Annotated in this window: 54 protein-coding genes and 3 pseudogenes (2 of these 57 only partly in view); 33 read left to right on the top strand and 24 right to left on the bottom strand. The window is 60.5% G+C overall.

The annotated features are described in order from the left end of the window. Nucleotides 1-629, top strand: partial view of a S24 family peptidase gene (locus tag KW849_RS12975; RefSeq protein ID WP_218429753.1) — the 3' portion only. It extends 118 nt beyond the left edge of the window; only the last 629 of its 747 coding nucleotides appear in the window; its start codon lies beyond the left edge, outside the window; the stop codon is at nucleotides 627-629. Between the two features lie 305 nt (nucleotides 630-934). Here the strand turns inward: KW849_RS12975 and KW849_RS12970 are convergent, their stop codons facing one another. Then, nucleotides 935-1948 (bottom strand): PDDEXK nuclease domain-containing protein, encoded by a 1014-nt coding sequence (locus KW849_RS12970; RefSeq protein WP_218429798.1) that lies wholly within the window; start codon nucleotides 1946-1948, stop codon nucleotides 935-937. 185 nt (nucleotides 1949-2133) lie between these two features. Between KW849_RS12970 and KW849_RS12965 the strand changes: the two are divergent. The 5 genes and pseudogenes from KW849_RS12965 to KW849_RS12945 form a co-directional block, all read left to right on the top strand. Then, nucleotides 2134-2609, top strand: a pseudogene (locus KW849_RS12965) (Fic family protein); the annotation flags it as partial. Between the two features lie 285 nt (nucleotides 2610-2894). Continuing rightward, nucleotides 2895-3137 carry an exodeoxyribonuclease VII small subunit gene (locus tag KW849_RS12960; RefSeq protein WP_218429752.1) on the top strand — a complete coding sequence of 81 codons (243 nt, stop codon included), beginning with the start codon at nucleotides 2895-2897 and terminating at the stop codon, nucleotides 3135-3137. Continuing rightward, a complete protein-coding gene (gene ispA, locus KW849_RS12955) occupies nucleotides 3134-4021 on the top strand; it encodes a (2E,6E)-farnesyl diphosphate synthase (RefSeq protein WP_218429751.1) in 888 nt (295 codons plus the stop codon). Before KW849_RS12960 ends, ispA begins: the two co-directional genes overlap by 4 nt. A gap of 91 nt (nucleotides 4022-4112) precedes the next feature. Continuing rightward, nucleotides 4113-6011, top strand: coding sequence for a 1-deoxy-D-xylulose-5-phosphate synthase (dxs, locus tag KW849_RS12950; RefSeq protein ID WP_218429750.1), 1899 nt, complete (start codon nucleotides 4113-4115; stop codon nucleotides 6009-6011). A gap of 151 nt (nucleotides 6012-6162) precedes the next feature. Beyond that, a complete protein-coding gene (locus KW849_RS12945) occupies nucleotides 6163-8046 on the top strand; it encodes a TonB-dependent receptor domain-containing protein (protein ID WP_218429749.1) in 1884 nt (627 codons plus the stop codon). A gap of 152 nt (nucleotides 8047-8198) precedes the next feature. On the opposite strand, the gene KW849_RS12940 is transcribed toward KW849_RS12945, so the two are convergent. The 11 genes from KW849_RS12940 to nrdR all read right to left on the bottom strand — a co-directional run bounded on the left by KW849_RS12940 (nucleotide 8199) and on the right by nrdR (nucleotide 16369). Continuing rightward, nucleotides 8199-8999 (bottom strand): cobalamin-binding protein, encoded by an 801-nt coding sequence (locus tag KW849_RS12940; protein WP_218429748.1) that lies wholly within the window; start codon nucleotides 8997-8999, stop codon nucleotides 8199-8201. After that, nucleotides 8999-9418, bottom strand: a complete 420-nt coding sequence (locus KW849_RS12935) for an MFS transporter (protein WP_218429747.1) — start codon at nucleotides 9416-9418, stop codon at nucleotides 8999-9001. Before KW849_RS12935 ends, KW849_RS12940 begins: the two co-directional genes overlap by 1 nt. Further along, on the bottom strand, nucleotides 9415-10032 hold the full coding sequence (gene ribA / locus KW849_RS12930; protein WP_150726901.1) for a GTP cyclohydrolase II: 618 nt from the start codon (nucleotides 10030-10032) through the stop codon (nucleotides 9415-9417). Before ribA ends, KW849_RS12935 begins: the two co-directional genes overlap by 4 nt. A 372-nt stretch (nucleotides 10033-10404) precedes the next feature. Further along, nucleotides 10405-10908, bottom strand: coding sequence for a phosphatidylglycerophosphatase A (locus KW849_RS12925; protein ID WP_108216301.1), 504 nt, complete (start codon nucleotides 10906-10908; stop codon nucleotides 10405-10407). Then, nucleotides 10905-11870, bottom strand: coding sequence for a thiamine-phosphate kinase (gene thiL / locus KW849_RS12920; protein ID WP_218429746.1), 966 nt, complete (start codon nucleotides 11868-11870; stop codon nucleotides 10905-10907). Before thiL ends, KW849_RS12925 begins: the two co-directional genes overlap by 4 nt. 18 nt (nucleotides 11871-11888) lie before the next feature. Next, nucleotides 11889-12389: a transcription antitermination factor NusB gene (nusB, locus tag KW849_RS12915; protein ID WP_108216299.1), complete on the bottom strand. Its 501-nt coding sequence runs from the start codon at nucleotides 12387-12389 to the stop codon at nucleotides 11889-11891. Then, the gene (gene ribE / locus KW849_RS12910) at nucleotides 12386-12862 is read right to left on the bottom strand and encodes a 6,7-dimethyl-8-ribityllumazine synthase (protein ID WP_003228649.1); all 477 of its coding nucleotides are present in this window, start codon (nucleotides 12860-12862) and stop codon (nucleotides 12386-12388) included. Before ribE ends, nusB begins: the two co-directional genes overlap by 4 nt. Before the next feature lie 91 nt (nucleotides 12863-12953). Beyond that, complete coding sequence (gene ribBA, locus KW849_RS12905; RefSeq protein ID WP_090325554.1) at nucleotides 12954-14045, bottom strand: bifunctional 3,4-dihydroxy-2-butanone-4-phosphate synthase/GTP cyclohydrolase II; 1092 nt, start codon at nucleotides 14043-14045, stop codon at nucleotides 12954-12956. Nucleotides 14046-14061: 16 nt separating this feature from the next. After that, nucleotides 14062-14727 carry a riboflavin synthase gene (locus KW849_RS12900; RefSeq protein WP_008059524.1) on the bottom strand — a complete coding sequence of 222 codons (666 nt, stop codon included), beginning with the start codon at nucleotides 14725-14727 and terminating at the stop codon, nucleotides 14062-14064. Nucleotides 14728-14774: 47 nt separating this feature from the next. Then, nucleotides 14775-15908 (bottom strand): bifunctional diaminohydroxyphosphoribosylaminopyrimidine deaminase/5-amino-6-(5-phosphoribosylamino)uracil reductase RibD, encoded by a 1134-nt coding sequence (gene ribD / locus KW849_RS12895; protein WP_218429745.1) that lies wholly within the window; start codon nucleotides 15906-15908, stop codon nucleotides 14775-14777. After that, entirely contained in the window at nucleotides 15905-16369 is a 465-nt protein-coding gene (nrdR, locus tag KW849_RS12890) for a transcriptional regulator NrdR (protein ID WP_003228656.1), read from the bottom strand. The genes ribD and nrdR overlap by 4 nt, the downstream gene beginning before the upstream one ends. 127 nt (nucleotides 16370-16496) lie before the next feature. Here nrdR and KW849_RS12885 point away from each other — a divergent pair, with 127 nt between their 5' ends. The 3 genes from KW849_RS12885 (at nucleotide 16497) to trxA (ending at nucleotide 18624) form a co-directional block, all read left to right on the top strand. Beyond that, on the top strand, nucleotides 16497-16961 hold the full coding sequence (locus KW849_RS12885) for a YbaY family lipoprotein (RefSeq protein WP_108216297.1): 465 nt from the start codon (nucleotides 16497-16499) through the stop codon (nucleotides 16959-16961). Beyond that, on the top strand, nucleotides 16958-17614 hold the full coding sequence (locus KW849_RS12880) for a methyltransferase (protein ID WP_218429744.1): 657 nt from the start codon (nucleotides 16958-16960) through the stop codon (nucleotides 17612-17614). Before KW849_RS12885 ends, KW849_RS12880 begins: the two co-directional genes overlap by 4 nt. A gap of 137 nt (nucleotides 17615-17751) precedes the next feature. Continuing rightward, nucleotides 17752-18624, top strand: coding sequence for a thioredoxin (gene trxA / locus KW849_RS12875; protein WP_218429743.1), 873 nt, complete (start codon nucleotides 17752-17754; stop codon nucleotides 18622-18624). A gap of 88 nt (nucleotides 18625-18712) precedes the next feature. Here trxA and KW849_RS12870 read toward each other — a convergent pair whose 3' ends face one another. Next, nucleotides 18713-19054: a hypothetical protein gene (locus tag KW849_RS12870; RefSeq protein WP_218429742.1), complete on the bottom strand. Its 342-nt coding sequence runs from the start codon at nucleotides 19052-19054 to the stop codon at nucleotides 18713-18715. Between the two features lie 135 nt (nucleotides 19055-19189). Between KW849_RS12870 and KW849_RS12865 the strand changes: the two genes are divergently transcribed. From KW849_RS12865 to msrA, 5 genes are all read left to right on the top strand, one after another. Then, nucleotides 19190-19780, top strand: coding sequence for a DUF2796 domain-containing protein (locus KW849_RS12865; RefSeq protein ID WP_218429741.1), 591 nt, complete (start codon nucleotides 19190-19192; stop codon nucleotides 19778-19780). A 126-nt stretch (nucleotides 19781-19906) separates the two neighbouring features. Further along, a complete protein-coding gene (locus KW849_RS12860; protein ID WP_218429740.1) occupies nucleotides 19907-20617 on the top strand; it encodes an ABC transporter ATP-binding protein in 711 nt (236 codons plus the stop codon). Nucleotide 20618: 1 nt separating this feature from the next. Then, nucleotides 20619-21884 (top strand): ABC transporter permease, encoded by a 1266-nt coding sequence (locus KW849_RS12855; RefSeq protein ID WP_218429739.1) that lies wholly within the window; start codon nucleotides 20619-20621, stop codon nucleotides 21882-21884. Between the two features lie 11 nt (nucleotides 21885-21895). Then, complete coding sequence (locus KW849_RS12850; protein WP_108216290.1) at nucleotides 21896-22414, top strand: DUF3299 domain-containing protein; 519 nt, start codon at nucleotides 21896-21898, stop codon at nucleotides 22412-22414. 133 nt (nucleotides 22415-22547) lie between these two features. Next, on the top strand, nucleotides 22548-23198 hold the full coding sequence (gene msrA / locus KW849_RS12845) for a peptide-methionine (S)-S-oxide reductase MsrA (RefSeq protein ID WP_218429738.1): 651 nt from the start codon (nucleotides 22548-22550) through the stop codon (nucleotides 23196-23198). Between the two features lie 99 nt (nucleotides 23199-23297). Here msrA and KW849_RS12840 read toward each other — a convergent pair whose 3' ends face one another. Beyond that, a complete protein-coding gene (locus KW849_RS12840) occupies nucleotides 23298-24134 on the bottom strand; it encodes a 23S rRNA (adenine(2030)-N(6))-methyltransferase RlmJ (RefSeq protein ID WP_218429737.1) in 837 nt (278 codons plus the stop codon). 207 nt (nucleotides 24135-24341) lie between these two features. On the opposite strand from KW849_RS12840, the gene KW849_RS12835 reads away from it, so the two are divergent. After that, nucleotides 24342-24836, top strand: coding sequence for a DUF2165 family protein (locus KW849_RS12835; protein ID WP_218429736.1), 495 nt, complete (start codon nucleotides 24342-24344; stop codon nucleotides 24834-24836). Between the two features lie 128 nt (nucleotides 24837-24964). Here the strand turns inward: KW849_RS12835 and KW849_RS12830 are convergent. The 5 genes and pseudogenes from KW849_RS12830 to putP form a co-directional block, all read right to left on the bottom strand. Beyond that, nucleotides 24965-25293, bottom strand: a pseudogene (locus KW849_RS12830) (hypothetical protein). A 490-nt stretch (nucleotides 25294-25783) separates the two neighbouring features. Continuing rightward, nucleotides 25784-26305, bottom strand: coding sequence for a hypothetical protein (locus KW849_RS12825; protein ID WP_218429735.1), 522 nt, complete (start codon nucleotides 26303-26305; stop codon nucleotides 25784-25786). Nucleotides 26306-26445: 140 nt separating this feature from the next. Then, entirely contained in the window at nucleotides 26446-26832 is a 387-nt protein-coding gene (locus KW849_RS12820) for a hypothetical protein (protein ID WP_256357199.1), read from the bottom strand. Further along, nucleotides 26829-28241: a PAAR domain-containing protein gene (locus tag KW849_RS12815; protein ID WP_218429734.1), complete on the bottom strand. Its 1413-nt coding sequence runs from the start codon at nucleotides 28239-28241 to the stop codon at nucleotides 26829-26831. Before KW849_RS12815 ends, KW849_RS12820 begins: the two co-directional genes overlap by 4 nt. 287 nt (nucleotides 28242-28528) lie before the next feature. Further along, entirely contained in the window at nucleotides 28529-30013 is a 1485-nt protein-coding gene (gene putP / locus KW849_RS12810; protein WP_218429733.1) for a sodium/proline symporter PutP, read from the bottom strand. Between the two features lie 461 nt (nucleotides 30014-30474). Between putP and putA the strand changes: the two genes are divergently transcribed. Together putA and KW849_RS12800 are read left to right on the top strand one after the other, a co-directional pair. Continuing rightward, the gene (gene putA, locus KW849_RS12805) at nucleotides 30475-34428 is read left to right on the top strand and encodes a trifunctional transcriptional regulator/proline dehydrogenase/L-glutamate gamma-semialdehyde dehydrogenase (RefSeq protein ID WP_218429732.1); all 3954 of its coding nucleotides are present in this window, start codon (nucleotides 30475-30477) and stop codon (nucleotides 34426-34428) included. 217 nt (nucleotides 34429-34645) lie between these two features. Next, entirely contained in the window at nucleotides 34646-36448 is a 1803-nt protein-coding gene (locus tag KW849_RS12800) for an acyl-CoA dehydrogenase (RefSeq protein WP_218429731.1), read from the top strand. Nucleotides 36449-36574: 126 nt separating this feature from the next. On the opposite strand, the gene KW849_RS31860 is transcribed toward KW849_RS12800, so the two are convergent. The 4 genes and pseudogenes from KW849_RS31860 to KW849_RS12785 all read right to left on the bottom strand — a co-directional run bounded on the left by KW849_RS31860 (nucleotide 36575) and on the right by KW849_RS12785 (nucleotide 39124). Next, entirely contained in the window at nucleotides 36575-37306 is a 732-nt protein-coding gene (locus tag KW849_RS31860) for a methyl-accepting chemotaxis protein (protein WP_371319137.1), read from the bottom strand. A gap of 132 nt (nucleotides 37307-37438) precedes the next feature. Further along, nucleotides 37439-38470: pseudogene (locus KW849_RS31855) on the bottom strand (cache domain-containing protein); the annotation flags it as partial. A 145-nt stretch (nucleotides 38471-38615) separates the two neighbouring features. Beyond that, a complete protein-coding gene (locus KW849_RS12790) occupies nucleotides 38616-38918 on the bottom strand; it encodes a cell division protein ZapA (RefSeq protein WP_095943229.1) in 303 nt (100 codons plus the stop codon). Beyond that, on the bottom strand, nucleotides 38915-39124 hold the full coding sequence (locus tag KW849_RS12785) for a hypothetical protein (RefSeq protein WP_108216486.1): 210 nt from the start codon (nucleotides 39122-39124) through the stop codon (nucleotides 38915-38917). The genes KW849_RS12790 and KW849_RS12785 overlap by 4 nt, the downstream gene beginning before the upstream one ends. A 488-nt stretch (nucleotides 39125-39612) precedes the next feature. On the opposite strand from KW849_RS12785, the gene KW849_RS12780 reads away from it, so the two are divergent. The 4 genes from KW849_RS12780 (at nucleotide 39613) to trxC (ending at nucleotide 46778) form a co-directional block, all read left to right on the top strand. After that, nucleotides 39613-41355 carry a potassium/proton antiporter gene (locus tag KW849_RS12780; RefSeq protein WP_218429728.1) on the top strand — a complete coding sequence of 581 codons (1743 nt, stop codon included), beginning with the start codon at nucleotides 39613-39615 and terminating at the stop codon, nucleotides 41353-41355. A gap of 34 nt (nucleotides 41356-41389) precedes the next feature. Further along, nucleotides 41390-44758: a mechanosensitive channel MscK gene (mscK, locus tag KW849_RS12775; RefSeq protein WP_218429726.1), complete on the top strand. Its 3369-nt coding sequence runs from the start codon at nucleotides 41390-41392 to the stop codon at nucleotides 44756-44758. A gap of 48 nt (nucleotides 44759-44806) precedes the next feature. Then, nucleotides 44807-46270, top strand: coding sequence for a protein adenylyltransferase SelO (gene selO, locus KW849_RS12770; RefSeq protein ID WP_218429725.1), 1464 nt, complete (start codon nucleotides 44807-44809; stop codon nucleotides 46268-46270). A 73-nt stretch (nucleotides 46271-46343) separates the two neighbouring features. Then, complete coding sequence (trxC, locus tag KW849_RS12765) at nucleotides 46344-46778, top strand: thioredoxin TrxC (protein WP_077432334.1); 435 nt, start codon at nucleotides 46344-46346, stop codon at nucleotides 46776-46778. A 129-nt stretch (nucleotides 46779-46907) separates the two neighbouring features. Here trxC and KW849_RS12760 read toward each other — a convergent pair whose 3' ends face one another. Beyond that, nucleotides 46908-47678: a ParA family protein gene (locus KW849_RS12760; RefSeq protein WP_015093167.1), complete on the bottom strand. Its 771-nt coding sequence runs from the start codon at nucleotides 47676-47678 to the stop codon at nucleotides 46908-46910. A 356-nt stretch (nucleotides 47679-48034) separates the two neighbouring features. Here KW849_RS12760 and KW849_RS12755 point away from each other — a divergent pair, with 356 nt between their 5' ends. The 12 genes in view from KW849_RS12755 to KW849_RS12700 are tightly spaced (at most 41 nt apart) and all read left to right on the top strand, a layout consistent with a single transcriptional unit that may run on beyond the window. Then, a complete protein-coding gene (locus tag KW849_RS12755; protein ID WP_218429724.1) occupies nucleotides 48035-48760 on the top strand; it encodes a beta-ketoacyl synthase chain length factor in 726 nt (241 codons plus the stop codon). After that, nucleotides 48736-49545 (top strand): 1-acyl-sn-glycerol-3-phosphate acyltransferase, encoded by an 810-nt coding sequence (locus KW849_RS12750; protein WP_218429723.1) that lies wholly within the window; start codon nucleotides 48736-48738, stop codon nucleotides 49543-49545. The genes KW849_RS12755 and KW849_RS12750 overlap by 25 nt, the downstream gene beginning before the upstream one ends. After that, on the top strand, nucleotides 49526-49786 hold the full coding sequence (locus KW849_RS12745) for a phosphopantetheine-binding protein (RefSeq protein WP_218429722.1): 261 nt from the start codon (nucleotides 49526-49528) through the stop codon (nucleotides 49784-49786). Before KW849_RS12750 ends, KW849_RS12745 begins: the two co-directional genes overlap by 20 nt. 9 nt (nucleotides 49787-49795) lie before the next feature. Beyond that, nucleotides 49796-50050, top strand: coding sequence for an acyl carrier protein (locus KW849_RS12740; RefSeq protein WP_007992314.1), 255 nt, complete (start codon nucleotides 49796-49798; stop codon nucleotides 50048-50050). Beyond that, nucleotides 50047-50592, top strand: a complete 546-nt coding sequence (locus KW849_RS12735) for a hypothetical protein (RefSeq protein WP_218429721.1) — start codon at nucleotides 50047-50049, stop codon at nucleotides 50590-50592. The genes KW849_RS12740 and KW849_RS12735 overlap by 4 nt, the downstream gene beginning before the upstream one ends. Then, nucleotides 50589-52268, top strand: coding sequence for an acyl-CoA synthetase family protein (locus KW849_RS12730; protein ID WP_218429720.1), 1680 nt, complete (start codon nucleotides 50589-50591; stop codon nucleotides 52266-52268). The genes KW849_RS12735 and KW849_RS12730 overlap by 4 nt, the downstream gene beginning before the upstream one ends. Nucleotides 52269-52309: 41 nt before the next feature. Then, the gene (locus tag KW849_RS12725; protein WP_218429719.1) at nucleotides 52310-53044 is read left to right on the top strand and encodes a glycosyltransferase family 2 protein; all 735 of its coding nucleotides are present in this window, start codon (nucleotides 52310-52312) and stop codon (nucleotides 53042-53044) included. Next, nucleotides 53041-53982: a glycosyl transferase gene (locus KW849_RS12720; RefSeq protein WP_218429718.1), complete on the top strand. Its 942-nt coding sequence runs from the start codon at nucleotides 53041-53043 to the stop codon at nucleotides 53980-53982. The genes KW849_RS12725 and KW849_RS12720 overlap by 4 nt, the downstream gene beginning before the upstream one ends. Continuing rightward, complete coding sequence (hutH, locus tag KW849_RS12715) at nucleotides 53963-55507, top strand: histidine ammonia-lyase (protein WP_218429716.1); 1545 nt, start codon at nucleotides 53963-53965, stop codon at nucleotides 55505-55507. The genes KW849_RS12720 and hutH overlap by 20 nt, the downstream gene beginning before the upstream one ends. Next, nucleotides 55500-55925, top strand: coding sequence for a thioesterase family protein (locus tag KW849_RS12710; protein WP_218429715.1), 426 nt, complete (start codon nucleotides 55500-55502; stop codon nucleotides 55923-55925). Before hutH ends, KW849_RS12710 begins: the two co-directional genes overlap by 8 nt. Beyond that, nucleotides 55922-56626: an outer membrane lipoprotein carrier protein LolA gene (locus tag KW849_RS12705; protein ID WP_218429714.1), complete on the top strand. Its 705-nt coding sequence runs from the start codon at nucleotides 55922-55924 to the stop codon at nucleotides 56624-56626. Before KW849_RS12710 ends, KW849_RS12705 begins: the two co-directional genes overlap by 4 nt. Next, nucleotides 56610-57671 carry the start of an MMPL family transporter gene (locus tag KW849_RS12700; protein ID WP_218429712.1) on the top strand. Its footprint extends 1278 nt past the window's final position, so 1062 of the gene's 2340 nt are visible here — the first part of the coding sequence; its start codon is at nucleotides 56610-56612; the stop codon falls past the right edge of the window. Before KW849_RS12705 ends, KW849_RS12700 begins: the two co-directional genes overlap by 17 nt.

Below are 57671 nucleotides of genomic sequence, written 5' to 3'. Positions count from 1 at the left end.
CCCGTGGTGTGCCCGCCCATTGCATGGAAGAAGTCGCCAGAAAACTCTCCGTCAGCAGCGACTGGCTGAAAACCGGCGAAGGCTCGAAAGACGCCCCACACCTGCGCCTGCTCGAAGACTCCGGCAACATCTTCGATGCCCAGACCATCCGCGGTGTCTATACAGTCATCGAGCCTGTCGACGTCGAACTGCCATTCCTCAAAGAAGCTGTCACCGCCCCGGGCTCCAATAATACCCACGTCATAGAAGACCCCGAGCAATCGATCCGCCTGCCCCGCAGCCACCTCGATTCCCTGGAAATCAACCACGCCGACGCCATCTGTGCCCTCATGAGCGGCAACAGCATGGGTGAGAAAATCGAAGACGGTTCGACCCTGGCGATTGACCGTGGCCTGACCCAGATTGTCGATGGCGAGATCTACGCCATCGAACATGACGGCATGCTGCGTATCAAGTACCTGCACCGACTACCGGGCAACTCCCTGCGACTGCGCAGCCACAACCGCGCCGAATACCCGGATGAAATCTTCAGACCCGCCCAAATCGAAGAGCAGAACATCAGGGTGCTGGGCTGGGTATTCTGGTGGTCGACCCTGAACAAACGACGGCCGACGGTGCCGTTTCTTTAAGCGCTCCAGAACGCCCATCGGCCGCCCACCCGGGTGGCCAAACGGCTCTGCCCGGCACTTCCCGCTGGGATTTTCTCTCAAACCTGCGTATGCTGCGCCCCACATTTGCGCATCGACCCGCCCTGCGGCTCAGATGCACTGGCCTGACAGATGACTTTCTCACCAGGTCCCACAGCCGGACGCAAGATCCGGGTGTACGTTTTGAAGGCTGGCGCGGTTTACCAAAAATGATCCAAGCCAGTCCCCGAGAAGCCGGCCACAAGCCGGCTTTTTAATGCCTGAAAGAAAGTGATTCACGACAAAAATCACTCAACCCCTTCAGTATTCAGCGCATAAAACTCCTGCAGCTTGGCTTGCAGAAGTTTCTTGTCCGGCAATTGCGTGTGGTACTCAGCGATCAATGCGGGTGACAGTGAGCGGTTCAGGGCGTATTCGACGATTTCGTCCTCTTTGCTCGCACACAGCAATACGCCGAGCGCCGGGTTTTCGTGTGGCTTGCGGACATTGCGGTCCAACGCTTCAAGATAAAAATCCATCTTCCCCAGGTATTCCGGCTCAAAGCGCCCGACCTTGAGCTCGATCGCCACCAGGCAGTTCAGTCCACGGTGGAAAAACAACAGATCCAGCGCAAAGTCACGCCCACCTACCTGCAACGGATATTGCGAACCCACAAAGCAGAAGTCCCTGCCCAGTTCGATCAGAAAGTCCCTGAGCTTATGCAGCAGGCCTCCATGCAAGTCTGTCTCTGCATGACCACGCTCCAGAGCCAGAAACTCGACCACGTAGGCATCCTTGAACACGTCCAGGGCCTGGGGATGAATTTGTCGCAGCGGTGCTGACACTTTTGCCGGGCTGACCACTGAACGCTCAAACAGAGCCGCCTTGAACTGACGCTCCAGTTCGCGGCTCGACCACTTCTCCTGGATTGCCATGCGCAGGTAAAACTCACGTTCCTCCGGGCGTTTGCTCTGGTTGAGGATGATCAGATTCTGGGTCCAGGGTAATTGTGTCAGCAGTGCTGACACTTTTTCATCACCCCTGTACGCCTCATAGAACTGGCGCATTCGAAATAGACTTCGTCGCGTAAACCCACGCAGTCCAGGCTGTGTACGCTCGAGGTGCATAGCCAACTGGGCAACGACTCCATCACCCCACTCCGCCGCTTCAATTTTGCGACTGATGTAGGCCCCAACCTGCCAGTGCAACTCAATCAGCTCGGTGTTGACCGCCTGCATGGCGCGTTGTCGCGCGGTCACAATCAGTTGGGTAATTTCGCTGAAAGCTGAATCGAGGGAGGTATAGCCAGGAAGGTCATTCACGTCAGGGCATTTCCATGTCGGTTGGAGGGCCCTCTCAATTACTCCTGATACCGATGCAGGAACATTCACAATGTATTTCTGCATGAAACAACGCTAATAGGCCTCCACCCCGCCCAGAGAACACTTGGTCGATGCTAAATCCACCCCGTCCTTCCTCTGTCTTATCTGGGTGCAATGATGCTGCTGACGGCAATGGTCGCCTCACACGCACCATCACTGATCTGGCATTGGCACAGGGCGAGGCTCAGGCGATTCGTTTTTACGCAATGTCGGCAAGTATTCTTGAGGATCGCTCCGGTTACTACCGGGTGCTGGAAACCAGTCAAAAGGCTACGACAGATGCCACTGAGTGGCTGGAGTGGTTCCTGCAGACTCTTCTGCGCAGCCTGCAACAAGCCATGACGCGGATCGACCGTGTGTTGGGCAGGCGCGATTCTGGCAGGCACACCAGAGATCCGAGCTATCGGCCGAGCAAACAAAGGTACTGAATCGCTTGTTCGATGGCGGCGAAAGAGGCTTCGAGCACGGCATCAGTGCGGCTCAATACCAGGCCATCGCCAAAGTATCCAAAGCGACCGCGCCCCGTCATCTGACCGAACTGCTGAACAAAGACTGCCTGCAACGCCTGCCCGGTGGTGGGCGCAGTACTCGGTACCAGATCAAATACCCTGATGCGACGGACACCTGGTACCTGTGGCGAGGGCGTCGGATCGCCGCACCGCCCCGTTCGGCTGCGCAGCAGTCGCAAATCCGACGAATGCGATACGCCTCACAAAACTCGGTGGCTGATTTTGGGGGTTGCTGCGCAACCCGACGGGGGCAAGCCCCCTCGCCACAAGTAACTGTCGCGCTCACAACCAAGGCTTTCGAATCCCCCCTTCATTTGCCCATACCCCCCCTATCTGCTAGTGTCGCGCCGGTTTAACGTCAACCGGAAATCGCCGCCATGGCCCGCAAAAAAGCTGCACTGGATTTCGAACAGTCCCTCGCCGACCTGCAAACGCTGGTGGAGCGTCTGGAGAATGGCGAATTGTCGCTGGAGGAGTCGCTGGCCGCTTTCGAGCGAGGCATCGGTCTGACCCGCGATTGCCAGGCGGCGCTGGCCCAGGCCGAGCAAAAGGTTCAAGTGCTGCTCGAGCGTGATGGCGAGTTGGCCGAGGAACCCTTCGACGCGGATCAGCCAGAATGATTGCAGCGTACTCCGCCACCAGCCAGGCCCGCGTCAATGCGGCTCTGGAAACCCTGTTCATCGCGCCGAGCCCTGAGCTGGCGCGGTTGTATGAGGCCATGCGCTACAGCGTGATGAACGGCGGCAAACGCGTGCGTCCACTGTTGGCCTACGCCGCGTGCGAAGCATTGGGCGGCAAGGCCGAGCAAGCCAACGGCGCAGCCTGCGCGGTGGAGTTGATCCACGCCTATTCGCTGGTGCATGACGATTTGCCGGCGATGGACGATGACGATCTGCGTCGCGGCCAACCCACTACCCACAAGAAATTCGATGAAGCCTGCGCGATCCTCGCCGGTGACGGTTTGCAGAGCCTGGCCTTCAGCGCCCTGCTCGATCCGCGCCTGAGCGCCTCGGATGCTGAAATCCGCCTGCAAATGGTCAGCGCCCTGGCACTGGCGGCAGGCCCGGCGGGCATGGTCGGCGGTCAGGCCATCGATCTCGGCTCGGTCGGCCTGAAACTTGACCAGAAAGCCCTGGAATACATGCATCGGCACAAGACCGGGGCACTGATCGAAGTTAGCGTCAAGCTCGGTGCACTGGCCAGCGGCCGTGCCGAGAAAGACGAACTCAAGTCCCTGCAGACTTATGCACAGGCCATCGGCCTGGCATTCCAGGTGCAGGACGACATTCTCGACGTCGAAAGCGATACCGAAACCCTCGGCAAACGCCAGGGCGCCGACATTGCCCGGGACAAACCGACCTACCCGGCCCTGCTCGGCCTCGACGCCGCCAAGGCCTATGCCCTGGAGCTGCGCGACCAGGCCCTGCATGCACTGCGACCGTTTGACGCGGCGGCCGAGCCGTTGCGTGATTTGGCCCGATATATCGTCGATCGCCGCAGCTGACGGCGAATCCGCCAAAAAAAACCAACGCGTGGGCAGGGACCGATGCATCAGGTAAACTGCCGCATCTTTTATACCTATAACGATTCGCCTGATGCCCACGACGTTTCATGAGATTCCCCGCAAACGCCCAACCACGCCCCTGCTCGACCGCGCGAATACGCCGGACGGCCTGCGCCGGTTAGGCGAAGCCGAGCTGGAAACCCTGGCCGATGAGTTGCGCCTGGAATTGCTCTACACGGTCGGCCAGACCGGTGGGCATTTCGGTGCCGGGCTGGGCGTGATCGAGCTGACCATCGCACTGCATTACGTCTTCGACACCCCGGACGACCGTCTGGTGTGGGACGTGGGTCATCAGGCTTATCCGCACAAGATCCTCACCGGTCGTCGCGAGCGCATGGCCACCCTGCGCCAAAAGGACGGTGTTGCCGCGTTCCCGCGCCGCGCCGAGAGCGAATACGACACTTTTGGCGTCGGCCACTCCAGCACTTCGATCAGTGCCGCGCTGGGCATGGCGATTGCCGCCCGCCTGCAAAACAGCGAGCGCAAGGCCATCGCGGTGATCGGCGACGGCGCGCTGACCGCGGGCATGGCGTTCGAGGCGCTGAACCATGCGCCGGAAGTGGACGCCAACATGCTGGTGATCCTCAACGACAACGACATGTCGATCTCGCGCAACGTCGGTGGCTTGTCCAACTATCTGGCGAAGATCCTTTCCAGCCGCACCTACGCGAGCATGCGTGAGGGAAGTAAAAAGGTCCTGTCGCGCCTGCCCGGTGCCTGGGAAATCGCCCGTCGCACCGAAGAATATGCCAAAGGCATGCTGGTTCCCGGCACGCTGTTCGAAGAGCTGGGCTGGAACTACATCGGCCCGATCGATGGCCACGACCTGCCGACCCTGATCGCCACCCTGCGCAACATGCGCGATCTGAAAGGTCCGCAGTTCTTGCACGTCGTCACCAAGAAAGGCAAAGGCTTCGCCCCGGCGGAAGTCGACCCGATCGGTTACCACGCCATTACCAAACTCGAACCGCTGGACGCCCCGGCCGTTGCGCCGAAAAAGGCCAGTGGACCGAAATATTCCGGTGTGTTCGGTGAATGGCTGTGCGACATGGCGGCTGCCGATCCGCGCCTGGTCGGGATTACCCCGGCGATGAAGGAAGGCTCGGATCTGGTCGCTTTCAGCGAACGATTCCCGCAGCGCTACTTCGACGTGGCCATTGCCGAGCAGCACGCCGTCACCTTCGCGGCCGGCATGGCCTGCGAAGGCGCCAAACCCGTGGTAGCCATTTATTCGACCTTCCTGCAGCGCGGCTACGACCAGTTGGTGCATGACGTCGCCGTGCAGAACCTCGACGTACTGTTCGCCATCGACCGCGCAGGCCTGGTGGGCGAAGACGGTCCGACCCACGCCGGCAGTTTCGACCTTTCGTACCTGCGCTGCATCCCCGGCATGCTGGTGATGACCCCGAGCGATGAAAACGAGCTGCGCAAGATGCTCACCACCGGTCACCTGTATGAAGGCCCGGCGGCCGTGCGTTATCCACGCGGTAATGGCCCGAACGCGACCATCGAGAAAGACCTCGAACCAATCGAGATCGGCAAGGGCGTAGTCCGCCGCCAGGGCAGCAAAGTCGCCCTGCTGGTGTTCGGCGTGCAACTGGCCGAAGCCCTGAAAGTCGCCGAGACACTGGACGCGACCGTAGTCGACATGCGTTTCGTCAAGCCGCTGGATGAAGCGCTGGTTCGCGAAATCGCCGGCAGCCATGAACTGCTGGTGACTGTCGAAGAGAACGCAATCATGGGCGGCGCCGGTGGCGCGGTCAGCGAATTCCTCGCTCGCGAGAACATCCTCAAGTCGATGCTGCACCTGGGCTTGCCGGACATCTACGTCGAACACGCCAAGCCTGCGCAAATGCTGGCCGAGTGCGGGTTGGATGAAGCCGGGATCGAGGCTTCGATCCGCGAGCGCCTGCAACTGCTGAGCATCTAAACTCAAAACCCTGTGTAGGAGCTGCCGAAGGCTGCGATCTTTTGATCCTGGCCTTCGACAACTCCATATCTGCAAAAATCAAAATCAAAAGATCGCAGCCTTCGGCAGCTCCTACGGGGAGTTGCGTCGCATCTGAAATCTCGGATCCTCCATGAAACTCTCTCCCTTCGCCCTGACGCTGGGCCTGCTGCCGGCTGGCCAACTGCTGGCCGACACCTTCGAACGCGATCAGGCCCTGAAGCTGCCCGATGTGTTGATCAGCGCCAACCGCCAGGTCGAAGCGCGCAATGACAGCAGTGCCGCCAACAGCGTCTTTACCCGCGCAGACATCGATCGCCTGCAACCCGATAGCGTCACCGACCTGCTGCGTCGCGTACCGGGCGTGCAAGTCGTGCAAACCGGCGGGCGCGGCAGCTTGCCGGGGGTTTACATTCGCGGCACCCAGTCGGCCCAGAGCCTGGTGCTGGTGGACGGTCAGCGCATCGGCAGTTCGACCTCCGGGGACAGCAACCTGCAACACATCAACATCGAGCAGGTCGAGCGCGTGGAAGTGCTGCGCGGCTCCCGCTCGGTGATTTATGGCAGTGATGCGATTGGCGGGGTGATCCAGATCTTCACCCGTCGTAGCGGCGAACAGGGCCTGCAACCTCGAATGCACATGGGTTTTGGCAGCAACCAGACCTGGGAACGCAGCCTCGGTTTGTCCGGTGGCGATGCACACACCCGCTTCAACCTCGGCGCCAGCCTCGACGAAACCGCCGGGATCAATCGCACCCACGAGTCGTATCCCAGCGACGGCGACCATGACGAATACCGCAACAAATCCGTCAGCCTGAGCCTCAGCCATGCGCTGACCGATGACATCGAAGTCGGTGCCAACCTGCTGGATAACCGCGGCAAAAGCGAGTTCGACAACCCGTTCGGGCGCTTCGACATGAATACGTTCGAGTCGGTCCAACAGCAGCCGCACAACGAATTCGATGTGAGCAGTGTCAGCAGTTACATAGACGCGCGCATCAATGATCTGTGGAAAACCCGCATCGAGTTCGGCCACAGCGAAAACCGCGAGAAGACCCTGGACAAGCTCAGCGATGAGCGCAGCGTGTTCAACACCTACCGCGATTCGGTGAACTGGCAGAACGACCTGACGCTCAACGAGCGCAACAGTTTGCTGCTCGGAGGTGACTGGTATGAAGACCGCATCAACAGCAGCACCGCGTTCGATGAGGACAGTCGCTGGAACCGAGCGGCGTACATCCAGCACCGCTATCAGGCCGACAGTTTCTCCACGGAGCTGGGTTTGCGTCACGACGAAAACCAGCAGTTTGGCAGCCAGAACACCTGGAGCGGCACCTTCACTCTGCCACTGAACCCGGACAACGAAGTGCTGCTGACCTACAGCGAAGGCTTCCGTGCACCGACGTTCAACGACCTGTACTACCCCGACTTTGCCAACCCGGACCTGAAGCCTGAAACCTCGAAAAGCCATGAGCTGCAATGGCGCAGCCAATTGACCGAGGACAGTCGCCTGGAGACGTCGCTGTATCGCACCGACCTTGAAGACGCAATCATCTTCGGCAGCAACTTGCGCCCGGAGAACGTCGCCTCGGCGCGAATCAACGGCTTTGAAGCGGCATTGAAGCAGGAATGGTTCGGCTGGCAGAGCAACCTCGGCGTAGCGATTATCGACCCACGCGACCGTGATACGGGCCACACCCTGGCCCGTCGCGCGCGGCGCACTTTGAGCTGGGATCTGGACCGTCAGTTCGATCGCCTGGGCCTCGGCGCCAGTTGGCAAGCGGTCAGCAGCAGCTATGACGACCTGAACAATCAACAGCCGTTAGGCGGTTATGCCTTGTTAGGGTTGCGCAGCAGTTGGGCGCTCAATCGTGAAATCAGTCTGGAGCTGAAGGTCGATAACCTGCTGGACAAAGGTTACAGCCGGGCGTTGTACAACTACCAAGATAGTCAGTACGGGTATCGCGAGGAAGGTCGGGCGTGGATGTTCGGGGTGACCTGGACGCCGGAGATCTAAAGCCAGGCTCGATCATTTGTGGCGAGGGGGCTTGCCCCCGTTCGGTTGCGCAGCAACCGCAATCAGGCTGATGGGGGGATGTCTGATAAAACACCGTCGCAGGACTTGGGGCCGCTTCGCAGCCCAACGGGGGCAAGCCCCCTCGCCACAGGTCAGCGGTCTGGCGCGATCAACTGGCACAGCTTTGCAGTCGCCTCAATCATCTGCCCACTCGGCCGCTCCAGGCCCTTGTCCGTCACCAATCGCAACTGTCCCTGTGCCACCGCCGCCACCTGCGGCCAGGCTTTCCACGCATCAAGCTGCGCCTGATCGCTAGCCAGAATCACCTCGGGATTACGCTGCAACACGGTTTCCACGCTGACCTGCGGTGCCGGCAGTTTCAGGTCGGCAAACACGTTTTGGGCACCGCAGACTTCCAGCGCATCGCTGATGATCTGCTCGCCGCCGACGGTGTACAGCGGCCGATCCCAGACCTGATAGAACACCCGTAACGGCTTGTCCCGTCGATAGCGCTGACGCAACTCATCCAGCCGCTGGCGTAAATCGCTGGCCAATGAAGTTCCGCGTTCAGGTCGTCCAAGCTGAGCGGCAATGGCCTCGATCTGTGCGGTGAGCTGGTCCAGGCTGCGGGGTTCGGCGACGAAGGTGGGAATATTCAGGCGCTTGAGCTGGTCACGCTGGGCCGGGCCGACACTACCGGGCCATAGCAGCAACAGGTCAGGTCTCAGGCTGAGCAGGCGCTCCATATCCAGCTGGCCATAGCGGCCAACGGAGGGCAGGCTCTTGAGTTCGGCAGGTCGTTCACCGGCGTCCAGCACACCGACCAGAAGGTCGGCGGAACCCAGTTCTACGATGATCTCAGAGAGCGACGGCGCAAGGCTGACAACCCGCTCGACTGCAATGGCCGTGCTGCTGGCGGCCAGCAGCGACACCGCCAGCCAGACCGCGCGCATCAACCGAGTTGACGCGGAATACGGTAGAGGTAGAACAGCACGGCAGTCGACAGCGCCAGCAGCATCAGCGGCACCGCTTCAAGACCGACGAACACCGCCAGGGCAGCGATCCAGGCCGGCAGGCCGGCGGCAAGGAATGCCGTACGCCGCTTGGCCGCAAGACTGATCCAGGCAGCAGGCTCATCCGGGGTATCGAGGGCTTTCTGGGTGGCGATCAGCGCGTGTTTGTAGGCGCCGAAGAACCTCAGGCTGACAAACATCGAGGCGACTCCGGCGATGAACAACGGCATCGCCAGCACAGGCAGGATGGCTTCGCTCTGGCCGAACACCGCGTTGATCACAAACAGCGGCAACAAGGCCAGTGCCAGGTACTGCCACCAGTTGACGGACAGTCGCCGCCGCACCTGACCGCGGGTCACGCCCGGTCTACCTCGCCCTGATGCTCATTGCCCATCATGTGATCGAGCTTGCTGGCCTTGGTCGCCAGGTAGAGTCGGTTATGCGGGTTGTGCCCAGTGTGCAGCGGCACGCGCTCGGCGACCACGATACCCATGTCGGTCAGGGCCTTGACCTTGCGCGGGTTGTTGGTCATCAGACGCAATGACTTCACGCCCAGGTGCTCCAGCATCGGCAGGCACATGGCGTAGTCACGCTGATCGGCGGCAAAGCCCAGACGCTCGTTGGCTTCGACAGTGTCGGCACCACCGTCCTGCAGCTCATAGGCGCGGATCTTGTTCAGCAGGCCAATGCCCCGGCCTTCCTGACGCAGGTAGAGCAAAACGCCGCGACCTTCGCGGGCGATGGCCTGCAAGGCGGCCTCCAGTTGCGAGCCGCAGTCGCAACGCTGGCTGAACAAGGCATCGCCCGTCAGGCATTCGGAGTGCAGCCGGCCGAGTACCGGGGCACCGTCGGCGAATTCACCCAGGCTCAGCACAACGTGCTCGCGGCCGGTGGCTTCATCGAGAAAGCCGTGCATGGTGAATTGCGCAAAAGGCGTTGGCAGCTTGGAAGCGGCGACAAAAACGACAGGCACCGGTGTGCTCCTGATCTAAAGAGTCTGAAGATTCGCAGAGCCGGCATTGTAACAGCAGGTTCCGGAGGACGCTTAGGCTGAATTATCGGCGATAACTATCAAAAAGTTTGATATCTGCCGCACCACATTCCCTGTAGGAGCGAGCCTGCTCGCGATGGCGTACTGTCAGCGACATCAATATTGACTGATACACCGCCATCGCGAGCAGGCTCGCTCCCACAGGGGGATCATCTCCAGCCGTTCGATCCGTGTCAGTTCGAATCGAACGGATACGGCTGTTTCCAGCGCTCGAAGCCAGGTTCAATCCGCGTAGAGCCATCCCTGCTTCCCCCCCGATTAACCGCTCTCCTGATTAACGCCTGGCCCCACCGGTCAGGCGAAAAACCACACCAGTCCCTGCATCGCCAACCAGGCGAACACCCCGGCCAGGACATCATCGAGCATGATGCCGACGCCGCCATGTACGTGCCGGTCAATCCAGCGAATCGGCCACGGCTTGAGGATGTCGAAGAAGCGGAACATCAAGAAACCCACGAGCAACCATTGCCAACCTTCCGGCACCAGCCACAGGGTGATCCACATCCCGACCATTTCGTCCCAGACGATGCCTTCATGGTCGTGTACCCGTAAATCGTCGGCCACTTTGCCGCACAGCCAGAAGCCGAACAACATGGTGATGCCCAGCATCAGCCAGTAACCCCAGTCGGGAAGCATTTGCCACAACGGGATAAAAGGCAGCGCAACTAACGACCCCCAAGTGCCAGGCGCCTTTGGCAAGGTGCCCGAGCCGAAGCCGAACGCCAAAAAATGCCACGGATTACGCCAGACCGATGGCGGTACGTTTTCCGCCGGGACCTGATTGGGATGATCTGTCACGGTGACTCCCGAAAATGTTGATAACCCCGGGTTTGGGGGGTGATGTCTTTGCCGTCGGCGTCCAGCAGCGTCACGCCCTGCCCCGTTACCACCCGCCCAATCACATGGATCGGCCAACCGTCGGCCAGCAATAGCGGCAACTCGACGGACGGTAAGGTGAAGGCCAGGACGTAATCGTCGCCGCCGCTCAGGGCCGCAACTTGTGCGCCCGCTTGACCGAGAAAGTCGAGCAGCGCTTTGGAGAGCGGCAGGCGATCTCGCTCGACTTGAATACCGACCTTCGAAGCCAGCGCGATATGCCCGCAATCAGCGAGCAAGCCATCGGAGATATCCATTGCCGAAGTGGCCTTGCCCCGCAGCGCCTGACCCAAGCCGAGCTGCGGTTGCGGCGACCAGTAATGCGCAAGCAATGGCTCGGCAATGCTCGCTTGGGCTGTGCGCTGGCCGAGCACCAATGGCAAGGCACCGGCGGCATTGCCCAGGTCGCCGCCGACACACAACAGATCGCCCGGTTGCGCGCCACTGCGGGTTAGCGCCAGACCGGCCGGTACGCGCCCGAACACGGTCATGGTCATGCTTAACGGCCCACGGGTGGTATCGCCACCCACCAACGCCACACCACAGCTTTGCGCCATGGTGTTCAAACCACGGGCATAGGCCTGCAGCCAATCGGCAGTCACCGTCGGCAAGGTCAGGGCAAGGGTAAAGGCAACGGGGGTGGCACCCATGGCCGCCAGGTCGCTGACGGCTACGGCCAGCGAGCGCTGACCGAGCAGAAACGGATCGCAGGGATCGGCGAAGTGCACGCCGGCCACCAACGTATCGGTAGATATCGCCATCTGTTCCCCAGGGGGAACAGTCAGCAAGGCGCAGTCATCGCCAATCCCGAGGGCAACGCCTTCGCCGCCCTGCGCACAAGGCGCGGCGGCGAAGAAATTGCGGATCAGCTCAAACTCGCCCATCGCAGTTCCAAGCGCTGGTTAGCGCTTGAACGCCTTGACTTCAGCTTCACGCAGACGCGGGGCCAGCTTGTCGAGCACACCGTTGACGAACTTGTGGCCATCGGTGGAACCGAAGACCTTGGCCAGTTCGATACCCTCGTTGATCACAACGCGGTACGGCACGTCGGCGCGCTTGAGCAGTTCCCAGGTGGACAGACGCAGAACCGCCAGTTCAACCGGGTCCAGCTCTTCGATGGTCAAGTCCAGGCATGGCGTGAGCGCGGTGTCGATTTCGCTCTTGAACTGCGGAACCCCGTGGAGGATTTCGCGGAAGTACGCGCCGTCGACATCGCTGAAATCGTTATCGACCCGGAACTGCGCTTCGATCTCGTTCAGCGACTGCTTGGCCATGTGCCATTGGTACAGCGCCTGGGTCGCGAGCTGACGGGCTTCGCGACGCTTGACGCTTTTCGATGGCTTGCCGGCATCCGCAGGCTTTGGATCGCGCGGGTTGAAACGATCGCTTTCGTCGCTAATCACTTGGCCTCCAACTGCGCCAGCAGGCTGACCATTTCCAGAGCGGACAGGGCAGCTTCAGCACCTTTATTACCGGCCTTGGTGCCGGAACGTTCGATGGCTTGCTCGATGGAGTCAACGGTCAGCACGCCGAATGCGACCGGAACGCCGAACTCCATGGACACCTGGGCCAGGCCCTTGGTGCATTCGCCAGCCACGTATTCGAAGTGCGGAGTGCCGCCACGAATGACCGCGCCCAGGGCGATGATTGCCGCGAACTCGCCTTTCTGGGCGACTTTTTGCGCAACCAGCGGAATTTCGAAGGCGCCAGGCGCGCGGATGATGGTGATGTCGCTTTCGCTCACGCCGTGGCGAACCAGGGCATCAACTGCACCGCTGACCAGGCTTTCAACGACGAAGCTGTTGAAACGGCCCACTACCAGAGCGTAGCGGCCTTTAGGGGCGATGAAGGTACCTTCGATGGTCTTCAGGGTCATTCGATAGATCTCTTAAAGAGCCGGGACGCGTCTCGTACGCATCCCTCGGTGATATTTGAACCGCGAATTCAAGGCCGGAAACAACCGGTCATTATTCGGAGGGCACGTATTCTACAACTTCCAGATCGAAACCGGATATCGCATTAAATTTCATCGGCGCCGACATCAGGCGCATTTTGCGTACGCCCAGGTCACGCAGGATCTGCGAACCGGCACCGACAATGCTATAGGTGGTCGGTTTTTTCACGGCGGCGTGGTCGGCGGTTTCGCGGATGTGCGCCAGCAACACGTCGCCATCGAGCGGGTGACCCAGCAACAGCACCACACCACTGCCAGCCTCGGCAACCGCAGCCATGGCGGCGCGCAGGCTCCAGCGGCCCGGCTGCTTGACCATCAGCAGGTCGCGCAGCGGGTCCATGTTGTGCACCCGAACCAGGGTTGGTTCTTCGGCACACACGTTGCCCAGGGTCAGTGCCATGTGCACGTCGCCTTCCACGGAATCACGGTAGGTCACCAGGTTGAATTGGCCCAGTTCGCTGTCCAGTGGCTGCTCGGCAATCCGCTGAACGGTACGTTCGTGGATCATCCGGTAGTGAATCAGGTCGGCGATGGTGCCGATCTTGATGTCGTGTTCGGCGGCAAAAGCTTCCAGTTCGGCGCGACGGGACATGGTGCCGTCGTCGTTCATCACTTCGCAGATCACCCCGCTCGGCTCGAAACCGGCCATGCGCGCCAGGTCGCAGGCGGCTTCGGTGTGGCCGGCGCGGGCCAGCGTACCGCCGGCCTGGGCCATCAGCGGGAAGATGTGGCCGGGGCTGACGATGTCTTCAGCCTTGGCATCACGGGCGGCAGCAGCCTGCACGGTGCGCGCACGGTCGGCGGCGGAAATGCCGGTGGTCACGCCGGTGGCCGCTTCGATCGATACGGTGAACTTGGTGCCGAAACCGGAACCGTTGCGCGGCGCCATCAACGGCAGCTTGAGCAGTTCGCAACGCTCGCGGCTCATCGGCATGCAGATCAGGCCACGGGCGTGCTTGGCCATGAAGTTGATGTGCTCGGGCTTGCAGCACTCGGCGGCCATGATCAGGTCGCCTTCGTTCTCGCGATCTTCGTCATCCATGAGGATGACCATCTTGCCTTGGCGGATGTCTTCAACCAGTTCTTCGATGCTATTGAGCGCCACAAGGCACCCCCTTGAGTCAGGATTTGAGATAGCCGTTGGCGGCCAGAAAGCTTTCGGTGATGGTGCTGCCCGCAGTCGGTTCTGCAGCCTTGTCGCCCAGCAACAGACGCTCCAGATAACGGGCCAGCAAGTCGACTTCCAGATTCACCCGGCGACCTGGCTGGTACGACGCCATGATGGTTTCGCTCAGGGTGTGCGGAATGATGGTCAGCAGGAACTCGGCGCCATCGACTGCGTTCACGGTGAGGCTGGTGCCGTCGACGGTGATCGAGCCTTTATGGGCGATGTACTTGGCAAGTTCTTTCGGCGCACGGATGCGAAATTCCACGGCGCGCGCGTTTTCGGTACGGGCAACCACTTCGCCCACGCCGTCGACGTGACCGCTGACCAGATGCCCGCCGAGGCGAGTGGTCGGGGTCAGGGCTTTTTCCAGGTTGACCGGGCTGCCGCTCTTCAGGTCGTTCATGGCAGTGCAGTCAAGGGTTTCGCGACTGACATCGGCTGCGAAGCCGTTGCCCGGCAACTCAACGGCGGTCAGGCACACGCCGTTGACCGCGATGCTGTCGCCCAGTTTGACGTCGCTCAGGTCGAGCTTGCCGGTTTCGACGTGTACCCGCACATCACCGCCCTTTGGGGTCAATGCACGAATACTGCCGATGGATTCGATGATGCCGGTAAACATGAGGTTCTCCTCGAGAACAAGGCCAAAGCTTGCGCGATGGCCGCAAATTATACGCTTGCTGCTGGCAAGGGAATGGCAGTGACTCGCCAGTCATCGCCAACTGCACGAATTTCGATGATTTTGAGTTCCGGCGCATCCTTCATTTGCGCGAGCGGCCAGTCCAGCAGCGGCCGCGCCGAAGAACCCAAAAACTTGCCGGCGATGAAAATCTGGAACTCGTCCACCAAACCCAACTGGGCAAAGGCACCCGCCAGACGTGGACCGGCCTCGACCAACACTTCGTTGGCCCCACGGGCGGCGAGCTCGACCAGCAACTGATGCAGATCGACCTGGCCATCAAAGCCCGGCACGATCAGACACTCCGGGCCGTTGGCGTACTGCTCTTCCACCGCGACACAGGTAGCGACCAGCGCCGGGCCGGCCTTGAAGAACGGTGCATCCAGCGGTACCCGCAGGCGACCGTCAATCAGGACTCGAAGCGGGGGACGACTCATGGCCAGCGCGGTTTGCTCGACATCCAGCCCCAACTCATCGGCGCGCACGGTCAACCGCGCGTTGTCCGCCAGCACCGTATCGGCGCCGGTCAGTACCACACTGGCTTGCGCGCGCAGACGCTGAACGGCCGAGCGCGCCGCCGGGCCAGTGATCCACTGGCTTTCGCCGCTTTCCATCGCCGTGCGCCCGTCCAGGCTCATGGCCAACTTGACCCGCACGAACGGCAAGCCGTGTTCCATGCGTTTCAGAAAGCCTTGATTGAGCATGCGCGCTTCGCTTTCCAGCACACCGCTTTCAGTAGCGATGCCCGCCTGTTCCAGGCGCTGCAGACCGCGACCGGCGACTTCCGGATTCGGGTCCTGCATCGCCGCGACCACCCGCGCCACACCGGCATTCACCAGCGCATCGGCACACGGCGGCGTACGGCCGTGATGGCTGCACGGCTCAAGCGTGACATAGGCAGTAGCGCCACGGGCCAACTCACCGGCCGCGCGCAGGGCGTGGACTTCGGCATGGGGTTCACCGGCGCGCTCGTGCCAGCCTTCGCCGACAATCTGCCCACCTTGCACGATCACGCAGCCGACCCGCGGATTGGGGTGCGTCGTGTAATGTCCCTTGCGCGCCAGTTCCAGGGCACGGGCCATGTAGTGGGCATCGAGGATGGCAAGTTCTGCGGGCGTGTTCATTCTTTCACCGGTTCACGGGCCAGGCGATCGATCTCTTCGCGGAACTCGTTGAGGTCCTGGAAGCGGCGATATACCGAAGCGAAGCGGATGTAGGCGACTTCGTCGAGTTTCTGCAACTCGGCCATCACCAGCTCGCCGACCACGAGGGATTTGACCTCGCGTTCGCCGGTGGCGCGCAGTTTGTGTTTGATGTGCACCAGCGACGATTCGAGGCGTTCGACGCTCACCGGGCGCTTTTCCAGCGCACGCTGCATGCCGGCGCGGAGTTTTTCTTCGTCGAACGGCTGGCGACTGCCGTCGGTTTTAATCAGGCGCGGCAACACCAGTTCAGCCGTCTCGAACGTCGTGAAACGCTCGCCGCAGGCCAGGCATTCACGCCGGCGGCGCACCTGTTCGCCCTCGGCGACCAGACGCGAGTCGATGACCTTGGTGTCGTTGGCACCGCAGAAGGGACAGTGCATGGTGGCAGGCAACAAAAAAAGGGAGGGCCATGGTAGCGCATCCCCGTGGCAAGACAAGCCATAGGGTTTGCGGTATACAGACGGGATGATCACTTGATCCATGGAATTCAGCTTTATGGAGCTACCAATGTCGTTACGTCCGCTCATTTTGCTCAGTGTTTTCAGCCTGCTGGTGGCTTGCGGCAGCGATGCACCCAAGCCCCAACCGCCTACGCCGGGCCCGGCGCCGCAGCAAGCGCAGAAGAAGGCCCGGGAGGCCGCCGAACTTGGCCCGCTGCCCGCGTATCAGCGCGAATTGAGCGGCACGTTGCAAGGTGTGCCGGCCGGCGCCGAGGTCGAGCTGGCGCTGTTGGTGATCGACGACAAAGACCGTCCGCAACAATTGCTCGCCAGTTCCAGCCTGATCGGCAACAACCAAGTGTTGCCGTTTCACCTGCGCTTCAACCCGGATGCCTTTCCGGTCGGCGCCCGCGTTGAACTGCGAGGCCGCGCCAGCCAGTCCGGGCAGTTGATCCTGCACTTGCCGTCGCAGCTGATCACCCAGCCGACCACCCAGGCCCTGGGCCAACTGCAATTCGTCAAAGCCCCATGAGTGCACCGCTCGACCTGCAAATGGCCTTGGGGGATCTGCTCGGTGACGCGCAATTGGTGGACTGTGATTTACCCGGAACCGATTTGAAACTGTGGCTGATCGACGGCGATAACATGGACCGCGCTTTCAGCCCGGAAGAAACCCGGCGCATTCTGCATGAGCCGCCGTACTGGAGTTTCTGCTGGGCCAGCGGCTTGGCCGTGGCCCGTTATCTGGCCGCAAACCCGCATTGGGTCGAAGGCAAGCGGGTACTGGATTTCGGTGCCGGTTCCGGGGTGGCAGGGATTGCCGCGGCCAAGGCCGGCGCGCTGGAAGTGCTGGCCTGCGACCTCGACCCGCTGGCGATTGCCGCGTGCCGGGCCAATGCCGAGCTCAATGACGTACAGCTTGATTACTCGACGGATTTTTTCGCCGAGGCCGATCGCTTCGATCTGATCCTGGTAGCGGATGTGTTGTACGACCTGGCGAACCTGCCACTGCTCGACCAGTTCCTCAGCCGCGGCCGAGAAGCGCTGGTGGCGGACTCCCGAGTGCGGGATTTTCGCCATCCGTTGTACCGGCGCATCGAAATGCTTGAAGCCATGACCCTGCCGGACCTGGCCGAACCCCACGAGTTTCGGCATGTGAGCCTGTACCACGCGCAACGCGCTTGAAACCGCAAAAAGGTCGCAGCCTTCGGCAGCTCCTACAGGATCGAATATTCATACGGCCAATGTAGGAGCTGCCGAAGGCTGCGATCTTTTACGCCAGCCCTTATAGTGAGCATATTCACGCTTCCAAGAGATCCCCCATGAGTCAGCAAACGCCGTACATCTTCGACGCCACGACTGCCGATTTCGACCAGTCGGTGATCGAGAACTCTTTCCACAAACCGGTGCTGGTGGATTTCTGGGCCGAATGGTGCGCGCCCTGCAAGGTGCTGATGCCGATGTTGCAGAGCATTGCCGAGAGCTACCAGGGCGAATTGCTGCTGGCCAAGGTCAACTGTGACATCGAGCAAGACATCGTCGCCCGCTTCGGCATCCGCAGCTTGCCGACCGTGGTCCTGTTCAAGGACGGCCAGCCTGTCGACGGTTTTGCCGGTGCCCAGCCAGAATCCGCCGTCCGCGCCCTGCTCGAACCCCATGTGCAAATGCCGCCACCGGCAGCTGCCGATCCGTTCGAACAGGCCCAGGCACTGTTCGACGACAGCCGCTTTGCCGATGCCGAAGCGCTGCTCAAGGTGATCCTGGGTGAAGACAACACCAACGCCAAGGCACTGATCCTCTACGCCCGCTGCCTGACCGAGCGCGGTGAACTGGGCGAGGCGCAAACCGTGCTGGATGCGGTCAAGAGCGACGAGCACAAGGCTGCACTGGCCGGCGCCAAGGCACAGATCAAGTTTCTCGGTTTGGCCAAGGATTTGCCGGATGCCGCCGACCTGAAGGCCCGACTGGCGAAAGACCCGCTGGACGATGAGGCGGTCTATCAACTGTCGATCCAGCAACTGGCCCGTCAGCAGTACGACGCCGCGCTGGACGCATTGCTCAAGTTGTTCATCCGCAACCGCAGCTACAGCGAAGGCTTGCCGCACAAAACCTTGCTGCAGGTGTTCGAGTTACTGGGCAACGACCACCCGCTGGTCAGCACGTACCGCCGCAAATTGTTTGCCGCTCTTTATTAAAAATCAAAAGATCGCAGCCTGCGGCAGCTCCTACAGAGGTTGGCACTCACCCTGTAGGAGCTGCCGCAGGCTGCGATCTTTTCACGGTTTATTCGATCCAGCTGTAGAGCGGCGTATCACCGCCGCTCAATACTCTTACGTCCGAACTATGGCGCAAACGCACCAACAGACGCTTGCCCGCCGCCGCACTGCCAGTCAGGCCTTCGAGTTGATCGAGCAGATCCGGTCCGCTGAGCTGCCCGGCCTTGCGCAGCAAATCCCTGGCGATCTGCCACAGCGCATCATCCTGATTCAGCGGTTTGGCCGCTGGCGCGCTGACCTCGGATTTTTCCACCTGCAACTGCGCCCCTAGTCGCGCCCAGTCCGCGTCGTCCATCTCCAGGGTCAAATCCACCGGCCAGTCGCCGATGCTTCCGCGAATTCGCAACATAGGTCTGCTCCCGCACTTTTCTTCCCTGCATGCTCCCATGGGACTTGTGCAACGCCAAGCAGGCAGTCAAACTCTCCGCACTTACGTTATAAGATCACATAACATTTTCTTCATTTTACTTTTCGGAGACTCGCCATGCGTCGTCTGCTTCTCGCCCTGCCGTTTGCCATGTTGCCGCTCGCTGTCGCCCATGCCGCCGACGAACACGATCATGAGCATGGCAGCCTGAGTGCCCACGAACATGGCGTTGGACGCCTGAACGCCGGGCTGGACGGGCAGACCCTGGAGCTGGAACTGGAAAGCCCGGCCATGAACCTGGTGGGTTTCGAGCACATCGCCACCAGCGATGCAGACAAGGCCAAAGTTGCCGCTGTCCGTGCTCGGCTTGAGCAACCACTGGCCTTGTTCAACCTGCCAAAAGCCGCCGGTTGCGTGGTGGAAAACCAGGAACTGGAAAGCCCGCTGTTCGGTGATAAGCCAGAGGCCGATGAAGATCACGATGAGGACGCCAAGGACGAAGACGGCCACGAACATCACGATGATCACAGCGAAATCCACGCTCGCTATCAGCTCACCTGCGCCACGCCGGCGGCCCTGAAGTCGCTGGACCTGGCGAATATTTTCACCAGTTTCCCGGCCACCCGGACAATTCAGGTACAACTGATCGGCCCGAGCGGGCAGCAAGGGGTTGATGTGACGGCGAAAGCGGCTGCCCTGAAATTCTGAATTCACCCCAGATCCCTTGTAGGAGCTGTCGAGTGAAACGAGGCTGCGATCTTTTGAATTTCAAGATCAAAAGATCGCAGCCTGCGGCAGCTCCTACAGGTCATCAATATTCTTGAAATCGGTGCCATGACCCAAGCACTCATCGAACTGTCCGACCTGGGCTTCAGTTGGCCCGGTCACCCGCCACTGCTGGACATTCCGGCGTTTCGCCTGGAGCGCGGGGAAACCCTGTTCCTCAAAGGCCCCAGTGGCAGCGGCAAGACCACCCTGCTCGGCCTGCTCGGCGGCGTGCAAAAACCTGATCGCGGCAGCATCCGCCTGCTCGGCCGGGAACTGACGCAACTCTCGGCCGGTGCCCGCGACCACTTCCGCGTCGATCACACCGGCTACATCTTCCAGCAGTTCAACCTGCTGCCGTTTCTGTCGGTGCGCGAAAACGTCGAACTGCCCTGCCACTTCTCGAAACTGCGCGCCGAACGGGCGAAACAACGTCACGGCAGCGTCGACAAAGCGGCCGCGACGCTGCTTGCCCACCTGGGGTTGAAGGATGCAAACATCCTCGGTCGCCGCGCCGATGCGTTGTCCATCGGCCAGCAGCAACGGGTCGCCGCCGCCCGCGCGCTGATCGGGCAACCGGAACTGGTGATCGCCGACGAGCCAACCTCGGCCCTCGACTACGATGCCCGCGAGAACTTCATTCGCCTGCTGTTCGCCGAGTGCCGCGAAGCCGGGTCGAGCCTGTTGTTCGTCAGCCACGACCAGAGCCTGGCGCCGCTGTTCGACCACAACCTGTCGCTGGCCGAACTCAATCGCGCCGCCACCCCGTCCGAGGTCTGAGATGTACTTGTTCCGTCTAGCGATGGCCAGCCTGGCTAACCGCCGCTTCACCGCGATCCTCACCGCGTTCGCCATCGCCTTGTCGGTGTGCCTGTTGCTGGCGGTGGAGCGTGTGCGCACCGAAGCCAAGGCCAGTTTCGCCAGCACCATCAGCGGCACCGACCTGATCGTCGGCGCCCGCTCCGGCTCGGTGAACCTGTTGCTGTACTCGGTGTTCCGCATCGGCAACGCCACCAACAACATCCGTTGGGACAGCTTCGAACACTTCGCCAGCGACCCGAAAGTGAAGTGGGCAATCCCGATGTCCCTCGGCGATTCCCATCGCGGCTACCGGGTGATGGGCACCACCGAAGCCTACTTCGAGCATTACCAGTACGGCCACCAGCAACACCTGGACCTGGCCGATGGCCGGGCGTTTGCAACCGACCCGTTCGAAGTGGTGCTCGGTGCCGAAGTGGCCGAGGCACTGCACTACAAACTCGGCGACAAACTGGTACTGGCCCACGGCGTGGCGGCGATCAGCCTGGTCAAGCACGACGACAAACCGTTCACCGTGGTCGGCATTCTCAAACGCACCGGCACCCCGGTAGACCGCACGCTGCACATCAGTCTTGGCGGCATGGAAGCGATTCACATCGACTGGCATGACGGCGTGCCGGCCCGGGGCGAGGGTCGCATCACGGCCGATCAGGCGCGCAACATGGACCTCACACCACAAGCGATCACCGCGTTCATGCTCGGTCTCAACAACAAGATTTCGACTTTTACCCTGCAACGGGAAATCAACGAGTTCCGTGGTGAGCCGATGCTGGCGATCCTGCCGGGCGTGGCGCTGCAAGAGCTCTGGAGCATGATGGGCACCGCGGAAAAAGCCTTGTTCGTGGTCTCGCTGTTTGTGGTGCTGACCGGGTTGATCGGCATGCTCACGGCCATTCTCACCAGCCTCAACGAACGCCGCCGGGAAATGGCGATCCTGCGCTCGGTGGGTGCTCGGCCATGGCACATCGCAACGCTGTTGGTGCTCGAAGCCTTTGCCCTGGCGCTGTCGGGCGTTATCGCCGGCGTGGCGATGCTGTATGTGTGCATCGCGGCGGCCCAGGGATATGTGCAAGCCAACTACGGCCTGTTCCTGCCGCTGTCCTGGCCCAGCGAGTATGAATGGACGCTGCTCGCTGGCATCCTGATCGCCGCGCTGCTGATGGGCAGCGTGCCGGCCTGGCGCGCCTATCGCCAATCCCTGGCCGATGGCCTGTCGATCCGTTTATGAGGACGTTGAAAATGCCCCGCGCCGTACTTGCGCTGTTGATGCTGGTCGCCCTGCCCCTATGGGCGGCCCAGCCAAAAGACCTGACCTGGTCGGAGATGATTCCGCCCGACGCGCCGAAAGAAGTGCCGAACATGACGCCGCTGCACGATCTGTCGCAGATGAGCAGCACGCTCTCGGCAGAGTCGGCGCCTGCAGCCAAACAGGACATGCCCAACGCACCGGTGGTCAAGACCCTCGACGGCCAGAACATTCGCCTGCCGGGCTACATCGTGCCGCTGGAAGTGAGCGAGGAAGGACGCACCACGGAGTTTCTGCTGGTGCCGTATTTCGGCGCCTGCATCCATGTGCCGCCACCGCCGTCGAACCAGATCGTGCACGTCAAAAGCGAAGTCGGCGTGAAGCTCGACGAGCTGTATCAGCCGTACTGGATCGAAGGCGCGTTGCAGGTCAAGGCGTCCACCAGCGAGCTGGCGGATGCGGGGTATCAGATGGAAGCGGAGAAGATTTATCTGTATGAACTGCCGGAGTGAATACCAACCAGCCTGAAGTTGCAGGGTTGCCCTGCAACATGGAACCTCCCACCTGGCTAGTGATTATCTGAAAGGTATTGGGCACACTGACGGTCTGTTTATTTACAACCCAACCTGACTGAGAGGACTGATCATGGTTCTGCGCTCGGAAATCCTGGTGAACAAAAACGTGCTCCCGACTAAAGAACAAGCTCTGCCCGGCCGCGAAACCGCGATGACCCTGCCTGAAAAGCACTTTGTGTTTAAAGACACCCCCTTGCTTGGCCCGTTCTTCGAAGACGTCGACTTCGCGATCTTCGGCCTCGGCTGCTTCTGGGGCGCGGAACGCCGCTTCTGGCAACGTGAAGGCGTGGTCAGCACCGTGGTCGGCTACGCCGGCGGATTCACGCCGAACCCGACCTACGAAGAAGTCTGCTCGGGCCTGACCGGCCACGCCGAAGTGGTGCTGGTGGTGTATGACAAGGCCAGGGTCAGCTACGAAGAACTGCTGGCGATGTTCTGGGAACTGCACAACCCGACACAGGGCATGCGCCAGGGCAATGACATCGGCACCCAGTACCGTTCGGTGATCTACGCCACCAGCCAGGAACAACTGGACGCGGCGCTCAAGAGCAAGGAAACCTACCAGGCCGAGCTGTCCAAGGCCGGTCTCGGTGAAATCAGCACCGAAATCGACCAGGCCCCGACCGTCTACTTTGCCGAGGCTTATCACCAGCAGTACCTGGCGAAAAATCCGGAAGGCTATTGCGGGATTGGCGGTACAGGCGTGACCTGCCCGATCTGATCGCCAAAACAAAAGATCGCAGCCTGCGGCAGCTCCTACGGGTGTACGCATAACCCTGTAGGAGCTGCCGCAGGCTGCGATCTTTTGATCATGCAGCTACTACTCGGCAATCAACCAATCCATCCGCCACCCACCCTGGGTCTGCCCCAGCTTCTGGGATAACCACGGCAGCAACTCACACAACTCTTCCTCCAGCCCCCACGGCGGATTGGCAATCGCCAGCCCCGAACCGTTCAGGCTGTTCGGCGTATCCAGCGGATGCACCAGCAACTCCACCCGCAACAACTTCGGCGCACCGGTACCGGCCAGGTCCTGGTAGAAGCGGCGCAGCGCACGCTGATCCTTCACCGGGTACCAGATCGCCGCCACGGTCTGACGCATCCGGCCAATCGCTTCCTTCAACGACGCGGCACAGCGCTGCATCTCGTCGAGCTTCTCGAACGGCGGATCGATCAACATCACCGCACGCTTTTCCGGCACCGGCAGCAAGGCCCGCGACACATGCCAGCCTTCGCCCAGATGCACCTTGACCCGGCGATCACCGGCCATGTTGTCCTTGAGCAGCACGCCGTCTTCCGGGTGTTTCTCGTTGAGCAACACACGGTCCTGCGGGCGAGTCAGGCGTCGCGCCAACTCCGGCGACCCCGGGTAATAGCGCAACTGGCCATCCGGGTTCATCTCGTGCAGCACTTGCATGTAATCGGCGGTCAGGATCGGCAGATCCGGCTGACCCCACAAACGCGCAATGCCTTCCAGATACTCACCGGTACGGTTGGCCTGATCGCCTTGAAGGTCGTACAGACCGATGCCGGCGTGGGTGTCGAGATAGGCAAACGGCTGCTCCTTGCGCGACATCAGGGCGATGAGGCGGGTCAAGGTCAGGTGTTTGAACACATCGGCGTGATTGCCGGCATGGAAGGCGTGACGATAATTCATGGCTGCTCCTGCGAAGGCCGGGGAGTTTACCTTTTACCGGCCGGCAAGTCAGGGGTTGGCAGCCAAGCGGACACTTCAAGCATTCATAGCGGCAACAAGCATGCACCATCACTCGACAAATTCAGAAACGCCTCACAACAGGAAGATTCCCGAACCTGCAAACCGGCGTGATAGCGTTCTTTGTCGAAACAAGCAAAGGACGCACAAATGACCATTCGCTACGCAAAGATTGCAATGACCCTGGCACTCGCCGCATTCGCCTTCATGACCGTGTTCAACAACATCACCGACTACGGTTCCAACTTCAACTTCGTCCGGCACGTGCTGAGCATGGACACCACCTTCCCTGACAACGCCGCCCGGTATCGCGCAATTGATCTGCCTTGGGTGTGGCATGGAGCCTACTGGCTGATCATCCTTGGCGAAGCCATTACCTGTGGACTTCTTGGCTACGGCGCACTACAGCTCTGGCGCTCACGGTCAGCCGATGGGCATGAATTCAGACTGTCCAGGAAGTGGGCAGTAGCGGGTTTGACGACTGGTTTTTTCGTATGGTTTTTCGGCTTCATGGTTGTTGGAGGCGAGTGGTTTCTGATGTGGCAATCCGACATCTGGAATGGTCAGGACGCAGCCTTCAGGTTCTACATGGCAATACTGGGCGTGCTGATTTTTCTGAATCAGCCCGATGCCGATCTTGACTGATCCCCAGTAAAAAACGGTCCGCATCCATCGGATGCGGGCCGTCTCCTGCAATCAGGAAGCTAAAAGCCTCGCTGAAAGCCTCATTTGTTCAGCATGAAGCCCGGGATCTCTTGATCTTGTGGCGACGCCTACGCCGCAGCGGTAGGCCGCGCACGCAACCGCCGCCCAACCCATCCAGCACATCACAGCCATCGCGCAATGAAATGGCACAGAGCAAGGCGAAATCGCTGAGGATGAAGGACTCGCACTCGATCGAACCGCGCATCGACAGGTTCTCAAGCACTTGGGTTACTGCGCGGATTCTGTAGTTGGCGGCGTCGGTGAGGATATCGAGTGGCGCGTGGGTGTCGACGAACAGGGTGGGCATGTCGGTGCAGTTGCTGGTCAATGCCATGAAGCGGTTGTCGGGATGGGGGATTGGTTTTTCGTAGGGTGGGTCGGGATGTATTGATTTCATTTTTAACGCTCTAAGGAAGAGATGGACCTGCCATTAGCCTTCCTACGGGCCAGGGTGGCAGCTATGCACGGGGTAGGAATATCGAGACCCTTAGAGCAAAACTCGACCACGCCGAAGCGTGCCCGCGCATAGCCGCCGCAACTGATCTTACGGCCGCATGCAAACGGCCGCAAACCAGGCAGTGACGCCAATGTAGCTCTAACGGTCTTGAGAGGTTCCTACACCCCACCACTGAATTGTCAGTGACCGCCAAAGACTATCGACGGAACTCGCATCGCACCAGTTCATGAAAACCGCTAGGTTATGAAGGAAACGTCCTAGGACCGCACCCGAAAAACGTAACCGCTCCAATCCAGCAAATAAACTTGAAGCTGAATGGCGCAAAGGGCGAACCTTGTCGATGGCACCCTTCTAATTCCAAATAGTTCATGTTCCCCATTCAAAGCGCCGCTGAGACTTGCGATGTTTTCGCCAGCTGTTAGCTGCCTGATTATTTCCGGAAAAAGAATATTGAAATAAAATACAAAATCCAACCAGCGTGAAAGCTGTACTTTATTATTTTTTTATAAATCTTCTCGCTTGAGTGCTGATAGCAATTTGAAACGATTAACGATAAAAAACTTATTGAAAACATCATTAATGAAAACACCGGCATTAGCACGCCTAGCCCTGAAAACTCCACAAGAAATGGTTGACGGCGAGCGCCTCCAGGCAAAAGGAGATGCTGATGATATATTGCGTAAATTGAAAGCATTATAAAAAACGACGAAACCCCACCAAGTAGGATTTTTAATCGGAGTGGCGCCTCCTTCAAAATATTAAAGCTTCCCATCTCGTATATTTTCAATCGACATGAAAGACAGCACTCACCTTCTATTAGCGATAAGCCATCTTTATCCAGCGCTCCACATTTTTTGCATTTTTTTACTCTGGGCTTCATTTGTTTACGATCCATCTGTTCAGCAGCGAAGCTGGTGTAAAGTATGGGCACGCCACCAGGCTGGCTGCCCACTTTTCGGCTAATTGAGTACCCCCGATTTCCCTATTACGACAAGCAAAAGAAGCAAAAGCAAAGGGGATTGGTTTATTTCCATTTCAGCAACAAGCCCGTTTCCATTCTTACTTTTATTTTCACGTTAACGCCCCTCCGGATCAGACAACATTTAGTTCAGTCATTAATGCGAGGCCAAACATAACAACTAACAGAGCGATCCCAATCCACTGCAAAGCAATTAATTTTCGCTTAAGCGAGACTGGCAGTTTTTTCAAATCATCAGCACTGAGAATTCCGCGCTTGATGTAGAAGGTAGAGAACGTCACGTAACCTGATATGCGACCAATTATCATTACTCTTCCCCACGCCCCGCTATATTTAAATGCATCCGGCTCCGTCACGCCCCAGCTGTTTTTAAAGCACCTTTGTAGAACATCCATTTTTGTGTTTGCAAGAAAAAGCATGTAGCCAATCCCCGCGAACATCCCTGAGATATCAATAACTCCTATGACAAGGAATAATGTGTCAGCTATGCTCAGGGTCAATTAAGAACCTCGTATATTTTTTCTGCTGTAGTTTCGCCAACTTTCCCTCCGGCATAGCCTGCTGAAACGGATGTCGCTCCGGTAACTAAAACGGCACAAGCAAGCGTAGACAAACCACCCGTAGGAATTCCAAGCCCCACGCATATTCCACCAACAATGTGAGCGCTTATCGCTCCAGCAAAAACGCCGCCACCAATTCCCCCAACAAAACTCCCCGTTTCAGTAAACTTAACCCGCTCGCAAGCTTCGGTATTACCTGCAGTACACACATCCTGAACCTTCAAAGCAGACACTCCTCCGCCGACGGCAGTCCCTATCCAGCCGCCGTACTGAACGTATTTTGAAGCCCTCGCCACACCTTCAAGATGTGTGGCATGCCCCGGTATTTGCCCGGCAGGACTGGCATTGGTCCAGTGGTGGACCAGGCTTTGGCTCGAGATACCCAACATCTTTTTCAGATTAATATGGTGGGGAAATCCAATACCCTTGCGGGTTAGGGTCGTCATATGGCTGTTGAGTTGTGCAAGTAAACGCTGTCGTTCTACGAAGAAGGCCGGCGAACGAAGGTGCCCATCTCTTTGGAGCGTCGTCTGTTGCAACACTTCAATTTCCCTCAAGGCATTACCGACGTTATCCAGATTATTCTTGAAAATGCTCGCGCCGACGCCCACAGCGTCTGAGCCATAGCCCAAGATCGTCTGAATGGCATCCCGGTGTTGCATCATGAAATCAGCCTCTTCAGGGCTAAGCGTTTCCAGTATTTGATTGGTCCGTGCCGCCACATCCATGAGCAGCGCTTCTTCGCGGGTGCACTGGAAGTTATTGGGATCGCTCAGCACGATCAGTGAGCCGGCTTTGACGTCGCGCAGATTGGGATTGAGCAGCTTGAATTTACCCATCACCGCCGGGTCGCGCAGGGTGAACAACGAGGCCTCGAGTTGTTCGCGGGTGGTGCTCTTGGGCACGATAAAGAAACCTGGCTCTGCTGCCTGCATGCTGTTATCACGCGTTGGCAGGGGAGAGCTTGGCGCAGGCGCGAAGCTGGAAGATCGTGAGGCTACCGGGTTGCTGGCGGCGGTGGGTGTCGCCTGTGGAGTGGCAGTCCGCATGGCGTGCGGAGCAGCACTGCGGCTGGACTCGTAGGTACCCTTGAAAAACGATGGGATCAGCCCGGCTTTGCAGGGACAGCTGCTGTAGCTGTCCAGCGAGCCCGCCACCAATCTTCCGTGACTCTTGATGTATGAAACGCCGCCCTCAATGACGTAGGTTTTGTTGTCCTTACCACAGGAAACCTGATCCCCCACACGAGCATGGGCGATGCCAAACATCATGATGTTTGTAGCGCCCTCCAGAACCTTGCCACCGCAGGTAGTCTCGTCGTCTTTGCGAATGAAATGTCCCTTTGCCATTGCTGATCTCCCTCTCTACTGCCGCCCCAGTCATGGGCAGCGCACCACTGTTAACGATCGGTAAGCCGACTCGGGATGAGTGGCTTAACGCAAAGTACGTGGGCGGAGAGGAAACTCAAGATGGCCGAGAAAATCAGGAAATGTCTTACGTCCAGCACTGAAAAGGACCACGGATATTGGAGGGTCAATGCCTGTTTTCGGACCCGGCTTGCAAAAAAAACGGCCCACACCATATAGCTGCGAGCCGTTCTTTTATCAGAGACGGGAAGAGTTCAACCCATCACTCATCACTTGTTCAAACGATAATCACTCTCTGCAGCCGCAAAACGCTGGAACATGCCAGCAGTCGGCGTGCCCAATTTGCTGACGAAGTAGATCGCCAGGCTGGCGAAGATGAAGCCTGGGATGATTTCGTACAGGCCCAGCAGTTCGAAGTGTTTCCAGACGATCACGGTGATCGCGCCGACCAGGATACCGGCCAGTGCGCCGTTGCGGGTCATGTCTTTCCAGATCACGGAGATCAGTACAACCGGACCGAATGCAGCACCGAAACCAGCCCAGGCGTAGCTCACCAGACCCAGTACACGGTTTTCCGGGTTGGATGCCAGCGCGATAGCGATCAGGGCAACCAACAGCACCATGGCACGGCCGACCCAGACCAGTTCAACCTGGGAAGCCGATTTGCGCAGGAAGGTCTTGTAGAAGTCTTCGGTCAGGGCGCTCGAGCACACCAGCAACTGGCAGCTCAGGGTGCTCATCACCGCAGCCAGGATGGCCGACAGCAGGATACCGGCGATCCATGGGTTGAACAGGATCTTGGCCAGTTCGATGAACACACGCTCGTGGTTTTCACTCACTGGCATGGCCACGGCCGGGTTGGCCGAGAAGTAGGCAATACCGAAGAAGCCGACTGCCACGGTGCCGCCCAGGCACAGGATCATCCAGGTCATGGAGATACGACGGGCCTTGGCGATCGATTTAACCGAATCGGCAGCCATGAAACGCGCCAGGATGTGCGGCTGGCCGAAGTAGCCCAGACCCCAGCCCATCAGCGAGATGATGCCGATGAAAGTGGTGCCCTTGAGCATGTCGAAGTTGCTTGGATCTTGCGCTTCGATGGCCAGGAAAGTGGTGTCGACGCCGCCAGTGGCCAGCAGCACGATAACCGGCGTCAGGATCAACGCGAAGATCATCAGGGTGGCTTGTACGGTATCGGTCCAGCTCACGGCCAGGAATCCGCCGACAAAGGTGTAGGCAATCGTCGCCGCGGCACCGGCCCACAGCGCCGTCTCGTAGGACATGCCGAAGGTGCTTTCGAACAGACGGGCGCCAGCCACGATGCCGGAAGCGCAATAGATGGTGAAGAACACCAGGATCACGACCGCGGAGATGATCCGCAGCAGGCCGCTCTTGTCTTCGAAACGACTGGAGAAGTAGTCCGGCAGGGTCAGTGCATCGCCGTTGTGCTCGGTCTGTACACGCAGACGGCCGGCGACGAACAGCCAGTTCAGATAGGCGCCGACGATCAGGCCGATGGCGATCCAGCTTTCGGAAAGACCGGACATGTAGATCGCGCCGGGCAAGCCCATCAACAACCAGCCACTCATGTCGGAGGCACCGGCGGACAGTGCGGTCACGACGCTGCCCAGGCTACGGCCGCCCAGGATGTAATCGGAAAGGTTGTTGGTGGAGCGATAGGCCATCAAGCCGATCAGCACCATTGCTGCGATGTAGATCACGAACGTGATCAAGGTTGGATTGCTTACGCTCATTAAGTTACGCCCTGGCTTTGTTTTTATGTAGCGGCGGCTGGTGAACCGCTCGCAAACGCATACGTTTGACAGACGATCCGGATTCCCGCGCATTTATGACTGATGTTTCCCCAGGAAAGCCATCAGCCGGAGCACCCGGATTTTGTCCGGGTTGCACCTTGGGCGCGAATGCTATTCAACAAAGCAAATAAGGTGCAACCAGTTTCTTGGGAATAAGTTGCACCTAGTCGGAAATAAACGTTAAAAATCGTTTTTTGCTCCTTTTCGGAGCAAGAACGAGTGTTAACTCGCTGGAAAAGCACCAAGCAAATGCAGCGCAGCCGTACCAGAATTTATTTCCTGACGAGCTGCGTAATATTCCGACAAAAAAAGGGTTGCACCCGGTTGCACCTCAACAGTCTCACGGCTAATCTTGCCGTCAGCTGATGCCACGCAGTCGTGGCAAACATGAGGATAAAAACATGGCGACCACCACCCTTGGGGTCAAACTTGACGACCCGACCCGCGAACGCCTCAAGGCCGCCGCGACCTCGATTGATCGCACGCCGCACTGGCTGATCAAGCAGGCAATCTTCAATTACCTGGAAAAACTCGAGGGTGGTGCAACCCTGTCCGAGCTCAATGGTTTGAACGGCAAGGAAGTTGACGAAGCAGGCGAGGCCCACATCGATCACGCCCACCAGTGCTTCCTTGAATTCGCCGAAAGCATCCTGCCGCAATCGGTACTGCGTGCTTCGATCACCGCCGCCTACCGTCGCCCTGAGCCGGAAGTGGTGCCGATGCTGATCGAGCAGGCGCGCCTGCCGGTACCGATGGCCGAAGCCACCAACAAACTCGCCGCGTCCATCGCGGAAAAACTGCGCAATCAGAAGAGCGCCGGCGGCCGCGCCGGCATCGTTCAGGGCCTGCTGCAGGAATTCTCCCTGTCGTCCCAGGAAGGCGTGGCGCTGATGTGCCTGGCCGAAGCGCTGCTGCGCATCCCGGACAAAGGCACCCGCGACGCCCTGATCCGCGACAAGATCAGCACCGGCAACTGGCAGCCGCACCTGGGCAACAGCCCGTCGTTGTTCGTCAACGCTGCCACCTGGGGCTTGCTGCTGACCGGCAAGCTGGTGTCCACGCACAACGAAGCCGGCCTGACATCGTCCCTGAGCCGCATCATCGGCAAGAGCGGCGAGCCGATGATCCGCAAGGGCGTCGACATGGCCATGCGCCTGATGGGCGAGCAGTTCGTGACCGGCGAAACCATCGCCGAAGCCCTGGCCAACGCGAGCAAATTCGAAGCCAAAGGCTTCCGTTATTCCTACGACATGCTGGGTGAAGCCGCACTCACCGAGCACGACGCGCAGAAGTACCTGGCCTCGTACGAACAAGCCATCCACTCGATCGGCAAAGCCTCCCACGGTCGCGGGATTTATGAAGGCCCGGGCATTTCGATCAAGCTGTCCGCCCTGCACCCGCGCTACAGCCGCGCCCAGTACGAGCGTGTGATGGAAGAGCTGTACCCACGCCTGCTGTCGCTGACCCTGCTGGCCAAGCAATACGACATCGGGCTGAACATCGATGCCGAAGAAGCCGACCGCCTCGAGCTGTCGCTGGATCTGCTCGAACGTCTGTGCTTCGAGCCGCAACTGACGGGCTGGAACGGCATCGGTTTCGTGATCCAGGCTTACCAGAAGCGTTGCCCGTACGTGATCGACTACGTGATCGACCTGGCTCGTCGCAGCCGTCATCGCCTGATGATCCGCCTGGTGAAAGGCGCGTACTGGGACAGCGAAATCAAGCGCGCCCAGGTCGAAGGCCTGGAAGGCTACCCGGTCTACACCCGCAAGGTGTACACCGACGTGTCCTACATCGCATGCGCCCGCAAGCTGCTGTCGGTGCCGGAAGTCATCTACCCGCAGTTCGCCACACACAACGCCCACACCCTGTCGGCCATTTATCACATCGCCGGTCAGAACTATTACCCGGGCCAGTACGAGTTCCAGTGCCTGCACGGCATGGGTGAACCGCTGTACGAACAGGTTGTAGGCAAAGTTTCCGAAGGCAAACTGAACCGTCCGTGCCGCGTGTACGCTCCGGTCGGCACCCACGAAACCCTGCTGGCTTACCTGGTGCGTCGTCTGCTGGAAAACGGCGCGAACACCTCGTTCGTCAACCGCATCGCCGACCAGTCGATTTCGATCCAGGAACTGGTGGCCGACCCGGTGGCCAGCATCGAGCAGATGGCAACCGTCGAAGGTGGTTTCGGCCTGCCGCACCCGCGCATTCCGCTGCCGCGTGACCTGTACGGCTCCGAGCGCGCCAACTCCAGCGGCATCGACATGGCTAACGAACATCGTTTGGCGTCCCTGTCCTGCGCGCTTCTCGCTACCGCACACAACCACTGGAAAGCGGCGCCGATGCTCGGTTGCGCTTCCAGCAACGAAGCTCCAGCCCCTGTGCTGAACCCGTCCGACCTGCGTGACGTGGTCGGCCATGTGCAGGAAGCGACTGTCGAAGACGTCGACAACGCGATCCAGTGCGCCCTGAACGCTGCACCGATCTGGCAGGCCACGCCGCCCGCCGAACGCGCTGCGATCCTGGAACGTGCCGCCGATCTGATGGAAGCCGAGATCCAGCCGCTGATGGGCCTGCTAGCCCGCGAAGCCGGCAAGACCTTCGCCAACGCCATCGCCGAAGTGCGTGAAGCCGTGGACTTCCTGCGTTATTACGCAGTGCAGGCACGCAACGATTTCACCAACGACGCTCACCGCCCGCTGGGTCCGGTGGTGTGCATCAGCCCGTGGAACTTCCCGCTGGCGATCTTCAGTGGTCAAGTGGCTGCAGCCCTTGCTGCCGGTAACCCGGTTTTGGCCAAGCCTGCTGAACAGACGCCGCTGGTTGCCGCTCAAGCCGTGCGCATGCTGCTCGAAGCAGGGATTCCGCAAGGCGTACTGCAATTGCTGCCGGGTCGCGGTGAAACCGTCGGTGCCGGCCTGGTCGGCGACGAACGCGTCAAAGGCGTGATGTTCACCGGTTCCACCGAAGTCGCGCGCTTGCTGCAACGCAACATCGCCGGCCGCCTGGACAGCCAGGGTCGTCCGATCCCGCTGATCGCCGAAACCGGTGGCCAGAACGCGATGATCGTCGACTCTTCGGCACTGACCGAACAGGTCGTGATCGACGTGGTGTCCTCGGCGTTCGACAGCGCCGGCCAGCGTTGCTCGGCCCTGCGCGTCTTGTGCCTGCAGGAAGACTCCGCTGATCGCGTCATTGAAATGCTCAAAGGTGCCATGGCCGAAAGCCGTCTCGGCAACCCTGAGCGCCTGTCCGTGGACATTGGCCCGGTGATCGACGCCGAAGCCAAGGCCGGCATCGAGAAGCACATCCAGGCCATGCGCGACAAAGGTCGCAGCGTGTACCAGGTGGCCATTGCCGATGCCGAAGAAGTCAAACGCGGCACCTTCGTGATGCCGACGCTGATCGAACTTGAAAGCTTCGACGAGTTGCAGCGGGAGATCTTCGGCCCGGTGCTGCACGTGGTTCGCTACAAGCGCAAAGACATTGATCAACTGATCGGCCAGATCAACGCTTCGGGTTACGGCCTGACGCTGGGCGTGCACACTCGCATCGACGAGACCATCGCCAAGGTGATCGACAACGTCAACGCCGGTAACGTCTACGTCAACCGCAACATCGTTGGTGCCGTGGTCGGCGTGCAGCCGTTCGGTGGCGAAGGCCTGTCGGGTACTGGTCCGAAAGCCGGCGGCCCGCTGTACCTGTACCGCCTGTTGTCGACCCGCCCTGCGGATGCGATCGAACAATCCTTTGCTCGCGGTGACGCTGCCTCAGCACCGGACGTTCGTCTGCGCGACGCCATGAGCAAGCCGCTGACCGCCCTGAAAGCCTGGGCCGACAGCCACAAGTTCGCCGACCTGAGCACCCTGTGCGTGCAGTTCGCCGCACAATCGCAAAGCGGCATCACCCGCGTTCTGGCCGGCCCGACCGGCGAGCGCAACAGCTACGCGATCCTGCCACGTGAGCACGTACTTTGCCTGGCGGAAGTGGAAGGCGATCTGCTGACTCAATTGGCGGCGGTATTGGCTGTCGGTGGTTCGGCGGTATGGCCGGAAGCTGACATGACCAAAGCCTTGTTCGCACGCCTGCCGAAGGACATTCAGGCGCGCATCAAGCTGGTTTCCGACTGGAACAAGGACGAAGTGGTGTTTGATGCAGTTGTGCATCACGGCCATTCCGACCAGTTGCGTGCGGTGTGCCAGCAGGTTGCCAAGCGTGCCGGCGCCATCGTCGGTGTGCAGGGTCTGTCGCAGGGCGAAACCAACATTGCGCTGGAACGCCTGGTGATCGAGCGTGCGTTGAGCGTTAACACGGCTGCGGCGGGTGGTAATGCCAGCTTGATGACGATTGGCTAAATAGCTGTAAAGCCAGGCCCCCGCAATGGGTGCCTGGCTTGTTAGAAGCAAGATCAAAAGATCGCAGCCTTCGGCAGCTCCTACAGGGAACGCATTCCAATGTAGGAGTTGCCGAAGGCTGCGATCTTTTGCTTCTCCCATCACCCTCATCAATCATCCTGTTCAGCCTCTATTCCCACGCCTAGACTCGGCCCATTCCAATAAAAGGTAGGCCGCCATGTCCGAGACGTTGCTCAGTTCCCGCAATCTGGCTTTCGAGCTGTATGAAGTCCTTGATGCCGAGGGCCTGACCCAGCGTGAGCGTTTCGCCGAGCACAACCGCGAAACCTTCGATGCGGCCATCGGTACCGCCCGCAGCATCGCCGAGAAGTTCTTCGCCCCACACAACCGCAAGGGCGACGAGAACGAGCCGCGCTATGAAAACGGCCAGGCGATTCTGATTCCGGAAGTGAAACCGGCGGTGGACGCCTTTCTCGAAGCCGGTTTCCTCAACGCCGCGCGCAGTTTCGAGGCGGGAGGCATGCAGCTTCCTACACTGCTTTCGCAGGCCTGCTTCGCACACTTCCAGTCGGCCAACGCCGCTTCGACCTCTTATCCGTTCCTGACCATGGGCGCGGCGAACCTGATCGAAAGCTTCGGCACCGATGAGCAGAAGCACCGCTTTCTGCAACCGATGATCGACGGCCGCTTCTTCGGCACCATGGCCCTGACCGAACCCCACGCGGGCTCGTCGCTGTCGGATATTCGTACCCGCGCGGAACCTGCGTCCGACGGCACCTATCGCCTCAAGGGCAACAAGATCTTCATCTCCGGTGGCGATCATCCGCTGTCGGAAAACATCGTGCACATGGTGCTCGCCAAGCTGCCGGACGCACCGGCCGGGGTGAAGGGCATATCGCTGTTCATCGTGCCCAAGTTCCTGGTCAACGAAGACGGCAGCCTCGGCCAGCGCAACGATGTGTTGCTGGTCGGGCTGTTCCACAAGATGGGCTGGCGCGGCACCACGTCCACCGCGCTGAATTTCGGCGATAACGGCGAGTGCGTCGGCTATCTGGTGGGCAAGCCGCACCAGGGCTTGAGCTACATGTTCCAGATGATGAACGAAGCGCGGATCGGCGTCGGCATGGGTGCGGTGATGCTCGGTTACGCCGGTTACCTGTACTCGCTGGAATATGCCCGCGAACGCCCGCAAGGCCGCGTGCCGGACAGCAAGGACCCGAACACCGCACCGGTGGCAATTATTCAGCACGCTGACGTCAAACGCATGCTGCTGACACAAAAGGCCTACGTCGAAGGCTCGTTCGACCTAGGCCTGTACGCGGCGCGGCTGTTCGATGACACCACGACGCTTGCGACCGAAGCTGAACGCAAACAGGCCCATGAACTGCTGGATTTGCTGACACCCATCGTCAAATCCTGGCCATCGGAGTTCTGCCTGAAGGCCAACGAACTGGCAATCCAGATCCTCGGCGGCCACGGCTACACCCGCGAATACCCGGTGGAACAGTACTACCGCGATAACCGCCTGAACCCGATCCACGAAGGCACCCACGGCATTCAGTCGCTGGACCTGCTGGGCCGCAAACTGGCGCAAAACGGCGGCGCAGGGCTCAAGCAATTGATCCGCCTGATCGCCGACACTGGCGGGCGAGCACAGGCGTTTGAGTCGCTGACGCCACTACGCGAGCCGCTGGAAAAACTGGTGGCGCGTCTGCAAACCGTGACCATCGGCCTGCTGACTGATCTGGCACAAGGCAAGGTCAACAGCAGCCTGGCGAATTCGGCGCTGTACCTGAAGGTGTTTGGTCACACGGTGATCGGCTGGCGCTGGCTGGAACAGGCGATCCGTGCCGAGGAAGGCCTGGCCAAGGGTAATGCGGCGGATGTGAGCTTCTATAAAGGCAAGCTGCAGGCGGCGCGGTACTTCCTGACGTGGGAAGTACCGGGTTGTCACCATGAGCTGGCGATTCTTGAGGCTCGGGATGATGTTTGCCTGGGCATGCAGGATGAGTGGTTCTGATCAGGTATAGATTGGTGTAATGGCCACAAAAAAGATCGCAGCCTTCGGCAGCTCCTACAGAGGAACGCATTCCACATGTAGGAGCTGCCGAAGGCTCGGGCCGCGTTCGGACGATCTTTTGATCTTTTATTTCAACCGAAACCCACCCATCTGCCGCGCCAGATCATCCGCCAACCGCTGCAACGTCTGGCAATCATCCAGGCAAGCCCTCACCTCCCCCGCCGTCGCCCGCGCCAGGTCGGAAATCCCCTGTACGTTCCGGTTGATTTCCTCGGTCACCGCCGATTGCTCTTCCGTCGCCGTCGCCACCTGATGATTCATGTCGCTGATGCGTTCCACTTGTCCGGTAATCGCCGTCAACGAAGCCCCGGTACGCTGGCTCGACTCGACACCCGTGCCCGTCGCGGCTTGTCCGGAATGCATCGATGACACGGCGTTTTCCGCGCCTTGCTTGAGGCTGCCGATCATCTGCTGGATTTCATCGGTGGAGGCTTGAGTACGTCGTGCCAGGGTCCGAACTTCATCGGCGACCACGGCAAACCCGCGCCCCATGTCCCCGGCCCGCGCAGCTTCAATGGCCGCATTGAGCGCTAGCAAATTGGTTTGCTCGGAAATCCCGCGAATCACCGCCAGCACCTGATCGATGGACGCCACTTGATGGGCCAGTTCACGCACCGCCGTGGCCGCGACGCCGATTTCCCGGGACATACTCTCAATGTGGCGGATCGAACCACCTACTACTTCCCGCGCCTGCATCGCTTCGTCACGGGCAGTTTGCGATGCGAACGCTGCATTGCCGGCGTTTTGGGCGATGTCCTGAACGGTCAGGCCCATTTCGTGAACCGCTGTGGCGACCATGTCGGTCATTTCCTGTTGGCGGCCGGAGCGTTCGGCGGTGTTGTCCACCACTCGCGCCACCTGCCCGACCGCGGTGCGCAGGCGTTCGCTGGTGGTCAGCACTTCGCCGATCATGTCGCGCTGGCTATCAAGGAACCGATTGAAGCCGCGAGCCAGATCGCCCAGCTCATCGGCGCGGCTGGAATCTAACCGGTGGGTCAAATCGCCACCACCGCTACCGATGGCCACCAGCGCGGCTGTTACCTGACGAATCGGCCGTACCAGCCCACGGGCCAGCAACACCACCAGCAACAGGCACACAATCGCCACCGCGAGGCCGATGCCGCTGCTCATCCACATGGCACGGCGGGCTTCGGCGTAGATCTGCGATTGCGGCACTTCGGCCACCAGGGTCCAGCCGAGATCGCGCAGCGGCAGGCTTAAAGCGAGAAAGTCCACGCCGTCCCGCTGGAAGCTGCTGCTGGTGGTGGCAGTCTTTTGACCCATCACTGCCTGTGCCGCCGCAGTGCCAATCTGTTCGGTCAGGCTGCGCTTGCCACTCAATTGCGCCTCGGGATGGACCTGGATCAAACCGTCGGAACGCACGAGATAGACCTTGCCGCGCTCACCGAAGCTGAAGTTGTGGATCAGCTCCGACAGCTCTTTCATGCTCAGGCCAAGCCCGGCAACACCCACGACTTTACCGGCCTGCTCGACTTTGAAGTCGATGAAAAGCGCCAATTCTCCGGTCGCCGTGTCATTGTCGATATTGAGGGTGCGCGGCTGGTTACTGTCGAGAAATGAGTAGAACCAGGCGTCTTTCGGATTGGATCGGCTGAGGGTCCGGTCCAGGCCTTTTTCGGTGAAGTAATGGTTGGACGCCGTGCCGACAATGATCGCGGTAAAAGCCTTGTGCTCGGCGCGGATGCCTTCGAGATAGGCAGTAAAGGTACTGGCCTGGGCACCGTCTTCACCCCCTGCCAGCCAGTCGCGCACCATGCTGTTGCTGGCGATGTCCTTGGCGGCGGTGAGGGGTTGGACGAGGATGCGCTCGATGTCGTTGCGCATCGCTTCGATGCTCGACGGCAAGGCTTGCTCGACCAGATAGCTCTGGGCGAGACGATTGACCACCAGGGTATAAATGCCCACCACGATCAGAATACTGACCAGCAAGGCGCTGCCCATACTCAGGATCAACTGCCATTGAATACTGCGTCGCCAGAACTGCATGGAGCACCCCCAAAGAATAAGAGGCTGAAACACTGCAACAGCCGTGCCGATTGTATACAAACCAACCGACAATTTATTCTCTGGTTGTGCGCAAAACCGATCAGGCCTGATTGATCGTCTTGGATATCACTTCAACCGTGGCGCTGACTTGCTCTTGGTAACGGTCGAGTTCGAGCTTGTGCTGCTTCTGCATTTCGATCTGCTGGGAGCACAGATTCATCGCCGCCAGCACCAGCAGTCGGTCACCGATCAGCGTCGGGTACTTCCTCTTGGTTTCGGCCAGGGCTGCCTTCAACATCAACGCGGCGTCCAGCAGGGTCTGCTCTTCCCCGGCCGGTGCCTTGATCGAATAGTCCTCTCCCAGGATCGAGACGACCTTTACCCCTGCGGCGTTGTAACTCATGCGCTGACAGGACCTGCGCTGACACGCTCAACCAGGGCCTGGATGCGAGCCGCCGTGGTGCCTTGTTTCTCTTCGTATTCCATCAGGCTCAGTTGCAGGCTTTCGTTTTCATCTTTGGCCTGAGCCAGTTCCGCGCTCAGGTTCTGGTTCTGTTGCACCAAGTCGCTGACCAGTTGTTCCAATTGGCTTAGGGATGCTTCCAACATTTTGATTTTCCGGGCTTTTTCAAAGGGCGCGTACGATAAAGAAAAGTCACCCTGGATGCCAGGGTTATACAGGCGCAAAGCCTTGATTTTGCTGACGGGCAACCTTCCTCGCGAGTTTTAAAGACTGTGATTGGCCAATCTGGTTCCTGCACTTCGTCGCCGTGGCGTTTGTACGACATCCCGGCAGCGGATTTTCGCCTCTCACCGTTTGGCCTCCCTGACCCAGCAAAACTACGATGGTTGGGCGGTTTAGCCTGTAACCCTCTCTTGTAGGAGCGAGCTCGCTCGCGATGATCTCAATGACGGCGCGCTGAATCAGACAGCACGCGTCATCGTTGACGCCCATCGCGAGCAAGCTCGCTCCTACAAGGGTTCCGTGATGACGCAAAAGCTTTTTGACAGCATCACATTTCAACAGGTTAGAATCGCTGGCACGCAGACTGCATGGTCAGTTTGCGCCCGCCTTTCAGCTTTCTGGAGTACTGCCTTTGAATGCGACGACCATCAACAGCCTGTTCTTGATCGGCGCGTTGCTGGTAGGTGCGAGCATTCTGGTGAGCTCACTTTCGTCCCGTCTCGGCATCCCGATTCTGGTGATCATCCTGGCCGTCGGCATGGCGGCCGGTGTCGATGGCGCCGGCATTCTTTTTGATAACTACCCCACGGCCTATCTGGTGGGCAACCTCGCGCTGGCGGTGATCCTGCTCGATGGTGGCTTGCGCACCCGGGTGTCGAGTTTCCGCGTGGCGTTATGGCCGGCGCTCTCGCTGGCCACGGTCGGGGTGCTGATTACCACCGGGCTGACCGGCATGGCGGCCGCCTGGCTGTTCAACCTGAACCTGATCCAGGGCCTGCTGATCGGCGCCATCGTCGGCTCCACCGACGCCGCGGCGGTGTTCTCGCTATTGGGTGGCAAAGGCCTGAACGAACGGGTAACCGCCAGCCTTGAAATCGAATCCGGCAGTAACGACCCGATGGCGGTGTTTCTCACCGTCACCCTGATCGACATGCTCGCCAGCGGCCAGACCGGCCTGCACTGGAGCCTGCTGACCCACCTGCTGCGCGAGTTCGGTATCGGGGGCGTCATTGGCCTGGGCGGTGGTTGGCTGATGCTGCAACTGGTCAACCGTATCAACCTGGCCACCGGTTTGTATCCGATTCTGGTCATCGCCGGTGGCCTGGTGGTGTTTGCCCTGACCAATGCCCTGCACGGCAGCGGCTTCCTGGCGGTGTACATCTGCGGCCTGGTAATCGGCAACCGCCCGGTGCGCAGCCGCCACGGCATTTTGCACATGCTCGACGGCATGGCCTGGCTGGCGCAGATCGGCATGTTCCTGGTGCTGGGGCTGCTGGTGACGCCTCACGATCTGCTGCCTATCGCCTTGCCGGCACTGGCGCTGGCACTGTGGATGATTCTGTTTGCCCGGCCACTGTCGGTGCTGGTTGGCCTGCTGCCGTTCAAAGCCTTCCATGGTCGCGAGAAAGCGTTCATCTCCTGGGTCGGCCTGCGCGGCGCGGTCCCGATCATTCTGGCGGTGTTCCCGCTGATGGCCGGCCTGCCCAATGCCCAGCTCTACTTCAACCTCGCGTTCTTTATCGTGCTGGTGTCGCTGCTGGTTCAGGGCACCAGCCTGCCGTGGGTCGCCAAGCTGCTGAAGGTGACGGTGCCCCCGGAGCCTGCGCCCATTTCCCGCTCGGCCCTGGAGGTGCACGTCACCAGTGAGTGGGAGCTGTTCGTTTATCGCCTCGGCGCGGAAAAATGGTGCATCGGTTCGCCCCTGCGCGAGCTGAAAATGCCCGAAGGCACCCGTATCGCTGCCCTGTTTCGCGGTCAACAATTGCTCCATCCGTCGGGTAGTACGGTGCTCGAAGTCGATGACTTGCTGTGTGTCATCGGCCATGAACACAACCTGCCGGCCCTCGGAAAACTCTTCAGCCAGGCGCCACAACGGGGCCTCGATCTGCGCTTCTTCGGTGACTTCGTACTCGAAGGAGACGCCCAGCTGGGCGCGGTTGCGGCCCTCTATGGCCTGAAGGTCGAAGGCATCGATCCGGACATGTCTCTGGGCCACTTCATTGCCCAGAAAGTCGGTGGCGCGCCGGTGGTGGGTGACCAGGTGGAGTGGAACAACACCATCTGGACCGTGGCCGTCATGGAGGGGAACAAGATCGGTAAAGTCGGCGTCAGATTCCCCGAAGGAAGTCGCCCGGGTCCCGGACTCTTCCTCTAAACTGCTTCCACTATCACTTGCTTGACCGGTCTTTATGCCTAATCTGCGCTCCATTTTCGCCATCGCCCTGCTGGGCTTGAGTCTCTCTGTCAGCACCCTTGGTTTCTCGCAAGCGGCGCAAGCGGCCGAACCGCCTTCCAGCGAAGCCGTGCAAGCGAGCCTGGACAAGATCGCCGACCGCAAATTGCCGGAAGCCGATCAGAAGGCCCTGCAAACCGTTCTGCAAAACACGCTGAACCAGCTCAACAACAAACGTGACTACGAGCAGAAACTGACCGCGCTCAAGCAGCAATTGAACAATGCGCCCAAACAGACCGTCGAGAACCAGCGTGAACTGACCCGCCTCAAGGCCAGCACCGTGGTGCCGGTGGCGCAGCGTTTCGCCAAAGAACCGATCCAGCATCTGGAACAATTGCTCACCGAGCGCTCCACCCAGCAAGGCGACCTGCAAAAAGCCCTGGCCGATGCCAACAGCCTGATCATCACCGCCCAGACCCGCCCCGAGCGCGCCCAGGCGGAGATCTCCAGCAGCCAGACGCGCATTCAGCAGATCAACACCCTCCTCAAGAACGGCAAGGACGGCGGCAAGGCCTTGAGCGCCGAGCAGCGCGACCTGCTCAATGCCGAGCTTGCTGCGTTGAACGCCCTGATCCCGCTACGGCGCCAGGAGCTGGCCGGCAATACTCAATTGCAAGACCTCGGCAACAGCCAGTATGACCTGCTGTCGGAGCGATCCGACCGCCTGGATCGGGAAATCCAGGAACTGCAAACCCTGATCAACCAGAAGCGTCTGGCGTTGTCCCAGGAAACAGTCACCCAGCAATCCATCGAAGCACAGAAGGCCGGCGGCAGCAGTCTGCTGGCCACCGAAAGCGCGACCAACCTGAAGCTTTCGGACTACCTGCTCAAAAGCACCGACCGCCTCAACGAAGTCACCCAGCAAAACCTGCAGACCAAGCAACAGTTGGACACCCTGACCCAGAGCGATACAGCCCTGGACGTGCAAATCAACGTGCTCAAAGGCAGCCTGCTGCTCTCGAAGATTCTCTACAAACAGAAACAGGCGTTGCCGCGCCTGCGGCTCGACCGCAACCTGGCCGACCAGATCGCCGACATACGCCTGTACCAATTCGAAGTCAGCCAGCAACGGGAGTTGCTGAGCAATCCGACCACCTACGTCGAAAACCTGCTGTCGACCCAGCCGCCCGAGCAAGTCACGCCGCAACTGCGCAAAAGCCTGATGGAGCTGGCCACCACCCGCGTCGACCTGCTGGAGCGCCTCAATCGCGAATTGAGCGCGGTGCTCAATGAATCCATTACCCTGCAACTGAACCAGAAGCAACTGCTCAGCACGGCGCAAAGCCTGCGGGCGACGCTCGATGAGCAGATGTTCTGGATCCCGAGCAACAAGCCGCTGGACCTGGAGTGGATTCACAGCGTGCCGGATCGCCTCGAGCGGCAACTCGACTCGCTGCCAGTACTTTCAAGCCTGAGCGAACTGACCGACGGCCTGACTCAGCGCCCGCTGCTGTTCCTGCCACTGGCACTGCTGATCGGTGCGCTGCTGTGGCGCCGCAAGAATCTGTATGCGCGACTGAACAAGGTTCACCAGGACATCGGTCACTTCAAACGCGATAGCCAATGGCACACGCCGCAGGCGATTCTGATCAATATTCTGCTGGCGATGCCGGTTTCCCTGGGCCTCGCCTTGTGCGGGCTGGCCCTGCGAATCGACGCCCGTGGGCAGAACGCCAATATGGGCGCGGCGCTGCTGCAAATGGCCGGAGCCTGGCTGGTGTTCTACACCGCCTACCGGATCCTCGCGCCGGGTGGTGTGGCAGAGCTGCATTTCCGTTGGGAAAAGCCCCAGGTGGAATTCCTGCGCAGCTGGGTCCGCCGCCTCGGCATAGTGGTGATGGCACTGGTGACCGTAGTGGCCGTTGCCGAGCTGCAACCGGCGGCGCTGGCCGATGACGTGATCGGCATGCCGGTAGTGCTCACCTGCTACGCCTTGATGACCTTGCTGCTCAGCCGCTTGCTCATCAGCAGCCCGACCCATGAGAACGCCTCGCTGTTCCGCAAGCTCGTGGGGATCCTGTTCACCGCCATGCCCGTCGCGCTGTTCGTGGCGGTGTGCTTCGGCTACTACTACACCGCACTGAAGCTCAGCGACCGTCTGATCAACACCCTGTACCTGCTGATGTTCTGGCTGGTGATCGAAGCCACCTTCGTGCGCGGCCTCAGTGTGGCGGCCCGGCGGCTGGCCTACCAGCGCGCCCTGGCCAAACGACTGGCCGCCAAAGAGGCCAGCGATGGCGAAGCGGTTATCGAAGAACCGACGATGGACATCGAGAAGGTCAACGAACAGTCCCTGCGCCTGATCCGCCTGGCATTGCTCGGCGGCTTCATGGCGGCACTGTATTGGGTCTGGGCTGACCTGATCACGGTGTTCTCGTACCTGGACAATGTCACTCTCTACGAATACACCAGCGGCACCGGCGCCAACATGAGCATGGTGCCGATCAGCATCGGCGACATGCTCGGCGCGCTGATCATCATCGGTATCACCTTCGCCCTGGCGCGCAACCTGCCGGGCTTGCTCGAAGTGTTCGTGCTGTCCAAGCTCAACCTGGCCCAGGGCAGCGCCTACGCGACCACCACGTTGCTGTCCTACGTGATTGCCGGCGTCGGTTTCGTCTCGACGCTGTCGACCCTCGGCGTAAGCTGGGACAAGTTGCAATGGCTGGTGGCGGCACTGTCGGTTGGCCTCGGTTTCGGCATGCAGGAGATCTTCGCCAACTTCATTTCCGGCATCATGATCCTGTTCGAACGCCCGGTGCGGATCGGTGACACCATCACCATCGGCAACCTGTCGGGCACCGTGAGCAAGATTCGCATCCGTGCCACGACCATCACCGACTTCGATCGCAAGGACATCATCGTCCCGAACAAGACGTTCATTACCGGGCAACTGATCAACTGGTCGCTGACCGACACCATCACCCGGGTGACCCTCAAGCTCGGCGTCGACTACGGCTCGGACCTGGACCTGGTGAAGGAGCTGCTGCTCAAGGCCGCGCGCGATAACCCGCGCGTGCTGAAAGACCCGGAACCGCACGTGTACTTCCTGAACTTCGGCGAAAGTACCCTCGACCACGAGTTGCGCATGCACGTGCGCGACCTTGGTGACCGCAACCCGGTGCTCGACGAGGTCAACCGCTTCATCAACCGCGAGTTCAAGAAGCAGCACATCAACATCTCGTTCCGGCAGATGGAGGTCTACCTCAAGAACCTGCACGGCCAGGAATACAAGATGGTGCCAATCGAACCGGAAGCGAAAACCATCGTGCCGATCGTCGACGGCAAGCCACCGAAAGAGCCGCCCGCCGCCGAACTCGACTAACCGGCCATTCCCCAGCAGAATGCTCGGACATTCTGCTGGAGCCGGCCCTTGAAAGCCCTCGACGAACTCACTTTCGATAATCGCTTCGACCGCCTGGGCGATGCGTTTTCCGCCCATGTGCTGCCCGAACCCATCGATAATCCGCGCCTGGTGGTGGCCAGCCCCGCCGCCATGGCGCTGCTGGACCTCGACCCGGCCGTGGCCGAAACCCCGGAGTTCGCCGAACTGTTCAGCGGCCACAAGCTCTGGGCCGACGCGATCCCAAGGGCGATGGTCTATTCCGGGCATCAGTTCGGTTCCTACAACCCGCAACTGGGCGACGGTCGCGGCCTGTTGCTTGGCGAGGTGTACAACGAGGCCGGCGAACACTGGGACCTGCACCTCAAGGGCGCCGGCCAGACACCGTTTTCACGCATGGGCGACGGCCGGGCGGTGCTGCGTTCATCGATCCGCGAATTCCTCGCGTCCGAAGCCCTGAATGCCCTGAACATCCCGACCACCCGCGCCCTGTGCGTGATCGGCTCCGACACCCCGGTGTGGCGCGAAAAGCAGGAGCGCGCGGCCATGGTCCTGCGCCTGGCGCCGAGCCATGTGCGCTTCGGGCACTTCGAATACTTCTACTACACCAAGCGCCCGGAGCAGCAGAAAGAGCTCGGTGATCACGTGCTGGCCATGCACTTCCCGCAGTGCCTGGAACAACCGGAGCCGTACCTGGCGATGTTCCGCGAAGTGGTCGAGCGCAACGCCGAACTGATCGCCAAATGGCAGGCCTATGGCTTCTGCCACGGGGTGATGAACACCGACAACATGTCGATCCTGGGGATTACTTTCGACTTCGGCCCGTTCGCCTTCCTCGACGACTTCGACGCCAATTTCATCTGCAATCACTCCGACGACCAGGGCCGCTACTCTTTCAGCAACCAGGTGCCGATTGGCCAGTGGAACCTCAGCGCGTTGGCCCAGGCCCTGACGCCGTTCATCAGCGTCGAAGCCCTGCGCGAAACCCTCGGCCTGTACCTGCCGCTGTTCCAGGCCCATTACCTGGACCTGATGCGCCGCCGCCTCGGCCTGACCACGGCCGAAGACGACGACCAGAAGTTGCTGGAGGGCTTGCTGCAACTGATGCAAAACAGCGGCGTCGACTACAGCCTGTTTTTCCGCCGCCTGGGTGATGAAGCACCGCAACAGGCCATCACCCGCTTGCGTGATGACTTCGTCGACCTCAAGGGTTTTGATGCCTGGGGCGAGCTCTACGTCGCCCGGGTGGCCCGTGAAGGCACCCTTGATCAACAGCAGCGCCGCCAGCGGATGCACGCGGTCAACCCGCTGTACATCCTGCGCAACTACCTGGCGCAGAAGGCCATCGAGGCGGCGCAGAACGGCGACTACTCGGAAGTCCGCCGGCTACACGCCGTGCTGAGCAATCCGTTCGAGGAACAACCGGGGATGCAAAGCTACGCCGAGCGACCACCGGAATGGGGCAAGCACCTGGAGATCAGTTGTTCGTCGTGAGGCACTGCACGATTGAAAATCTGCAGTCCTGTCTCCAGATAAGGATCATTCGCTTTCGACTGGACGTTTTGTCATGACCGACCCACTCCTCATCCCCTGCCCCCACTGCAACGGCCTCAACCGCATTCCCGCCGAGCGCCTGAACGACCATCCGAAATGCGGGCGCTGCAAGGCTGAAGTCCTGCTGAGCAAACCGTTTGAATTGAAACAAGGCGACTACGCCAGCCAGATCAAGGGCGATCTGCCGCTGCTGGTGGATGTGTGGGCGGACTGGTGCGGGCCGTGCAAGTCGTTTGCACCGGTGTTCGAGCAGGCGGCCGGGCAACTGGCGGGCAAGTGCCGACTGGCAAAGCTGGACAGCGAGGCGAACCAGCAGTTGTCGGCGCAATTGGGGATTCGCTCGATTCCGAGCCTGATCCTGTTCAAGAACGGCCGGGAAGTCGCCCGGCAGAGCGGGGCTTTTCCGTTACCGCAGTTGATGAGCTGGTTGCGTAGCCAGGGCATCTGAAGCAACACGGAACCATGTGGGAGCGAGCTTGCTCGCGAAGGCGGGCTGACATTCAAAAGAGATGTCGCCTGATACATCGCTTTCGCGAGCAAGCCCGCTCCCACAGGGGTTCTGTGTTAGCAGCCAGAATCAGGCGTTTTCCAGCAAGTTGTGCAGCTCGACAAACTGCTGGGTCAGCTTGTGCCGCGGGTCGAGATGGATCAGCGGCGTGTTGGCCTGGTGGGATTCGCGCATGCGTACCGAGCTGGCCAGGTACACCGGCAACACCGGCAGGCCTTCGGCGATCAGTTCGTCGAGGATTTGCTGGGGCAGGCTGGCGCGGGCCTGGAACTGGTTGACGACGATGCCTTCGACTTCCAGGCCTTCGTTATGGTCGTCCTTCAACTCTTCGATTTCCGCCATCAGGCCGTACAGCGCCTGGCGCGAAAAACTGTCGCAGTCGAAGGGGATCAACACACGATCGGCGGCAATCAACGCTGAAACCGCATAAAAATTCAGCGCTGGCGGAGTGTCGAGGTAAATCCGGTCGTAGTCTTCGCTCAGCTCTTCAAGCAGCTTACGCAGCTTGTTGATCTTGTGTTTGGCTTCAAGCTTTGGCTGCAAGTCCGCCAGCTCGGCGGTGGCGGTAATGACATGGAGGTTATCGAACGGGGTTTCGTAGATGTCGACCTGATTCTTTTTGGAGAACGGCCCGGAAGACAGCGTCTGCTTGAAGAAGTCGGCGATGCCCATCGGGATATCGCTACCGGTGAGCCCCGTCAGATACTGAGTGGAGTTGGCCTGGGCGTCGAGATCCACCAACAAGGTGCGAAAACCCTCGCTGGCACTGACCGCCGCCAGATTGCAGGCGATGCTGGATTTGCCAACGCCACCTTTCTGATTGAACACCACGCGCCGCATGTCAAAACCTCCGTGTATCAAAGAATGACCGAGTGTAGTGGCCCACCGCGTTGCTTCGCTACCTTGTCGGCACAGGGACTACACAGTCAATTGCCTTCTCCTGCTTGAAAAGCCCTGAACGGCCCGGTGACTCAACGCCAGAACCGACAGACGGAGTAAAAAAATTGTGAATAATTACCAATCGTTCAATTTTTTCGGGTCAGCCGCTTCATCTTATTGAGCAAAATGTAACCAGCATTTGCTACACGTTCCCGGCACCGGGATAATGCGCGCCACTCGGCGCCAAACGCCACGCAGGGTGAGTCTCGGCTCTCGGCAACTCCCCCGCGTCAAGTAAGCCCGTGAGGGTGGGATGAATGTCTGTGATCAACTTCAACATCGCCCAATGGCGCGCTTGGGCTCCGGGGCTTGATAGCGTGCATGACTGGCAAGCCTGGTGCCGACAACCGGTCGTGCTGCCGGACAGCGATGCCGTTCCCGACGTTTCGTTTCTGCCGGCCATGCAGCGTCGGCGTCTGAGTCGCCTGGCACGGATGGCCTTCAGTGTCGGCTGGCCATTGGCCGAAGGTCGGCAGGATCTGCCATTGGTCTTTGTTTCCCGTCACGGCGAAACACCCCGCACGATAGAGATTCTCAGCGATCTGGCCACCGATCAGCCGCTGTCGCCAACCCGGTTCAGCTTGTCGGTGCATAACGCGATCATTGGCTTGTGGTCGATCATGCGCAGTGAAACCAGCGAAATGACCGCCCTGGCTGCCGCAGGCGATGGCCTGGAACATGGCATGCTCGAAGCTGCTGCGCTGCTGGCGGAAGGCGCTGGCGCGGTACTGCTGGTGGTCACCGAAGAGCGGCCGCCCGAGGCTTACTCGACCTGGATCGACGACGTGCCGTTCCCTTATGCCGTCGGCCTGCTGATCACACCCGGTACCGACTGGCAGTTGTCCCTGAACAGCCCCTCGGATGCGTTGTCCAACCCCTGCTGGCCACACGCGCTGAATCTGTTGCGTATGCTGCTCGGCCAGCAAACCACCTGCCAACATGCCTGGAAAAATCGTGTATGGACCTGGCAACGCAACCCGTGACCGAGAAAAACCGCGACGCCTATTACTGGCGCTTGCTGGCCACCGCCGCGAGCTTTGCCCTGTTCGGGCTGGGCGGGCTGTGCCTGCGCCTGGTGATTTTCCCTGTGCTGAACTGCCTGCCGGGCGACGCCCGGACCCATCGGCGGCGGGCCCGGCAAACGGTCAGCCGCTGTTTCTGGATTTTCGTGCGTTTCATGGCCCGCACCGGCGTATTGACCTACAACATTGAAGGCGCGGAAAAACTCGGCCGTCCCGGGCAAATGATCATTGCCAATCACCCATCGCTGATCGACGTAGTGTTTTTGATCGGCCTGGTGCGTCACGCCAACTGCGTGGTCAAGCAAAGCCTCTGGGAAAACCCTTTCACCCGTGGACCGCTGCGCTGCACCGAATACATCAGCAACGACGGCAGCATGGACATGCTCGACGCGGCCGCCGACGCATTGAAAGACGGCCAGACCCTGATCATTTTCCCCGAAGGGACGCGCACCCGGCCCGGCCAGGCGCCGGCCTTTCATCGGGGCGGCGCGGCAATCGCCCTGCGGGGTGCGAAAATCCTCACCCCGGTCATTATCAAGGTCAGCCCGACCACATTGACCAAGGCCGAGCCCTGGTATCGCATCCCCAAGCGGCGCGTGCACTTCATTTTCCGGGTCGGGGCCGATATAGACCCACAGACTTTCGCCACGCAGGGGCCGGCTCCGCAGGCCTCGCGCAAGCTCAACGATTATCTACATTCTTACTTTATTAAGGAGCTCGCCGAAGATGAGCGATCTGCACCGTGATATCAAAATGCTTATCATCGACGCCCTTGGCCTGGAAGACATCAGTGCCGACGACATCGACAACGAGCAGACGCTGTTCGGCGAAGGCCTGGGCCTGGACTCGGTGGACGCCCTGGAGCTGGGCCTGGCCATCCAGAAAAAATACGGCATCAAGATCGACGCCGATGCCAAGGACACGCGCAATCACTTCAGTAACGTGGCGAGCCTTGCAGCGTTCGTCACCGCAAAACAGGCAGCTTGAGACCGGACCATGCAAACTCGTGACGACATTTTCAACACCCTGCGCGATGCCTTGGTCGAGCTTTTCGAACTGGACCCTGAGCGCGTGAGCCTGGAATCCAACCTGTATCAGGACCTGGAGATCGACAGCATCGACGCGGTCGACCTGATCGATCACATCAAACGTCAGACCGGCAAGAAAATCGCCGCCGAAGAATTCAAATCGGTGCGAACCGTCAGTGACGTGGTCGAGGCGGTCTACCGTCTGGTTCAACCGGCCGCATGAATCGACTGATTGGCCTCGGTCTGCTGCTGGCGGGCCTTTTGTATCCCTTTGCGGTGTATTTCGGCATGGAGCATTTCGCCCCGTGGCAGTTCGGGCTGCTGCTGGGCGGACTGTGGCTGGCCCGGGCGCTGACCGGCAAACGTCGGCCTGGCAGCCTGTGGATGGCCACTGTGGCCATTGTGTTCTGCCTGTTGCTGGCACTGTTCGACAGCCCGGCGCTGTTGCGTTGGTATCCAGTGTTGATCAGCGCCTTCATGTTGGCGCTGTTCGGATCGAGTCTGACATTCGGCCCACCGATCGTTGAACGCCTGGCCCGGGTACGCGAGCCGCAGTTGCCGGCCGAGGGCATTCGCTATACCCGTCAGGTAACCATCGCCTGGAGCGTTTTTTTTCTCTGCAACGGTGTGTGCGCCGCCACCCTGACCCTCTGGGCGCCGCTGAGCTGGTGGACGCTGTACACCGGCCTGATTTCCTACGGATTGATAGGCCTGATGTTTGCCATTGAATGGCTCATACGACAAAGGGTACGAGGCCGCCCATGAATTGGATAAAACTTGAGCACCTGCTGCTCAAGGCTCAGCCGGAGCGCGCCGTCACGACCGCTCCGGCACTGGACCACGCCCGGCTGTGCGAACAGGCGCTGCGCCTGGCCGCCGGCCTGCAAGCCCGGGGTGTCCGACAGATGGCCGTGCACCTGGAGGATGCCACCGATCTGGCGATCGCGTTGCTTGGCGCCTGGCGTGCCGGGGTTAGTGTGTTGCTGCCGTCCGACCTGCAACCGCAGACCCGCCAACGCTGGTCAGGTGAAGTTGATCTATGGCTGAGCGACCAGCCTGACGATGCGCACCTGAGCGAACTCAGTCATCCGCCACTGAGTGCGGCGGCGCTGGACCTGGATAACTGTTGGCTGAGCCTGTGCACATCCGGCTCCAGTGGCGAACCCAAGCGCATCGAAAAAAACCTGCGCCAACTGGCCAATGAAGTCGAAGCCCTGGAACAGCTGTGGGGCGCCGACCTGGGCCCGGCGTGCATCATTGGCAGCGTCGCCACCCAGCACATCTACGGTCTGCTGTTTCGGGTGCTGTGGCCACTGTGCGCCGGGCGCCCGTTCGTACGTCGGCAGCTGGCCTTTCCAGAAGACCTGCAACGCGCCAGCCGCGAGTATCCGGCCTTCGCCTGGGTGGCCAGCCCGGCGCTGCTCAAGCGCATGGGTGACAACCTCGACTGGTCTGCCTTGAGCTCAGTGCGCCGGGTTTTTTCCTCCGGCGGCGCATTGCCGGTCGAGGCCGCACAGAGCCTGCATGAGCGTCTGGGGCAATGGCCAACGGAAATTTTCGGCAGTTCGGAAACCGGCGGCATCGCCTGGCGTCAGGGCGCGCAACTCTGGCAGCCCTTTGCCGATGTCACGCTGACCCAGGACAGTGAGGGTGCGCTGCTGATCGCTTCGCCGTATTTGCCGAGTGGCGTTGTCGAACAGACTGCCGATTCGGCGCGCATCGCCCTCGATGGGCGCTTCGAATTGCTCGGGCGGCTGGACCGGATCGTCAAGCTGGAAGAAAAACGCATCTCGCTGCCGATGCTGGAACAGGCGCTGACGGCCCATGAATGGGTCGCCGAAGCGCGGCTCGGCGTCGTTCAGGAAAACCGTGCCTCCCTGGGAGCGTTGCTGGTACTGAGCGAGGCCGGTTTGCATGTGCTGCGCAATCAGGGCCGACGCAGTCTCACCGAGCAACTGCGCCAACACCTGAGCCAACACTGCGAAGCCCTGGCCCTGCCAAGACGCTGGCGCCTGCTGCGACAACTGCCGCTGAACACTCAGGGCAAACTGCCCCAGGCCGACGTCGATGCCCTGCTGCTGGCGCCACGCCCCAAAGCGCCTGAGGTCCTGGAGCAAGTCGAAAGCAATGGCGAATGGAGCCTGCAATTGGCCGTGCCACCGGACCTGGCCTATTTCAGCGGTCATTTCCCCACGGCGCCGGTATTGCCCGGCGTGGTGCAGGTGGACTGGGCGCTGAGTCTGGGCCAGCAACTGATGAGCCTGCCGAAAAAATTCGCCGGCATGGAAGTCTTGAAGTTCCAGCAACTGGTGCGCCCGGGGGACGAGATCCAGCTGCACCTGCGCTTCGACCCGGCACGCGGCAAATTGTATTTCGCCTATCGCAACGAAACCGCCACTTGCTCCAGCGGGCGGATCTTGCTGGAGGCGGCGCATGCATAAGCTGTGGCAAACAGGCTATTTGTGGCGAGGGAGCTCAATCAATGCATAGCCCCTGCGCCATCGTCCCGGTGTACAACCACGAAGACGCGATCACCACGGTGGTCGATGCCCTGATCGCCAGCCATCTGCCGTGCATTCTGGTGGACGATGCCAGCAGCCCGCGCTGCGCCCGGGTGCTGGATCGCCTGGCCCAGCGTGAAATGGTTTACCTGATTCGCCTCGCCGAAAACCAGGGCAAGGGTGGCGCGGTCATGACCGGCTTGCGCGAAGCTTCGCGCCTGGGTTTCAGCCATGCCTTGCAGGTGGATGCCGATGGCCAGCACGATTTGCAGGACGTCCAACGCTTCATCGAACAATCACGCCACCACCCACAGGCGGTGATTTGCGGCTATCCGCAATATGACGCCAGCGTGCCGAAAGGCCGTTTGTATGCGCGCTACCTGACTCACGTCATGGTCTGGATCAACACCCTGTCGTTGCAGATTCGCGATTCCATGTGCGGTTTCCGGGTTTACCCGTTGCCGCCGGTCCTGGCGTTGATCGAGTCAGCGAAAATCGGCAAGCGTATGGACTTCGACTCGGACATTCTGGTGCGCCTGGCCTGGCGCAATCAGCCGATGCAATGGCTGCAAACCAAAGTCCATTACCCGCTGGACGGCGTTTCGCATTTTCGGATGTTCCACGACAACGTGCTGATTTCCAGCATGCACACGCGGCTGTTCTTCGGCATGTTACTGCGCTCGCCCATGATCCTCTGGCGACGGTGGCGGGCATGAGCGCAGACGAGCAACACTGGGCCGACCGCGAAGAACGGGGCAGTTTCTGGCTGATGAAGCTCACTGCGTTCGGCGCCAAAGTGCTGGGGCGTCGAGTACTGAGCCCAGTGTTGTACGGCATCGTCCTGTACTTTTTCCTGTTCGGTCGCAGCGCCCGACACAGTGCCTGGCAATACCAGCAACGCCTGACTGACTGGAGCGGTCGCAGCGAGCTGCGCCCGAGCCATTGGCGGGTGTTTGGCCAGTTCATGGCCTTCGCCGACTCCATGCTCGACAAACTCGACGTATGGAACGGCAAGCTGAGCATCGAACAAATCGAAATCATTGACCCAGCGCTGCTGCGTGACCAGTTGCGCGGTGCCCGCGGGCAGATGCTGGTGGGCGCACACTTGGGCAATCTGGAAGTCTGCCGCGCACTGGCGGAGATCGGCGAGAAGGTCACGATGAACGTGCTGGTGCACACCAAGCACGCCGAACAGTTCAACCGTTTGCTGGGCGAAGCCGGGGCGACCAATTTGCGCCTGATTCAGGTCAGCGAACTGGACCCCGGGATCATGCTGCAGCTGAGCGAGCGCCTGGAGCGTGGCGAGTGGCTGGCGATTGCCGGCGACCGTGTGCCGCTGCACGGTGGGCGCAGCGTGACCGTGGACTTCCTCGGTCATCAGGCCAGGTTCCCCCAAGGCCCGTGGCTGCTGGCCGGTCTGCTGAAATGCCCGATCAACCTGCTGCTGTGCCTGAAAAAGCCCGACGGCGATTATCGACTGACCATTGAGCCGTTCGCCGAGGCAATCACCTGGAAGCGCAGCGACCGCGAGCAGGTCATTCATCAGTGGGCCTCCCGCTACGCCGAACGCCTGGGTCACTATTGCCTCGAAGCGCCCCAACAATGGTTCAACTTTTACCCTTTCTGGAAGACCGATGACGACGCCAACGCTTGAGCCGGTAACCTTCGGCGAACGCCCTTTGCGCATTGAAGACGTGCTGGCCCTGGCCAACCGCAAGGTGCCGACGCAGTTGCAAAGCGATCCCGCCTACCGCGAACGCATCGCCAAGGGCGCGCGTTTTCTCGACTCTCTGCTGGACAAGGAAGGCGTGATCTACGGCGTGACCACCGGTTATGGCGACTCCTGCGTGGTCGCGGTGCCGTTGCATCACGTCGAGGCGCTGCCCCGTCATCTGTTCACTTTCCACGGCTGCGGGCTGGGCAAACTGCTCGACGCCCAGGCCACCCGCGCGGTACTGGCGGCGCGTTTGCAGTCGTTGTGCCACGGTGTTTCCGGGGTGCGCGTGGAGCTCCTGGAGCGCCTGCAAGCGTTCCTTGAACACGACATCCTGCCGCTGATTCCGGAAGAAGGTTCGGTGGGTGCCAGTGGTGACCTGACGCCGCTTTCGTACGTGGCCGCCACGCTGTCCGGCGAACGCGAAGTGATGTACCGCGGCGAGCGCCGGCAGGCTGCCGATGTGCACCGCGAACTCGGCTGGCAGCCACTGGTGTTGCGTCCGAAAGAAGCCCTGGCATTGATGAACGGCACTGCGGTGATGACCGGTCTGGCTTGCCTGGCGTATGCCCGCGCCGATTATCTACTGCATCTGGCCACGCGCATCACCGCGCTGAACGTAGTCGCCCTGCAAGGCAACCCGGAGCACTTCGACGAGCGCCTGTTCGCCGCCAAACCACACCCAGGGCAGATGCAGGTCGCCGCGTGGTTGCGCCAGGATCTGGCCATCGACGCGCCAACCGCACCCTTGCATCGCCTGCAAGACCGATATTCCCTGCGCTGCGCGCCCCATGTGCTGGGCGTGCTGGCCGACAGCCTGAACTGGCTGCGCTCGTTCATCGAGATCGAGCTCAACAGCGCCAACGACAACCCGATCATCGACGCCGAGGCCGAGCGCGTGCTGCACGGCGGGCACTTCTATGGCGGGCACATCGCGTTCGCCATGGACAGCCTGAAAAACCTCGTGGCCAATGTCGCCGACCTGCTGGATCGGCAGCTCGCGCTGCTGGTGGACGAGCGCTACAACCACGGCTTGCCGAGCAACCTGTCCGGTGCCACGGCCGACCGCGCCATGCTCAACCACGGCTTCAAGGCCGTGCAGATCGGCACCAGTGCCTGGACCGCCGAAGCGCTGAAGAACACCATGCCGGCCAGCGTCTTCTCTCGCTCCACCGAGTGCCACAACCAGGACAAGGTGAGCATGGGCACCATCGCCGCCCGCGATGCCATCCGCGTGCTGGAACTCACCGAACAGGTGGCGGCTGCCACGCTGCTGGCGGCCAATCAGGGCGTCTGGCTGCGTGGCCAGGTCGAAGATGCACGACCACTGCCACCCGCCTTGGCCGCCATGCATGAAGCCTTGGCCAGGGACTTCCCGCCGGTCATCGAAGACCGCGCGCTGGAAGGCGAATTGCGCCTGTGCCTGCAACGCATCGCCGAACAACACTGGAGGCTGCATGCGTAGCAAAGGATTTCTCTACACCGACACGGAAATCGTCGTACCGTTCTTTGACGTCGACAGCATGCACGTGGTCTGGCACGGCCATTACGTCAAATACCTGGAAGTCGCCCGCTGCGCGCTGCTGGACAGGATCAGCCACAACTACACCGCGATGAACGAATCCGGCTATGCGTGGCCGGTGATCGACCTGCAATTGCGCTACGTGCGCGGTGCGGTTTTCGGCCAGACACTGAACGTGCGCGCCAACCTGGTGGAGTGGGAGAACCGTTTGAAGATCAATTACCTGATCAGCGATCTGCAAACCGGTGAACGCTTGACCCGGGCCATGTCGGTACAGGTCGCCGTCGACATCGCCAGCCGCGAGATGCAACTGGCCTCGCCGAAGGTGCTCACCGACGCCGTAGAGAGAGCCCTGCGATGACTTTCTGCCCCTCCCGCTCCCCTGTAGGAGCGAGCTTGCTCGCGATGGTCGTTAACGATGACACTGAGCACCTGACACCCCGCGGCGCACTCAGGTTTTTCGCGAGCAAGCTCGCTCCTACAGTGTTCTGCGTGCTACTGGGTATTCCTGGACTGGCCCATGCCTTCGACCTGCAACAACTCAGCGATCAACTGGCCAGGCCCGAGGTGATCCACGGCAGTTTCACCCAGGAAAAACACCTGCGCGCCCTGCCCCAGCCGCTGGTCAGCAAGGGCACGTTCGTCCTGGCAAAAAACCACGGCTTGTTATGGCTGCTGAAAACGCCACTGCAACAGGACTATCGCATCACCGCCAAAGGCATTGCCCGGCGTGACGGCATTGTCTGGCAGATGTTGCCGGGCAAAAGCGCCGGTGCCGAGCAGAACCGATTGTTCCTGGCCGTGCTGCAAGGTGACAGCAGCGGCCTGCAACGGGATTTCGAATTGTCCCTGAGCGGCGACGCACAGAACTGGAAGCTCACGCTGCTGCCACGCTCGATGCTGCTCAAGCAGGTGTTCAACCAGATCAACATTACCGGCGCAGAACTGGTGCACAGCATCGAACTGCTCGAAACCCAGGGCGACAGCACGTTGTTGCGCATGCAGGACAGCACCGGCACCCAACCTTTGAGCGATGCGGAGCAACATGACTTTGCCGAGTGAACGGTGGTTGCCACGGCTGTTTCTGACCCTGCTGCTGGCCGTACTGGCGCTCGCCGGTTGGCAATGGCGTGATGCCGCGCCGCTGTCGGCCAACCTGATGGAACTGGTGCCCGGCACGGCGCCCGATGCCCTGGAACTGCGCGCCGAACAACGCATGCAGGAACCGCTGAACCGCGAAATGCTGGTGCTGGTCGGCCACAGCGATCGCCAGCAGGCCGTCGCCATGGCGCAGACACTCTGCGAGCAATGGCAGGCCAGCGGACTGTTCGAAAAGGTCCAGTGGACCCTGCAAGCCGACTTGCCGGCGTTGCGCACGCAGTTGCTGCAAGGTCGTCTGGCGATGCTCCAGGCGGCGGACCGGCAACTGCTGATCGAGCACCCCGACACCTTTATCCAGCAACGGGTACAGGCGTTGTTCGACCCGTTCAACGGTTACAGCCTGGTGCCGAGCCAGGACGACTGGCTGGGCCTGACCGGGCGCATCCAGAACAGCCAGCCGCAACGCGGTTCGGTGCAACTGGACATCGGCAGCGGCGCCCTGGTCGCCGATGCCGATGGCAAGAGCTGGGTGCTGCTGCGCGCGCGCACCACCGGCAACGCCTTCGACATGAACCTGCCGCTGCAAGTGGCCGACCTGCTCGAGCACAGCCGCGAAGAAGCCGCCCGGCACGACGTGCAACTGCTCGCCGCCAGCGGCTTGTTGTACGCAGCCAGCGGGCAACAGCAGGCTGCCCGGGAGATGACCTGGGTCGGGGGCGGTGCCACCGTCGGGATTTTGCTGTTGCTGTTGTTGGCCTTCCGGCGCTGGCGCGTCTTGCTGGCGTTCGTGCCGGTAGTGGTGGGCATGCTCTTCGGTGCGGTGGCCTGCGTGGCGTTGTTCGGCCATATGCACGTGATGACGTTGGTGCTGGGTTCGAGCCTGATCGGTGTCGCGGTCGATTACCCGCTGCACTACCTGTCCAAGAGTTGGAGCCTGAAACCCTGGCACAGCTGGCCTGCCCTGCGCATGACCTTACCCGGATTGACCCTGAGCCTGATCACCAGC

It is taken from the genome of Pseudomonas sp. PDM26, from assembly GCF_019219185.1.
GTDB lineage: Bacteria > Pseudomonadota > Gammaproteobacteria > Pseudomonadales > Pseudomonadaceae > Aquipseudomonas.
This window is presented reverse-complemented; position numbering and strand designations above follow the sequence as displayed.

Coding starts and splice junctions, on each gene's coding strand:
- KW849_RS31860 (WP_371319137.1), bottom strand. CDS start 37,306: ATGGTCGCCACAGCGGTTCACGAAATGGGCCTGACCGTTCAGGACATC.
- KW849_RS12745 (WP_218429722.1), top strand. CDS start 49,526: ATGAGCGATCTGCACCGTGATATCAAAATGCTTATCATCGACGCCCTT.
- KW849_RS12855 (WP_218429739.1), top strand. CDS start 20,619: ATGTACTTGTTCCGTCTAGCGATGGCCAGCCTGGCTAACCGCCGCTTC.
- KW849_RS12720 (WP_218429718.1), top strand. CDS start 53,041: ATGAGCGCAGACGAGCAACACTGGGCCGACCGCGAAGAACGGGGCAGT.
- KW849_RS12900 (WP_008059524.1), bottom strand. CDS start 14,727: ATGTTTACCGGCATCATCGAATCCATCGGCAGTATTCGTGCATTGACC.
- KW849_RS12940 (WP_218429748.1), bottom strand. CDS start 8,999: ATGCGCGCGGTCTGGCTGGCGGTGTCGCTGCTGGCCGCCAGCAGCACG.
- KW849_RS12850 (WP_108216290.1), top strand. CDS start 21,896: ATGCCCCGCGCCGTACTTGCGCTGTTGATGCTGGTCGCCCTGCCCCTA.
- msrA (WP_218429738.1), top strand. CDS start 22,548: ATGGTTCTGCGCTCGGAAATCCTGGTGAACAAAAACGTGCTCCCGACT.
- KW849_RS12960 (WP_218429752.1), top strand. CDS start 2,895: ATGGCCCGCAAAAAAGCTGCACTGGATTTCGAACAGTCCCTCGCCGAC.
- KW849_RS12880 (WP_218429744.1), top strand. CDS start 16,958: ATGAGTGCACCGCTCGACCTGCAAATGGCCTTGGGGGATCTGCTCGGT.
- ispA (WP_218429751.1), top strand. CDS start 3,134: ATGATTGCAGCGTACTCCGCCACCAGCCAGGCCCGCGTCAATGCGGCT.
- KW849_RS12725 (WP_218429719.1), top strand. CDS start 52,310: ATGCATAGCCCCTGCGCCATCGTCCCGGTGTACAACCACGAAGACGCG.
- hutH (WP_218429716.1), top strand. CDS start 53,963: ATGACGACGCCAACGCTTGAGCCGGTAACCTTCGGCGAACGCCCTTTG.
- KW849_RS12705 (WP_218429714.1), top strand. CDS start 55,922: ATGACTTTCTGCCCCTCCCGCTCCCCTGTAGGAGCGAGCTTGCTCGCG.
- KW849_RS12865 (WP_218429741.1), top strand. CDS start 19,190: ATGCGTCGTCTGCTTCTCGCCCTGCCGTTTGCCATGTTGCCGCTCGCT.
- KW849_RS12840 (WP_218429737.1), bottom strand. CDS start 24,134: ATGAATTATCGTCACGCCTTCCATGCCGGCAATCACGCCGATGTGTTC.
- KW849_RS12735 (WP_218429721.1), top strand. CDS start 50,047: ATGAATCGACTGATTGGCCTCGGTCTGCTGCTGGCGGGCCTTTTGTAT.
- ribE (WP_003228649.1), bottom strand. CDS start 12,862: ATGACCCTGAAGACCATCGAAGGTACCTTCATCGCCCCTAAAGGCCGC.
- putP (WP_218429733.1), bottom strand. CDS start 30,013: ATGAGCGTAAGCAATCCAACCTTGATCACGTTCGTGATCTACATCGCA.
- KW849_RS12750 (WP_218429723.1), top strand. CDS start 48,736: ATGGACCTGGCAACGCAACCCGTGACCGAGAAAAACCGCGACGCCTAT.
- KW849_RS12710 (WP_218429715.1), top strand. CDS start 55,500: ATGCGTAGCAAAGGATTTCTCTACACCGACACGGAAATCGTCGTACCG.
- KW849_RS12945 (WP_218429749.1), top strand. CDS start 6,163: ATGAAACTCTCTCCCTTCGCCCTGACGCTGGGCCTGCTGCCGGCTGGC.
- KW849_RS12740 (WP_007992314.1), top strand. CDS start 49,796: ATGCAAACTCGTGACGACATTTTCAACACCCTGCGCGATGCCTTGGTC.
- KW849_RS12815 (WP_218429734.1), bottom strand. CDS start 28,241: ATGGCAAAGGGACATTTCATTCGCAAAGACGACGAGACTACCTGCGGT.
- trxC (WP_077432334.1), top strand. CDS start 46,344: ATGACCGACCCACTCCTCATCCCCTGCCCCCACTGCAACGGCCTCAAC.
- KW849_RS12760 (WP_015093167.1), bottom strand. CDS start 47,678: ATGCGGCGCGTGGTGTTCAATCAGAAAGGTGGCGTTGGCAAATCCAGC.
- KW849_RS12870 (WP_218429742.1), bottom strand. CDS start 19,054: ATGTTGCGAATTCGCGGAAGCATCGGCGACTGGCCGGTGGATTTGACC.
- KW849_RS12790 (WP_095943229.1), bottom strand. CDS start 38,918: ATGAGTTACAACGCCGCAGGGGTAAAGGTCGTCTCGATCCTGGGAGAG.
- dxs (WP_218429750.1), top strand. CDS start 4,113: ATGCCCACGACGTTTCATGAGATTCCCCGCAAACGCCCAACCACGCCC.
- thiL (WP_218429746.1), bottom strand. CDS start 11,870: ATGGGCGAGTTTGAGCTGATCCGCAATTTCTTCGCCGCCGCGCCTTGT.
- putA (WP_218429732.1), top strand. CDS start 30,475: ATGGCGACCACCACCCTTGGGGTCAAACTTGACGACCCGACCCGCGAA.
- KW849_RS12800 (WP_218429731.1), top strand. CDS start 34,646: ATGTCCGAGACGTTGCTCAGTTCCCGCAATCTGGCTTTCGAGCTGTAT.
- KW849_RS12835 (WP_218429736.1), top strand. CDS start 24,342: ATGACCATTCGCTACGCAAAGATTGCAATGACCCTGGCACTCGCCGCA.
- mscK (WP_218429726.1), top strand. CDS start 41,390: ATGCCTAATCTGCGCTCCATTTTCGCCATCGCCCTGCTGGGCTTGAGT.
- ribD (WP_218429745.1), bottom strand. CDS start 15,908: ATGAACACGCCCGCAGAACTTGCCATCCTCGATGCCCACTACATGGCC.
- nrdR (WP_003228656.1), bottom strand. CDS start 16,369: ATGCACTGTCCCTTCTGCGGTGCCAACGACACCAAGGTCATCGACTCG.
- KW849_RS12755 (WP_218429724.1), top strand. CDS start 48,035: ATGTCTGTGATCAACTTCAACATCGCCCAATGGCGCGCTTGGGCTCCG.
- KW849_RS12885 (WP_108216297.1), top strand. CDS start 16,497: ATGTCGTTACGTCCGCTCATTTTGCTCAGTGTTTTCAGCCTGCTGGTG.
- KW849_RS12785 (WP_108216486.1), bottom strand. CDS start 39,124: ATGTTGGAAGCATCCCTAAGCCAATTGGAACAACTGGTCAGCGACTTG.
- KW849_RS12730 (WP_218429720.1), top strand. CDS start 50,589: ATGAATTGGATAAAACTTGAGCACCTGCTGCTCAAGGCTCAGCCGGAG.
- trxA (WP_218429743.1), top strand. CDS start 17,752: ATGAGTCAGCAAACGCCGTACATCTTCGACGCCACGACTGCCGATTTC.
- KW849_RS12860 (WP_218429740.1), top strand. CDS start 19,907: ATGACCCAAGCACTCATCGAACTGTCCGACCTGGGCTTCAGTTGGCCC.